The organism is Tenacibaculum amylolyticum (assembly GCF_964511145.1).
GTDB classification, from domain to species: domain Bacteria; phylum Bacteroidota; class Bacteroidia; order Flavobacteriales; family Flavobacteriaceae; genus Polaribacter; species Polaribacter amylolyticum.
This window is the reverse complement of sequence record NZ_CAZEFZ010000070.1, coordinates 1-42,345: the sequence shown is the minus strand read 5'-3', so window position 1 is coordinate 42,345 and position 42,345 is coordinate 1. Positions and strand designations below refer to the sequence as shown.

The 42,345-nt window shown below is 31.0% G+C and carries 41 protein-coding genes (1 of these 41 only partly in view); 19 read left to right on the top strand and 22 right to left on the bottom strand.

What is annotated here, in order from left to right:
* A protein-coding gene (locus ACKTTC_RS20610; protein ID WP_456243514.1) for a beta strand repeat-containing protein crosses the window boundary here: on the bottom strand, window positions 1-1,383 show its 5' portion. Its footprint begins 804 nt before the window's first position; only the first 1,383 of its 2,187 coding nucleotides appear in the window; the start codon lies at window positions 1,381-1,383; the stop codon falls past the left edge of the window.
* A gap of 1,508 nt (window positions 1,384-2,891) precedes the next feature.
* Between ACKTTC_RS20610 and ACKTTC_RS16580 the strand changes: the two genes are divergently transcribed.
* Window positions 2,892-4,559 carry a tetratricopeptide repeat protein gene (locus ACKTTC_RS16580; protein WP_408040969.1) on the top strand — a complete coding sequence of 556 codons (1,668 nt, stop codon included), beginning with the start codon at window positions 2,892-2,894 and terminating at the stop codon, window positions 4,557-4,559.
* An 11-nt stretch (window positions 4,560-4,570) separates the two neighbouring features.
* Here ACKTTC_RS16580 and ACKTTC_RS16575 read toward each other — a convergent pair whose 3' ends face one another.
* From ACKTTC_RS16575 to ACKTTC_RS16545, 7 genes are all read right to left on the bottom strand, one after another.
* On the bottom strand, window positions 4,571-5,134 hold the full coding sequence (locus tag ACKTTC_RS16575; protein WP_408040968.1) for a hypothetical protein: 564 nt from the start codon (window positions 5,132-5,134) through the stop codon (window positions 4,571-4,573).
* 99 nt (window positions 5,135-5,233) lie between these two features.
* Window positions 5,234-6,085, bottom strand: coding sequence for a prolipoprotein diacylglyceryl transferase (gene lgt / locus ACKTTC_RS16570; RefSeq protein ID WP_408040967.1), 852 nt, complete (start codon window positions 6,083-6,085; stop codon window positions 5,234-5,236).
* A 13-nt stretch (window positions 6,086-6,098) separates the two neighbouring features.
* A complete protein-coding gene (yidD, locus tag ACKTTC_RS16565) occupies window positions 6,099-6,350 on the bottom strand; it encodes a membrane protein insertion efficiency factor YidD (protein ID WP_408040966.1) in 252 nt (83 codons plus the stop codon).
* On the bottom strand, window positions 6,350-7,849 hold the full coding sequence (cysS, locus tag ACKTTC_RS16560; protein ID WP_408040965.1) for a cysteine--tRNA ligase: 1,500 nt from the start codon (window positions 7,847-7,849) through the stop codon (window positions 6,350-6,352). The genes yidD and cysS overlap by 1 nt, the downstream gene beginning before the upstream one ends.
* Window positions 7,850-7,944: 95 nt before the next feature.
* Window positions 7,945-8,901 carry a hypothetical protein gene (locus tag ACKTTC_RS16555; RefSeq protein ID WP_408040964.1) on the bottom strand — a complete coding sequence of 319 codons (957 nt, stop codon included), beginning with the start codon at window positions 8,899-8,901 and terminating at the stop codon, window positions 7,945-7,947.
* Complete coding sequence (locus tag ACKTTC_RS16550; RefSeq protein WP_408040963.1) at window positions 8,882-9,445, bottom strand: hypothetical protein; 564 nt, start codon at window positions 9,443-9,445, stop codon at window positions 8,882-8,884. The genes ACKTTC_RS16555 and ACKTTC_RS16550 overlap by 20 nt, the downstream gene beginning before the upstream one ends.
* Complete coding sequence (locus ACKTTC_RS16545; protein ID WP_408040962.1) at window positions 9,429-9,986, bottom strand: RNA polymerase sigma factor; 558 nt, start codon at window positions 9,984-9,986, stop codon at window positions 9,429-9,431. Before ACKTTC_RS16545 ends, ACKTTC_RS16550 begins: the two co-directional genes overlap by 17 nt.
* Window positions 9,987-10,089: 103 nt before the next feature.
* Here ACKTTC_RS16545 and meaB point away from each other — a divergent pair, with 103 nt between their 5' ends.
* Window positions 10,090-11,160 (top strand): methylmalonyl Co-A mutase-associated GTPase MeaB, encoded by a 1,071-nt coding sequence (gene meaB / locus ACKTTC_RS16540; protein WP_408040961.1) that lies wholly within the window; start codon window positions 10,090-10,092, stop codon window positions 11,158-11,160.
* A gap of 23 nt (window positions 11,161-11,183) precedes the next feature.
* On the opposite strand, the gene ACKTTC_RS16535 is transcribed toward meaB, so the two are convergent.
* A complete protein-coding gene (locus ACKTTC_RS16535) occupies window positions 11,184-11,969 on the bottom strand; it encodes an MBL fold metallo-hydrolase (RefSeq protein WP_408040960.1) in 786 nt (261 codons plus the stop codon).
* An 82-nt stretch (window positions 11,970-12,051) separates the two neighbouring features.
* On the opposite strand from ACKTTC_RS16535, the gene ACKTTC_RS16530 reads away from it, so the two are divergent.
* The 4 genes from ACKTTC_RS16530 (at window position 12,052) to ACKTTC_RS16515 (ending at window position 15,590) form a co-directional block, all read left to right on the top strand.
* Window positions 12,052-13,491, top strand: a complete 1,440-nt coding sequence (locus tag ACKTTC_RS16530; protein ID WP_408040959.1) for a TonB-dependent receptor — start codon at window positions 12,052-12,054, stop codon at window positions 13,489-13,491.
* Between the two features lie 166 nt (window positions 13,492-13,657).
* A complete protein-coding gene (locus ACKTTC_RS16525; protein WP_408040958.1) occupies window positions 13,658-14,203 on the top strand; it encodes an RNA polymerase sigma factor in 546 nt (181 codons plus the stop codon).
* Window positions 14,204-14,236: 33 nt separating this feature from the next.
* On the top strand, window positions 14,237-15,061 hold the full coding sequence (locus ACKTTC_RS16520; protein WP_408040957.1) for a hypothetical protein: 825 nt from the start codon (window positions 14,237-14,239) through the stop codon (window positions 15,059-15,061).
* Window positions 15,062-15,107: 46 nt separating this feature from the next.
* Window positions 15,108-15,590: a hypothetical protein gene (locus tag ACKTTC_RS16515; RefSeq protein WP_408040956.1), complete on the top strand. Its 483-nt coding sequence runs from the start codon at window positions 15,108-15,110 to the stop codon at window positions 15,588-15,590.
* Window positions 15,591-15,633: 43 nt separating this feature from the next.
* Here the strand turns inward: ACKTTC_RS16515 and ACKTTC_RS16510 are convergent, their stop codons facing one another.
* The 8 genes from ACKTTC_RS16510 to idi all read right to left on the bottom strand — a co-directional run bounded on the left by ACKTTC_RS16510 (window position 15,634) and on the right by idi (window position 20,429).
* On the bottom strand, window positions 15,634-15,831 hold the full coding sequence (locus ACKTTC_RS16510; protein ID WP_408040955.1) for a hypothetical protein: 198 nt from the start codon (window positions 15,829-15,831) through the stop codon (window positions 15,634-15,636).
* A gap of 122 nt (window positions 15,832-15,953) precedes the next feature.
* Window positions 15,954-16,220, bottom strand: coding sequence for a hypothetical protein (locus ACKTTC_RS16505; RefSeq protein ID WP_408040954.1), 267 nt, complete (start codon window positions 16,218-16,220; stop codon window positions 15,954-15,956).
* Between the two features lie 20 nt (window positions 16,221-16,240).
* Window positions 16,241-16,870 (bottom strand): CatA-like O-acetyltransferase, encoded by a 630-nt coding sequence (locus tag ACKTTC_RS16500; RefSeq protein WP_408040953.1) that lies wholly within the window; start codon window positions 16,868-16,870, stop codon window positions 16,241-16,243.
* Entirely contained in the window at window positions 16,870-17,562 is a 693-nt protein-coding gene (locus ACKTTC_RS16495; protein ID WP_408040952.1) for an HAD family hydrolase, read from the bottom strand. The genes ACKTTC_RS16500 and ACKTTC_RS16495 overlap by 1 nt, the downstream gene beginning before the upstream one ends.
* Window positions 17,555-18,292, bottom strand: a complete 738-nt coding sequence (kdsB, locus tag ACKTTC_RS16490; RefSeq protein ID WP_408040951.1) for a 3-deoxy-manno-octulosonate cytidylyltransferase — start codon at window positions 18,290-18,292, stop codon at window positions 17,555-17,557. The genes ACKTTC_RS16495 and kdsB overlap by 8 nt, the downstream gene beginning before the upstream one ends.
* A 209-nt stretch (window positions 18,293-18,501) precedes the next feature.
* Window positions 18,502-19,482, bottom strand: coding sequence for a type I phosphomannose isomerase catalytic subunit (locus tag ACKTTC_RS16485; protein WP_408040950.1), 981 nt, complete (start codon window positions 19,480-19,482; stop codon window positions 18,502-18,504).
* Entirely contained in the window at window positions 19,483-19,896 is a 414-nt protein-coding gene (locus ACKTTC_RS16480; RefSeq protein ID WP_408040949.1) for a 6-pyruvoyl trahydropterin synthase family protein, read from the bottom strand.
* A 2-nt stretch (window positions 19,897-19,898) separates the two neighbouring features.
* Window positions 19,899-20,429: an isopentenyl-diphosphate Delta-isomerase gene (gene idi, locus ACKTTC_RS16475; RefSeq protein ID WP_408040948.1), complete on the bottom strand. Its 531-nt coding sequence runs from the start codon at window positions 20,427-20,429 to the stop codon at window positions 19,899-19,901.
* Between the two features lie 104 nt (window positions 20,430-20,533).
* Here idi and ACKTTC_RS16470 point away from each other — a divergent pair, with 104 nt between their 5' ends.
* The 9 genes from ACKTTC_RS16470 (at window position 20,534) to ACKTTC_RS16430 (ending at window position 29,270) form a co-directional block, all read left to right on the top strand.
* Window positions 20,534-21,244 (top strand): peptidylprolyl isomerase, encoded by a 711-nt coding sequence (locus ACKTTC_RS16470; RefSeq protein WP_408040947.1) that lies wholly within the window; start codon window positions 20,534-20,536, stop codon window positions 21,242-21,244.
* Window positions 21,245-21,256: 12 nt separating this feature from the next.
* Window positions 21,257-21,961, top strand: a complete 705-nt coding sequence (locus tag ACKTTC_RS16465) for a hypothetical protein (RefSeq protein ID WP_408040946.1) — start codon at window positions 21,257-21,259, stop codon at window positions 21,959-21,961.
* 56 nt (window positions 21,962-22,017) lie between these two features.
* Entirely contained in the window at window positions 22,018-23,607 is a 1,590-nt protein-coding gene (locus ACKTTC_RS16460) for a peptide chain release factor 3 (RefSeq protein WP_408040945.1), read from the top strand.
* Window positions 23,608-23,617: 10 nt separating this feature from the next.
* Entirely contained in the window at window positions 23,618-25,171 is a 1,554-nt protein-coding gene (locus tag ACKTTC_RS16455; RefSeq protein WP_408040944.1) for a hypothetical protein, read from the top strand.
* A 22-nt stretch (window positions 25,172-25,193) separates the two neighbouring features.
* Entirely contained in the window at window positions 25,194-26,123 is a 930-nt protein-coding gene (locus tag ACKTTC_RS16450) for a peptidylprolyl isomerase (RefSeq protein WP_408040943.1), read from the top strand.
* A 427-nt stretch (window positions 26,124-26,550) separates the two neighbouring features.
* Window positions 26,551-27,126: an energy transducer TonB gene (locus ACKTTC_RS16445; RefSeq protein WP_408040942.1), complete on the top strand. Its 576-nt coding sequence runs from the start codon at window positions 26,551-26,553 to the stop codon at window positions 27,124-27,126.
* Between the two features lie 168 nt (window positions 27,127-27,294).
* Entirely contained in the window at window positions 27,295-28,380 is a 1,086-nt protein-coding gene (locus ACKTTC_RS16440) for an energy transducer TonB (protein WP_408040941.1), read from the top strand.
* An 82-nt stretch (window positions 28,381-28,462) separates the two neighbouring features.
* Window positions 28,463-28,927 carry an Mpo1 family 2-hydroxy fatty acid dioxygenase gene (locus ACKTTC_RS16435; RefSeq protein WP_408040940.1) on the top strand — a complete coding sequence of 155 codons (465 nt, stop codon included), beginning with the start codon at window positions 28,463-28,465 and terminating at the stop codon, window positions 28,925-28,927.
* Window positions 28,928-28,934: 7 nt separating this feature from the next.
* The gene (locus ACKTTC_RS16430; RefSeq protein WP_408040939.1) at window positions 28,935-29,270 is read left to right on the top strand and encodes a tRNA-binding protein; all 336 of its coding nucleotides are present in this window, start codon (window positions 28,935-28,937) and stop codon (window positions 29,268-29,270) included.
* A gap of 14 nt (window positions 29,271-29,284) precedes the next feature.
* Here the strand turns inward: ACKTTC_RS16430 and ACKTTC_RS16425 are convergent, their stop codons facing one another.
* Both ACKTTC_RS16425 and ACKTTC_RS16420 read right to left on the bottom strand, forming a co-directional pair.
* Complete coding sequence (locus ACKTTC_RS16425) at window positions 29,285-31,792, bottom strand: M14 family metallopeptidase (protein ID WP_408040938.1); 2,508 nt, start codon at window positions 31,790-31,792, stop codon at window positions 29,285-29,287.
* 124 nt (window positions 31,793-31,916) lie between these two features.
* The gene (locus ACKTTC_RS16420) at window positions 31,917-32,075 is read right to left on the bottom strand and encodes a YqaE/Pmp3 family membrane protein (protein WP_408040937.1); all 159 of its coding nucleotides are present in this window, start codon (window positions 32,073-32,075) and stop codon (window positions 31,917-31,919) included.
* A gap of 370 nt (window positions 32,076-32,445) precedes the next feature.
* On the opposite strand from ACKTTC_RS16420, the gene hglS reads away from it, so the two are divergent.
* From hglS to ACKTTC_RS16400, 4 genes are all read left to right on the top strand, one after another.
* Window positions 32,446-33,876, top strand: a complete 1,431-nt coding sequence (gene hglS, locus ACKTTC_RS16415) for a 2-oxoadipate dioxygenase/decarboxylase HglS (RefSeq protein WP_408040936.1) — start codon at window positions 32,446-32,448, stop codon at window positions 33,874-33,876.
* 126 nt (window positions 33,877-34,002) lie between these two features.
* Window positions 34,003-34,461 carry an Lrp/AsnC family transcriptional regulator gene (locus ACKTTC_RS16410; protein ID WP_408040935.1) on the top strand — a complete coding sequence of 153 codons (459 nt, stop codon included), beginning with the start codon at window positions 34,003-34,005 and terminating at the stop codon, window positions 34,459-34,461.
* A 159-nt stretch (window positions 34,462-34,620) separates the two neighbouring features.
* Window positions 34,621-37,518 carry an FAD-binding and (Fe-S)-binding domain-containing protein gene (locus tag ACKTTC_RS16405; RefSeq protein ID WP_408040934.1) on the top strand — a complete coding sequence of 966 codons (2,898 nt, stop codon included), beginning with the start codon at window positions 34,621-34,623 and terminating at the stop codon, window positions 37,516-37,518.
* A 134-nt stretch (window positions 37,519-37,652) separates the two neighbouring features.
* Window positions 37,653-38,030, top strand: a complete 378-nt coding sequence (locus tag ACKTTC_RS16400; RefSeq protein WP_408040933.1) for a hypothetical protein — start codon at window positions 37,653-37,655, stop codon at window positions 38,028-38,030.
* 81 nt (window positions 38,031-38,111) lie between these two features.
* On the opposite strand, the gene ACKTTC_RS16395 is transcribed toward ACKTTC_RS16400, so the two are convergent.
* The 3 genes from ACKTTC_RS16395 to ACKTTC_RS16385 all read right to left on the bottom strand — a co-directional run.
* Window positions 38,112-40,271, bottom strand: a complete 2,160-nt coding sequence (locus ACKTTC_RS16395; RefSeq protein WP_408040932.1) for an OmpA family protein — start codon at window positions 40,269-40,271, stop codon at window positions 38,112-38,114.
* 11 nt (window positions 40,272-40,282) lie between these two features.
* On the bottom strand, window positions 40,283-41,221 hold the full coding sequence (locus tag ACKTTC_RS16390) for a PorP/SprF family type IX secretion system membrane protein (protein WP_408040931.1): 939 nt from the start codon (window positions 41,219-41,221) through the stop codon (window positions 40,283-40,285).
* Window positions 41,222-41,240: 19 nt separating this feature from the next.
* On the bottom strand, window positions 41,241-42,345 hold a 1,105-nt coding region (locus ACKTTC_RS16385), incomplete at its 5' end, for an Ig-like domain-containing protein (protein WP_408040930.1).

Here is a 42,345-nt window from a genome sequence, read left to right as displayed (position 1 = left end):
AGATAAAATCAAATCCTGATTGTCCGTTCCTGTTCCGTCTTGTAGACTTGATAAATCAATGGTATTACCATTAGAAATACTTAAATCTGTATCTGTTAAAGACAAAGTCTGAGAATCCGTATTATCTAAATAACTCGATAAATCAACTGTAGTATTATCGTTGGTTAAACTTAAGGTATTACCAGATAAAATCAAATCCTGATTGTCCGTTCCTGTTCCGTCTTGTAAACTTGATAAATCAATCGTGTTTCCATTAGAAATGCTTAAATCAGTATCTGTTAAAGACAAAGTTTGAGAATCTGTATTATCTAAGTAACTCGATAAATCAACTGCAGTATTATCGTTGGTTAAACTTAAGGTATTACCAGATAAAGTTAAATCTTGATTGTCTGTTCCTGTTCCATCTTGTAGACTTGATAAATCAATCGTGTTTCCATTAGAAATACTTAAATCAGTATCTGTTAAAGATAAAGTCTGTGTATCTGTATTGTCTAAATAACTCGATAAATCAACCGTAGTATTATCGTTGGTTAAACTCAAGGTATTACCAGATAAAATCAAATCCTGATTGTCCGTTCCTGTTCCGTCTTGTAAACTTGATAAATCAATCGTGTTTCCATTAGATATACTTAAATCTGTATCTGTTAAAGACAAAGTTTGAGAATCTGTATTATCTAAGTAATTCGATAAATCAACTGTAGTATTATCGTTGGTTAAACTCAAGGTATTACCAGATAAAATCAAATCCTGATTGTCCGTTCCTGTTCCGTCTTGTAGACTTGATAAATCAATGGTATTTCCATTAGATATACTTAAATCTGTATCTGTTAAAGACAAAGTCTGAGCATCTGTGTTATCTAAATAACTCGATAAATCAATCGTAGTATTATCGTTGGTTAAACTCAAGGTATTACCAGACAAAATCAAATCCTGATTATCTGTTCCTATTCCGTCTTGTAGACTTGATAAATCAATGGTATTTCCATTAGAAATACTTAAATCAGTATCTGTTAAAGACAAAGTCTGAGAATCCGTATTATCTAAATAACTCGATAAATCAACTGTAGTATTATCGTTGGTTAAACTTAAGGTATTACCAGATAAAGTCAAATCTTGATTATCCGTTCCTGTTCCGTCTTGTAGACTTGATAAATCAATCGTATTTCCATTAGAAATACTTAAATCGGTATCTGTTAAAGACAACGTTTGAGCATCTGTATTATCTAAATAACCTGATAAATCAACTGTAGTATTATCGTTCGTTAAACTCAAGGTATTACCAGATAAAGTTAAATCTTGATTGTCTGTATTTGCTGAAGTTGTACTAATCCATTCGGTACCATTCCATACAAATAATGTTGCTAAATCTGTGTCGTATACCATTAACCCTGACTCTGAAACTCCCAAAGGATCTCCACTTGCAGCTGCAGTTTCCATAGACGTACGTTGTGCAGTTGTCATTCTATTTACCAAAAAACCTTTATCTGTATCTGCTAATTCTAAAGATGCGTTTTGATTTGCAGTGACAGTTCCAATTCCTACACTTACTCTATTCGTTGTTGTATTTCCTCCTAAAGCCATTGTATTTGCAGTTGTTACATTCACACTATGTCCTAAAGCAATAGCATATGGCTGATTTACTTTACTAAACGCACCTATAACAATTGCTCCAGTATTATTGTTTCTAGATTCTGCATCGTATCCTATGACCACTTTTTCTCTACCGTCTAATACAATATTAGCCCCCATAAATACATTACGCTGATTTCTAGTATTACTTCCAGGATGAAAAAAATCTGCGTTCCATCCAACTCCAACATTATCGGAACCTAACCTATTTGTGCCGCCCGCTACCGCTCCTAAATAGGTATTTCTACTTGAATCATCTGTTCCATTAGTTCTGTTATTATCATAACCTGCGCCATATCCTACAAAAGTATTTCCATTAGAATTCTCATTATATGCGCCAGCTGCAAAACCTATAAAAGTATTTGCATTCCCTGTTTCATTATCTGTACCAGAAGCTCCGCCTAAAAATGTATTTCCTATACCTGTTGTATTATCATAACCCGCAGCTGTACTCAAATATTGAATACTATAAGCATCATCTATCGTTTGAAGTTCTGTATCTACACCACTTGCTCTTCCTCCTACAAAGGTATTTCCTCTGGCTGTAGTATTGTTAAATCCCGCAGTTCTTCCAACAAAAACATTATCTGATCCTGTTGTTGTATTTCTTCCTGCATCTTCCCCTATAAATACATTACGGTCTCCTTCAGTTAACTCTAACCCCGCTTCTTCACCTATAATCGTGTTATCATCTCCTTGTGTTAAATTTTTACCTGCATCTGTACCAATAATAACATTATCATCTGCCTCATTAAATCGTGCTACATAATTACCTATATATACATTGTCACGACTCTCTGTTGTTTGATCTCCTGCAAAAACACCTATCATTATATTGTCAACATCTCCAATACTATTGAGACTTGCTCCTGCTAAACCTCCAATTAATATATTTCTTAGGCTAGATGTTAAATTTCCTCCTGCTCCTGGCCCAAAAATCAAATTCCAATCACCACTCGTAATTTGCGAACCTGGATTGTAATCTTCCATTCCATCATAAGGTTCAGGTACCGTTATACCACTTTGATTTTCATCTGGCCTTATATTTGCTCCGTTGATTTGATTGTTAATTTGTGCTTCTGTGTTTACTAAAAATAAAAAGTAGCTTGCTATTGTAATGAGTAGTATTTTTTTCATGTAGGGAAACCTTTAGTTCAATTCATCACAAAATTATACGTCAAAGAAAAAAACCGTTTAATTTTAAGGTAGCAAAAGGTAGCAACTCCTAAAAATCAGTATTTTTACTTTAATATTACAGTGGTATGTTTTTAAGTATTCGATTCTTATTTTTAAGCTTTTTCTTTACAGGTATATTTTCTTATGGACAATTTTTACAACGAAAAATTGATTCTGTAAAAGCTCTTTTAAAAGATGTTACTAATGATTCACTATATGTTCAACAAAATATGGAGTTAGGTATCTTAACAGATACTTCTAATCCTGTAATGGCTGAAAGCTATTTTGAAAACGCGTTAACAAAACTCCAAGGCAATTATAGTTACAGTAACAAATTCGAGATGATTGCTCTAGCCTATGATTGCTTAGGAATTATTGAACGTAGGAGAAATAATTATGATAAAGCTTTGGAATTTTATTTTAAAGCTCTAAAAGTAAAAGAAGAAGTTAAAGATTCTACAAAAATAGGACGATCTTATCATAATATCGCAATGCTTTTTTCTGCTCAACGTAATTATGACAAAGCCATTTCTTACATGGAATTAGCACTTCGAATGCGGAAACACGATAGTACTGATTATGGTATTTCATTACGCAATTATGGAAATTTCCTACATAAGAAGAAAGCATATATTTCCGCACTAAAAGTATTAGATAGCGCTGCTTTATTTTTAGAAAATGATCCTATTCGACTTGCTGATGTAAATACTGTAAAAGCATATATCTATCGCTCTAAAAAGCAGTACCGACTAGCTTTAAAAACATTGAAAAAAAATCTTAATGTTTATAATACTTTTGATAAGCTTGAACGTAAGGCTAATACATTTAAAAACATTGCTTACAGTTATCGAAAGCTTAATAACTACCCACAGGCTTTTCAATATTTAGATAGTGCTGAATTATATGCACAACGTTATAAAAACAAAAAATTAATTTCTAAGGTTTATTTAGATCGTTATAAAATATTTAAAGCGCAAAAAAACTATAAAGATGCTCTCAGTAATTATCGCATTTATAAAAAATATAACGATTCTGTATTTACTATAAAGCAATCTGAGAGAATAGCTGCATTAGAATTAACCTTTCAACAAGATAAAAAAGCCACTGTAGATAAACTCAGCATTGAAACCCACAATAGAATCTTAGCTAGTGAAACTAAAATACAGCGCATTCAGAAGTATTTTTATGCTGTATTATTTCTTTTTGCTTTACTAAGTTTAATTGCTTTATTTTTTGCCAATAGATATCGACGTAAAGTTTATAGTGAAAACCTGAAAAAACAAGAATTAGAGGCTGAACTTTTAAATGAGAAAGTGGTATCACTTCGTTATAAAACAGATCGGCTTTTAATGGATTACAAAATGCGTTCTGATTTTAAAGAAGAATTAGTACAACAAGTAAAACGTTTAAAGTCTGAAAGTAATACTCGTGAGTTGCTACAAAAATACCAATCTGTTTTAGTACAATTAGAACAGCAAATTCGCACAGAAAAGCGTTTGGATGAAATCACCACCGATTCTAATGAAAAAAATGATGATGGTTTTCAATTAAAATTAATTAAACAGTATCCACAACTCACAAAATCGGAACGAGAAATTTGCCATTTAATTTATTTAGATTTAAGTATTAAGGAAATAATGAACGTTCGAAATGTTACGTTACCTTCTGTAAAATCTGCTCGTTACCGTATTCGAAAAAAGCTTCAAATCCCAAAAGGTGTGGAATTAGAAGCTTTTATTCAGAATTTATTTTAATCTTTATTCACTTAGAACGTTGAAAATCTTCCAAAGAAATGTTCATCATAATCATTGATATTTAGTACAACTGCATAGTTCCCTCTAGCTTTAGGTTGTAATGAGATATTTGCGTTTTCTGGATGTAATTCTTCATCATTATAATACATTTCTATAATATTGTTACTATGATCGTTACAATGATAACTATAATTGTAATCATATGGATTTACATTACTTAATACAAAATGCATTTCATTTCCTCCTTCTAAAAATGCTGTTACTTCAATAATTCCATCACGCCTTTCATCAATATTTATATCTACTACATCATAGGTTCTATTTCTACCTCTAAATTGATTTGTAATTTCTCCAAAACTTCTGCTCGTAGTACATTCACAATTTCGCTCGCATTCATGAGTTCTGATTACTCTTCTTCTTGGCGGAACTCTTCTTGGTGGTTCTGGGTTTCTTATAATCACTTCAGGTAAGCTAACATCTATACTAATACCTCCTCCAATTCTAATTTGAGCTTCTGCTTTGGAATTTATTAATACAAAAAGTGTAGCCGCTATAAAGATTTTCAGTTGTTTCATATCTAGTTATTTTCATTGTTGAAATACTAGAAACAAAACTCATACCAAAAAGTATTTTTATAAAAAAATCCGAACTCATTATAAGCTCGGATTGTTATTTTATACTGTTTCTTTGGTTTTTCTGAACATTAACCAAAACCCTATTAAAACTAAAGGAATACTGAGGAGTTGTCCTGTATTTAAAGCCCATTCTCCACGTTCTACTACTTGAGGTTTTTTTATAAACTCTATTAGGAAACGAAGCGACCATAAAACAACCATAAATACTCCAAATAAGTAGCCTTCTTTTCGTTTTTTATCTGTTTTCCAATACAAATGCCATAACACGAAGAATAAAACTAAATAGCTAAAGGCTTCGTATAATTGCGTTGGATGACTCGGTAATTTCTCTCCTGCTCTTTTAAAAATAACTCCAAAGCTAGATCCTGTTGGTTTTCCATAAATTTCTGAGTTAAAGAAATTTCCCATACGTATAAAGAATCCTGCTAAGGCTACCATAATTCCCATACGATCTAGAATAAACAACCAAGATTTTTGTAAGTGTTTCTTAGCATAAAAATATAATGCAATAGGAATTGCTATTGCTGCTCCATGACTCGCAAATCCAGAAATACCTGTAAATTTCCACCCTTTTACCAAACCAAAAAGCATTTCTGCTCCTTCTTGCTTTTTAAAAGGTAAAATAATTTGCCATAAGTTGTGTTGGTAATCTGACCAGCTATAAAAGAAAACTTCTCCCAAACGCATTCCAATTAGCATAGAAACGAAAGTATACATAAATAAAGGATCCATTTTCTCATGCGATATCCCATCTTCTGTAAAAATCTTCTTCATTAAATGCATTCCTAAAACAAATGTAATTACGAACATTAAGCTGTACCAACGTACGCTAAACCCGCCTATATTAAATATTTCAGGATCTAAATTCCATGTAATTGCCAAATAATTCATTTATGGTAATAGTTTAGTTTTCTTTGTTTTTTGTTTTCTTTTCAGGTACTGGATCGTAACCGCTTCCTCCCCATGGATGACAACTAAAAATTCTTTTGGTTGCTAACCATCCTCCATAAAATAATCCGTGCTTTTTTAATGCTTCTAAAGCATAAGAAGAGCATGTTGGATTATACCTACAAGTTGCTGGTGTAAATGGAGATATTGCCGTTTGATAAAAACGAATCAATAAAATAAATGGATATATCAGTATTTTTTTCAACATTAGTTTACAGAGAAAGTAGTTCCTTCTCTACCATCTTTTAATTGAATTCCTAAACTAGCTAATTCGTCTCTAATCTGATCTGACAATGCCCAATCTTTATTGTCTCTTGCTTCTTTTCTTAATTTAATAAGTAGCTCTACAACTCCTTCTAATTTATCAGATCCTTGATCTTTAGCATCGTTTAGTAAACCTAATACATCAAATACAAATATGTTCATTGTATTTTTTAATGTTTCTAAGTCTTCTTTAGAAATAGTTGCTTTATCGTCTTTTATTTGATTGATAAATTTTACTGCTTCAAATAAATGTGCAATTAGAACTGGCGAATTGAAATCGTCATTCATTGCATCGTAACATTTCTGCTTCCATGCAACTACATCAAAACTAGATGTTCCTCCTATTTTTACATCATTTAATGCTGCTATTGCCTCCATTAAACGGTTGTATCCTTTTTCTGAAGCTAATAAAGCATCGTTTGAAAAATCTAAAATACTACGATAATGTGCTTGCATGATAAAGAATCGTACAACACCTACTCCAAATCCTTTACTTAATATTCTTTTACCTAAATAAGTAGCATCTGGATTTCCTGTTAAAATATCATTAGGTAAAATATAGTTCCCTGTAGATTTAGACATTTTTTGTCCGTTTAACAGTAGCATATTTGCGTGCATCCAATAGTTTACAGGTTGTACACCAGAACAAGTATGCGATTGTGCTATTTCACATTCATGGTGTGGAAATTTTAAATCCATTCCTCCTCCATGAATATCAATCTGTTCACCTAAATATTTAGAACTCATTACAGAACATTCTAAATGCCAACCTGGAAAACCGTCACTCCATGGTGAGTTCCAACGCATGATATGTCTTTCGTCTGCTTTCTTCCACAATGCAAAATCTTGCGGATTACGCTTTTCCGATTGTCCATCTAATGCACGTGTATTATGAATAGCTTCCTCTATATTTCTTCCTGAAAGAATACCGTAGTTACTTGTCTCATTATATTTTAATACATCAAAATATACCGAACCATTTACTTCGTAAGCCATTCCTTTATCAATGATTTCTTGAATCATTTCAATCTGTTCTAAAATATGGCCTGTAGCAGTAGGTTCTATACTTGGAGGTAAAAAATTATACTTTTGAGTTACTTCATGAAAATCAACCGTATAACGTTGTACTACTTCCATTGGTTCTATTTCTTCTAATCGTGCTTTCTTTGCTATTTTATCTTCTCCTTCTTCTGCATCACTTTCTAAATGTCCTGCATCTGTTATGTTTCGTACATAACGTACCTTATATCCTAAATGTCTTAAATAACGAAACACCATATCAAAAGACATGAATGTGCGTAAGTTTCCCAGATGAACATTACTATATACTGTTGGCCCACAAACATACATCCCTACTCTTCCTTCTGTTACTGTTTTAAATACCTCTTTTGACTTAGACAGCGAGTTGTAAATTTTAAGCTGATTTTCCTTATATAATTCCATTGAAATAATTCCTTTTCGAAAAAGTAAAGGTAACAAGTTTTAACAAAAAAAAACCACTTATCTAAGTGGTTTTTTGTTTTAATTAACTTTTCAATTTACTTCGAAAAACTTAAGGCTCCGTATTTTACATTCATATGAAATTTAGCGTCCTTAGGGGCCTTAATTTTAATGGTTCTTTTTACTTTTTGTTTTAGTTTACTCTTTAATAATTTTTGTATTGCTTTTCTACTTTTTACAGCTTCTACTTTTCGTTTTTTAAGGGCTTCTTTTCTTTCCTTCATAGCTTTCTTTCTTTTTTTCATCAACTGTTCTTTAGCTTTTTTATAAGCTTTCATTGCATTTTTTCTTTCTTTATTATACAGTTTCTTAGCTTCCGCTATTTCTTTTTCATATTTCTTCTTTTCTTTTAACATCATTACATTGGTATCATCTCCAACTATAGCAATACTATTATCTCCAATGGTTACATCTATGTTTTTCCCAAACAATGTTTTATTTTCTTCTTTCCATTTATTTAAGTAATCTTTATCATTTTTATAAGCATCAAAATCAAACTCTGTAATTATAAATGGTGATGCATCTATTTCTATATCTGGCATTACTACAAATGATTCTGATGGTAGTGGAGGCATTATAAAGTCTACAGAATCTAATACATCTAAGGTTCCTAAAGAAAAATCGACTAAATCATCTGTATAAATTGCATAGTTTGGTTCATCAAAATCAAAAGTATTGATATCTATAAATGCATTCGTTCTTGACTTTATGTCTATCTGACTCTTGTTACCCAATGCTTCAAAATCCCAATTATTAAAGAGTTCTTCTTTTCTTTCTTCTGATACATCTTCTCCTTCCACCGTCATACAGGCTTCTACTACTACCTTATTTTTATTCCAAGTTTCAATTATAATATCGGCATGTCTTGTATCTATATCAATAGTAACATCTTTGTCTACTTTAAATTCTTCTTTATGTGTCTTGCTTTGTTGTGCCTGTAACTGTATTACTCCACAGATTAAAAGCACGGTTATTTTAAATGATAATATTCTCATGGTTTCTTTTTTTAGATTGTAAATCGTTCAACTGATCTTTTAATTGAATTAAGAGTTGCAAACGCAACTGAAGATTTGTAATGAGTGCATTAATCGTTTTATCGCTTATTTCTTCTTTTTGAAATTGTTGATGTAAACGTTTATAATCTGCATCTAGCTTACTTACCTTCTCAAGATACTCGTCTAACAAGGCCTTATTTTCTGGAGTAACTTCTAAACTTGCTATTTCATAATTGATAGCAGTTAAATAGTAATTTTCTATTTTTTTCATTTCTGGAGAAATGTCTTCTATTGTCACTACTTGCTCAGGTGTAGTGCTTTGTATAGGGTCTTCTCCTCCAGTTGTTTCTTGTAACCTATATAATGTACCACAAAATCCTAATAGTATAATAACGGATGCTGCTACATACCATTTTTTATAAGATTGTTTCTTTCTTGGTAATTCTCGCTGTAATTTTTGTAAGAATTTCTCTTCGTGATTTACAGATAACTCTAAAGGTTCTTCTCTAAAGTCTTTCGCTAATTTTCTAATATCCTTCGGCATGACTTATAACTTTTAAATATTCTTTGACTAATTTCTTTCCTCTCATTAAATGTGTTCTGGAAGTTACTGTTGTAATTCCTAATATTTGAGAGATTTCATTATGATCGTATCCTTCTATTAAGTATAAGGTTAATACTAATCGATACTTATCTTTTTGCTTATCTATGGCATCTATTACCATTTTTGGTGTCACATCGTTTGCTACTTCCCAATCATTATCTTCTACCACATTCAACACTTCATCATTAATGGAAACCATTACTAGTTTTTTCTTTTTCATTTCATCAATACTTTGGTTAATTACTATCCTTTTTAACCAAGCTCCAAAAGCTACTTCTCCTTTATATGTATTAATTTTTTTAAACGCCTTAACAAAAGCATCTTGCATTATGTCTTCTGCTAAAAACGAATCTTTCACATATCTATTAGCAACCAAAAGCATTCCTTTTGCATACGTATTATATAACTGCATTTGTGCTTTTGCATTCTGCTTCTTACACTCATTAATGAGTTTTTGATGTAGTTGCTTAGTTGATCTCATTCATTGGTTTCTTGTCTTAAAGACGTGCTTTTTTTTGAAGTGTTGCATTTTTACAAATTTTTTATTTCTAAATTTACATTTACCTAGTTTGTAATAGTATTTCATGGCAAAAGATTCGAAATCAAACTTATATGAAAAAGATGGGGTTTCTCAACCAGAAACCACCAGCAAAGTTTCTGCGCAAAAAATTAAATTGAGTAGACGAAAACAGACGCCTACCTCAACATATATTTCAAAAATATTAGCTGGAGATATTCCTTTTTTAAGCAGAGCAATTACTTTAATCGAGAGTACTAATGCTAAACATCAACAAAAAGCTAATGATATTTTAAACGCTTGTATTCCTTATGCTAATAAATCTGTTCGAATTGGTATTACTGGTGTACCTGGTGTAGGTAAAAGTACTTTTATTGAAGCTTTTGGAAAATATCTTACAAGCATTGGTAAAAAAGTAGCTGTATTAGCTGTAGATCCTAGTAGTTCTGTAAATAAAGGAAGTATTTTAGGAGATAAGACTCGTATGGAACAATTGGTTACTGATAAGAATGCTTTTATTCGTCCTTCTCCTTCTGGAACTTCTTTAGGTGGAGTTGCTCAAAAAACCCGTGAAAGTATTATGCTATGCGAAGCTGCAGGTTTTGATACTATTATTATAGAAACTGTTGGTGTTGGACAAAGTGAAACCGCAGTACACTCTATGGTAGATTTCTTTTTATTACTAAAGTTATCTGGAGCTGGAGATGAATTACAAGGAATTAAAAGAGGAATTATAGAAATGGCAGATGCCATTGTTATTAATAAAGCAGATGGAGACAATGTAAAAAATGCCAAGATTGCTAAAGTTGAGTTTAATCGAGCATTACATTTGTATCCTCCAAAAGAAAATGGTTGGCAACCAAAAGTACTTGTAGCAAGTGCATTACATAATGCTGGAATTGAAGCTATTTATGAAATGATTACCGAATACGTTAATAACACAAAAGCTTCTGGTTTTTTCAATATGAGACGTAATAATCAAAATAAACACTGGTTATTCTCTACTATTGAAGAGCAATTGAAAAGAAAATTTTATGAAAACCCTACTATTAAAGAACAATTAGTTAAAGAAATTGACAATTTAGAAGCCGGAAAAACAACTCCTTTTTATGCTGCGAAGAAACTATTAGATTTATAGTAACATACTGTAAACCTAAAAAATTAATTCACCTCAACTACCAACTCATCGTAAGCTAAAAAAACATTTTCTGGTAATTCCTTTTCAATATCAACATGAAAACCAAGCAATTCACTAATATGGCTAAAATAAGCTCGTTTTGGCTGTAATTCTTCCACCAATGCTAAAGCTTCGTCTAAACTCGCATGTGTTTTATGTGATTCTTTGCGTAAAGCTGTAGTGATTAACACTTCTAATCCTTTTAACTTTTCCTTTTCAGTTGCTGGAATTGTTTTTACATCCGTTAAATAGGCTACGTCTCCAAAACGATAACCCAAAATAGGCAAATCGCCATGCATTACTTTAATTGGTGTTATTTTCACTCCATGAAACTCTAACACATCATCTTCAGTAATAATAGTTGGTTTTACAGCCGGTGCAGAAGGATATCTATTTTCTTTAGTGAAAATATAATCGTAGCGTTTTTCTAAAGCTTTTAACACACGAGCGTCTGAGTAAATAGGAACATCTCCCATTCGATAATAATACGGACGAATTTCATCAAATCCAGCAATATGATCGGCATGTTCATGTGTAAAAAGAATACCATTAATAGATTCTATATTAGCTCGTAACATTTGCTGTCTAAAATCTGGACCGCAATCAATTACATAATTAATATCATCCCACGAAATTACAACAGAAGCACGTAAACGTTTATCTCTTTTATCTTCAGAAAAACGCACCGGATTTTTGCTTCCAATCATAGGTACACCGGTAGATGTTGCTGTACCTAAAAAAGTTATTTTTAATTGTTTTTTAAGACTCATTCTTTTCACAAAAATAAGATAAATATTGACTATTACTTCCTATTTTCAGTACATTTGTCAGGTGTAAACAAAAACAACTAAAATGGCAGTTACCTTAAAGGGAGATCAAAAGATTAGTAGTGTACCTACAACTAAAAGTAAAGCCCTAAGAATTAACTTGAACGCAAACATTTATGGAACTTTTGCTGAAATTGGAGCTGGACAAGAAACGGTAAGAAATTTTTTTAGAGCTGGTGGTGCATCTGGTACAATTGCTAAAGCCATGAGTGCTTATGATAAAGACTTTTCTGATGCTATTTATGGCATTGAAACAGATAGACGCTATGTAACAGAAGCTAGATTAAAGAAAATGTTACGACATGAAATGGATTTAATTGAAGATCGTTTAGATCGTCAAAAGCATCCAGATAAGTTATTTTTCTCTTATGCAAATACTGTTGCTACAATTAACTTTACTAAAAAGTTTAAAGGACACGGTTGGGTTGGAATTCGTTTTCAATTAGATCCATTAGAGGATTATAACGAAATAATATTACACTTACGTTTTAAAGAAACAGAAGCACGTTTACAACAAGAAACTTTAGGAGTTTTAGGTGTAAACTTAATCTATGGTGCTTTCTATTTAAACGATAACCCAAAGGAATTATTAAAATCTTTTTACGATAATATTGATGAGGATAAATTAGAAATTGACATGATTAATTTCTCTGGACCTCGTTTTATGTATGTAGATAACAGGTTAATGAGTTTACAGCTTGTTAAAAATGGTATGACGCATGCGGTTATGTTTGGACCTGACGGAAACAACTTATTACCCGCTCAAGTGTTATACAAGAAAAACATTCTAGCACTTCGAGGAAGTTTCAGACCTGTTACTAAGGTAAACATGGACATGTATGAACAATCTAAAAAATTGTTCTTCCAAGAAAAGAAAGTAGATCCGGAAAAGACACAAATTATTTTCGAAATAACCTTAAGTAATTTACGTGCTGAAGGAGAAATTAACGAACGTGACTTCTTAGATAGGGCTGAATTATTATGCTCTTTAGGTCAGAATGTAATGATTACAAACTACCAAGAGTACTTTAGGCTTGTAGAATACTTCAGTGAATTTACTAAAGAACGTATGGCACTAGCAATGGGTGTATATAATTTAGTCCAAATTTTTGATGAAAAATACTATAGACACATTAGTGGTGGAATTTTAGAAGCCTTTGGAAAATTATTCTTCAAAGATTTAAAAATCTACATGTATCCATATAAAGATGCAGAATCTAATGAATTTATTAATTCTGAAAATTTAAAAGTACATCCAAGAATGAAGGAGCTATATAAGTTCTTTAAAAATAATGGACGTGTAGTAGACATTACTGATTTTGATCCTGACATTCTTCATATTTTCTCTAGAACCGTTTTAAAAATGATTAAAGAAGGTGAAGATGGTTGGCAAGATATGTTACCTGCTGGAGTTGCTGATGTTATTGAAGAAAAACGATTATTTGGTTGTTCTAGAAAGAAATAAGTTCATTTCTTAAATAAAATAAATAATATAGGTTTAAAGAGTATGCGTACTTTTTAAACCTTTTTTTTTAGAATAGAATTGAATTAAAAAGCCTTTTTTAAATATAATTTTTATTTGCATTAAACCTTTTTTTAAATTTATAGTCATATAAGTAAACCCCAATCATTTGACTGAAGAAACTACGTTAGTATCAAAACTGCAACAAGCTTCCACAAAAGAAGCTGCTTTTCGTACTTTAATCGCTCAATATAAAGAGCGATTGTATTGGCATATACGAAAAATTGTATTGTCGCACGACGATACTGATGATGTGTTGCAGAATACTTTTATTAAGATTTTTAAAAGTATTGATAATTTTAAAGGTGAAAGTAAGTTGTATTCATGGATGTATCGAATTGCAACCAATGAATCTATCACATTTTTAAACAAGAAAGCAAAACAAAACAGTGTTGATATTTCTGAATATCAACAACAAATGGTTTCTAATTTAAAAAGCGATGATTGGTTTTCTGGTGATGAGATACAATTAGTACTTCAAAAAGCCATTGCTACATTGCCCCAAAAGCAACAGCTTGTATTTAATATGAAGTATTTTGACAATATGAAATATAATGATATATCAGAAGTTTTAGACACCTCTGTTGGAGCTCTAAAAGCTTCGTATTTTCATGCTGTTAAAAAGATAGAAGAATATATAAAAAGCTATAATTAAACCTTTAGCAAGAAAGAGAGTCTTATATATAGAATGGAAAAAGATTTAAAACATAGTATTAATTATATAAACAGTAAGGTTGGTAAACAAACTGGTTTTTCTACACCTAAAAATTATTTTGATGGTATAGAGGATAGTGTGTTCAATAAACTTAAAGAAGATTACTTACCAAAAGAAAACGGTTTTAATACTCCTGAGAATTATTTTGATACTATAGAGGATAGTATATTTAATAAACTTAGTGAAGAAAGTTTGCCTAAAGATAGTGGTTTTAACGCTCCTGAAAGTTATTTTGATACCATAGAAGATACTATATTCAGTAAACTTACTGAAGAGGATTTACCAAAAGAAAATGGTTTTAAAACACCTGATAATTACTTTGATGAAGTAGAAGAAAAACTTTTAAGTAATAGCACTAAGATAGAACTTCCTAAAACAACTGAATTCGATATTCCTAAAGATTATTTTGCTTCTTTAGAAGATACAATTCTAAGTAAAATTGAAGCAGAAAAAGATGCTTCTAAAGAAAAGGAAAAAGAAGTAAAAGTAATTTCTTTATCTCAAAGAATTCGAAAATATATTCCTACAGCGGCTGCAGCTTCTGTAGTACTTTTTATAGCTTCTTACTTTTTTACTTCAAAACCACCAGTTATTAATAACGAATTAAGTGACTCTGAAATTGTTGCTTGGTTTGATGATGGATATGGAGAAGCTTCTTCTTATGAATTAGCTACCTTATTAACAGATGATGATTTCTCTGAAGACGAATTACCAATTCAATTGGAAGATGATGAAATAGATGCTTATTTAAATACAATAGATAACGCATCACTAATACTAGAAGACGAAATACAATAATAAAAACACGTGGTACTAAAAATGTGACTACGACAAATAACAGAAAATGAAAAAAACAATACTCATATTTATAGTAATTTTTAGTTTTTCTTTAGGCATAGGCTATGCCCAACACCCTGGACCTCGTCTTGGTCCAAATAACCCTAAAGTAAGAGCTTTAAAAATTGCTACTATAACAGACAAACTAGATTTATCAGAAAGTGAGTCTGAAAAGTTTTGGCCAATATATAATCGATACGATAAATTAAGAGAGCAACTTTTTAGACAAGAGAAAACTGAAATTCGTAAAAAGGTAAAATCAGCTGGAGGTATTAAGAATATTACTAATGAACAAGCACTAGAATACCTTACCTTATTACAAGAAATTAAATTTAAACAGTATAAAATAAAAGCAAAGCTTTATGATGATTTAAAAAAGTTTTTACCTGCTAAGAAAATATTATTGTTAGAAGTAGCAGAGCACGAATTTAATAGAAGTTTATTCGAAAAACTTAGAAGAAAAAGGAGGAAATTTAACAATAAGAGATAATAAAAAAGAAGCATTTTACAAAATGCTTCTTTTTTTATTCTTTTTACTTGTCTATAACAGCCATGCATACATATAATTCTGGCTTGTTTGCTGTGTACTTCCTTAACCAAATCGTTAATTCTTCAATTTCGTAAGGTAATAATCGGTTGATCGCTTTTTCTAATTCTTTACAAAACAATTCGGCATTAAAGCTAACTTTTTGGAGTACCACTTTAGTGTACTCAAACATTGCTCTGGGCATAATAGGGAATTAAAGTTTCATCTAAATATACGAAAAAACAACTATAGATGCTTGTTAAAATTATACAAAAAAACCAATTTCGATTTGAAATTGGCTTTTTATCTTTTAAGTAAGCATCAGATTTACAGTGCATTTAGCTTTTCTATCAATCCTTTTGCTCTTGTTTCTAACTCTACATTAATTGCTTTAAAATGAGCCTTCTTGCTTGCAGCTCCTTTTGTGTGTACTTTGGCAATTAATTCATCAAATGTAGCGATTGCTTCGTCTACAATTGCTTGTGACTTTGTAGCATCTCCATCAGGATTTTCTAATTCCCATGCATTACACTCCGTAATAATATCTCCTAATGTATAGTTGATGTCTTTCTTTAAATTTTTAACACTTGCCATAATTAAATTTTTGCACAAAATTAATTGAATTTATTCAATTCATTCTGAAATTTTTCAAAAAACTGTCCTACATGATATCCATCTACTAATGCATGATTTATATTTATAGCTACCGGCATTAGTTTTTTTCCTTGCTCTTCTTTCACTTTTCCAAAAGCTAATTGCGGTACACTTGCATTTTTATCTCCAGAAACAGGTTCTTTATGACTTGTAAAATGTGCCCAAGGAATAGCTGAACAATGAATACAGCCTAAGGAATATTCTGGCGGAAACAAATCGGTTGTAGTTAGAACACGTTCCTTTTCTTTCAAAAAATTCTGATTGAAAACTTCAAAATCTTCAGAAAAATGAAAAAATGAAAATCCAAAAGTTTTGTCAGACCTTAATATTGTTGCGGATGCGTGAATTGTATCGTAAATAGCTATTTTATCTTCTTCAATACGATATTTAAAGTTTTCTATGCTATTTAATGCTTTAAGACAGGCATGTAAATAAGTAACAAAAAATGATCTTCCTTGTTTTTTAGCATGATCATACGCTTTATTTACTTCTACATTTACTACCAAAGCAAATGTAGGATCTGCTAGAGTTCTAAAATGGTGATATAAGTCTTTCCTATTCCAAGAATCAATATCTAAATACTTTTTCATTATAAAAATGTTACAACTTCTTTTATACTAGATAATGTTTTGTAATTCACAGATGCTTTTTGATCGTCGCTAACTGTTTCATGCGCCCATGTAGTGTGGAATGGAATATGAATTGCCTCTGCTCCTACTTCTAATAATGGTAACACATCCGATTTTAATGAATTTCCAATCATTAATAACTCAGAAGGCGCAATGTCTAAATGCTTTAATAACTTTTGATAATCAGGAACTTTTTTCTCGCTCATCACTTCTACATGATGAAAGTATTTTAAAATCCCAGATCTCTCTAGTTTTCTTTCTTGATCTAATAAATCTCCTTTCGTAGCAACAATCAACTTATATTTTCCTTGTAGTTGTTTTAACACCTCTTCTACTCCTTCTAATAATTCAATTGGCTTTTCTAACATTTGCTTACCAATCCCTAAAATTTCATTTATAAGTTTAGGACTTAGTTGATAATTGGAAAGTTCTAAAGCACTTTCTATCATAGATAACATGAAACCTTTAATTCCATATCCATACAATCCTAAATTATCAATTTCTTTTTTAAATAATTCCTGATGGATTTTATTTTCCGTTTCGTAATCGTTTAATAGCTGCGCAAATGCATTCTCTGCTTCCCTAAAATACGTTTCGTTAACCCATAAGGTATCGTCTGCATCAAAAGCAATGACTTTAATATTTTTATACATCTTTTGTTAGAATTTTAATGGCTTTTTCTAAATCCTCAGGAGTATCTATACCTATAGATTCTACTGAAGTTTCAATCATTTTAATTTTTTTACCTACTTCCAAATAACGAATAGCTTCTATTTTCTCAGCCGCTTCTAATGGAGTCATAGGTGTATTATAAAAATCGATTAAAGCTTCTTTTCGAAATGCATATACTCCTTTGTGTTTGTAGTAAGATACGGAAATAGTTTGATCTCTATGGTATGGAATGACTGCTCTTGAGAAATAAATTGCAAAATCATTCTGATCGGTAATTACCTTTACATTATTTGGGTTTTGTATTGACTCTAAGTCAGTCATTTGTACTTTTAAAGAAGCCAAATCAATTTCCTTGTTTGTATCTTCTTTAAATACTTGAATCAATTTACTCAAAGATACTTCATCAATAAAAGGTTCATCTCCTTGTACATTTATTACAATATCAACCTCCATATCTTCAACTGCTTCTGCAATTCGATCGGAACCACAATCATGTTCTTTTTTACTCATTAGTACCTTTCCTCCTATTTTTTCAATTTCAGAAAAAATAACATCAGAATCGGTTACCACGTATACTTCATCAAACAATTGTGTTTGTAAAGCACTCTCATAAGTTCTAACAATTACAGGTTTTCCACCCAAATCTTTCATTAATTTACCTGGGAATCTGCTTGCATTGTATCGAGCAGGAATCATTGCAATAATCTTCATAAAAAACGTCCATTAGAATACCTCAAAGATACATATTTACATATTCTGAAAATAGCTTTGAATAAATGTTAAAACGATAAAACTTTAACACTTAAACTATCGAGTTGGTTTTGCAACTGATTATAAACTCTTTAAGTTTGAGTAAATTCTTTTGTAAGTTAATTTGGTTTGTTTGTTAAAAAGCTCGAGAACATAAATCTTGAGCTTTTTTATGCAATATAAACTTCTAGTAATTCCGATGCTACAGCAGGTGTAATTACAAATTCTTTCAGCTTTGCAGGAACTAATACAGTTTCTCCCATGTGTAATGTAACTGTTTCTTCTTCCTTTTTAAAAGTTACTGCTCCAGATACACACATATAAATTACAAAACTATCTTTATTAGCATGATTCACCGTTATTGAACTATCTATAGGTAAAACATTCGTTGTAAAATACGGACAAGAAACTATTGTAGAAGCAGCATTATTTGATTTTGTGTAACTTGTAGTGTATTGTTCTTGTGCCTGATAATCAATAGCATCTAATGCTAGTTCTGTATGTAGTTCTCGAAAATTCCCTTCGCTATCTTGTCTATTCCAATCGTAAATGCGATAAGTAATATCTGATGTTTGTTGTATTTCGGCCAATAAAACTCCTGCTCCAATAGCATGAATTCTTCCAGTAGGAATAAAATATACATCTCCTTTAGCAACTTCATCTACATTTAAAATATCTAATAAAGAGGTATTCTCTAAATGCTGTACATATTCTTCTTGATTACTGTCTTTTTGAAAACCAACAATCAAGTTAGCTTTTTCATCGGCTTGCATTACATACCACATTTCTGTTTTACCAAATGAATTATGACGCTCTTTAGCCAAATCATCATGTGGATGCAACTGAATACTTAATGCTTCTTTCGCATCTATAAACTTAATGAGTAAGGGAAATTTGTCTCCAAATTCCTTATACACTTTCTCACCAACTAAATCGCCTTCAAAACTGGCTATTAGTTCTTTTAAATTTTTTCCTTTTAACTCACCATTTACTACAACTGAAGTATCTCCCTCTACATCGGAAATTTCCCAGCTTTCGCCAATATTGGTTTTTGTTGATTTTTTTTCGAGGAGCTTTACTAGTTTTTCACCACCCCAAATTTTTTCTTTTAAGATAGGTTCAAACTTTACAAATTGATTTAATTTTTCCATTTACTTACCTGAATATGTTACAAAATTGCGTGGCGTTTCATACAACGTAACTTCTATTTCTAAATCTTCAGGAATATGTTTACGGAGTTTATTGAAAATAACCACTGAAATATTTTCTGCAGTAGGAATCAAATCTTTGAATTCCTCTACTTCAACATTTAAATTCTTATGATCGAAAGTCTCCTCTACCTCCTCTTTTATTATGTTTCTTAGTTTTCCTAAATCAAATACGTAGCCTGTTTCTTGGTCTATTTCTCCAGTTAATGAAACAATTAGTTCATAATTATGACCATGAAAATACGGATTGCTACATTTATTAAAAACTTCAAAATTCTTTTCGTCTGACCAATCTTTTCTATACAAACGGTGTGCAGCATTAAAATGTGCTTTTCTGTGTACTGTAACTTTTGGCATTATTATATTATAGAATTAAAGTTTGCTATTTTTTCATACGCCTTTTCAAAAATAATTTTGAACCAAGCAGTATATCTCTCAGGATGTGTAGCGATATCTTCTTTTACAGCTTCTAACTCCATCCATTTGTATGCTTCTACTTCTTCTTTGTTAATAATAGGTTCTTCATTAAATCTACCTATCATTACATGATCTAATTCATGTTCTGTTAAACCGTTATCAAAAGGAGCTTTGTAAATAAACGAGAAAACTTCTTCTAATTCACAAACAAATCCCATTTCTTCTTGTAATCGTCTTTTACCTGCTGCTAGATTAGACTCTCCTTTTCTCTGATGAGAACAACAAGTATTTGTCCATAGTAAAGGAGAATGGTATTTATGTTTTGCTCTCTGCTGCAACATTAACTCTCCTTTATCATTAAACACGAATACCGAAAAAGCTCTATGTAGCATTGCTTTTTCATGAGCTTCCATCTTAGGCATTAGTCCTATTTCATTGTCTAGCTCATCTACTAAAATTACATTTTCTGCCATATAAAACAAATGTAGTAAAATCAAAACATTCTCAAAAGAACACGCTATAAATGATTATTATAATTACATCAAGTATATTTACAAACTATTTTTAAGAATTACAGATGAAATTACTTCAAACTACACTTTTAATATGTGCACTGATACTATCTTCTTGTAAAACTGAAAAACAAGAAATTAAAACAGAAATAGCACCTAAAAAAGATAGTATAAAACCAGCTCCAAAACCTAAAAAACAAATTGTAGAAAAGGTTATAAAACCTTGGGATAGTTTGAATCACAACAATGCTACTGCATTTCTAAAGGAATTTGGTAAGCAAAATAAAGAAACCAAAGTATTGATAAAGACTAAATTTGGTAATATAAAACTTCGATTATTTAATGAAACTCCATTGCATAGAGCTAGTTTTATTTTTCTTACTAAAATAGGGTATTTTAACACTACCGTTTTCCATAGGATAGCAAGAGATATGGCTATTCAAGGTGGTGAATCTGATGGACAAGAATCAACAAACATTAGAAATAAATACCAAAACTACAGAGTCCCTTCTGAGATTTTGAAACATAAAAAACATCGTTATGGAGCTTTAGCTTTGGCTCGCGAATTAGATTACAACCCAAATAAAAAATCTAATCCTTTTAACTTTTACATTATTAGTAATAAAACTGGAGCCCCACATTTAGATGGAGATTATACTGTTTTTGGAGAAGTAATTTCAGGATATTCTACTATTAGAAAAATTTCAAAAGTAAAAACAGGAAGAAGCGATTGGCCTATTGTAGACATACCTATGAAAATTGAAGTTATTAAATAATTAAAAGTATATATGGAAAACGAAAAAGACTTCTTAATTGAATATAAAGTTTTAGTATCTGAAAACACGTATAAAAAAGAAATCTATAAATTATCAAAAGAAGAAGTATTAGATGATTTAGATTTTACAAAAGGTACTAACGTTTATGAACTTGACTTTTTTTGGGAATTAAGAGACCAATTATTTGAATCTATTATTCTAAAAAGTTTCGAACGTCCGTTAAAAGATTTCTTTCATAAAATACACACAGATCAATTTAATTACAAAATTGCTTCTGAGAAAGGTTCTTTAAAAGTTATAAACCTTTGGTATAATATATACCCTTATGAAGTTTATCTTTTTGTTGAACCAAATCCCGATTATTTTACTGAAGATAAAATTGAGCGTATTGAATTAAGCTTACATTTTGATCTCTCTGAATTTGAAAACCTACTGACACAAATTTTAGACTTAAGGAAAATTGATTATAGTAATTTAGATGATTCCTTAGCTAATCATGAATTAGAAAAAGATGACTATATTCAAAACCTAATATATCAACATTGGTCATTGGTAAAAAAAGAAACAAATTCCAGTTTAATTGGTTTCCTATCGTTAGCCACTGGAGGTTGTAATTATTTTGACTTAGATAACCAAAATTCAATAGAATGTTTAACAGGTGAAATCAAAAAATATTTAGATCAGAAAAATGTTAATATAAAAAGCGAAGTATCTTAAATCCATATTGTTCATCTTTTTTTAAAAAGTTAACTTTGTCGCTTCAATTTTTATAGATGAGTTTTTTAGAAGAAATACAGAAAAGAAGAACATTCGGAATTATATCACATCCAGATGCTGGTAAAACTACATTAACTGAAAAATTATTACTATTTGGAGGTGCAATTCAAGAAGCAGGAGCCGTAAAAAGTAATAAGATCAAAAAAGGAGCTACTTCCGATTTTATGGAAATCGAGCGTCAACGTGGTATTTCTGTAGCAACTTCTGTATTAGCTTTTAATTATCAGAATAAAAAAATTAATATTCTAGATACACCTGGACATAAAGATTTTGCTGAAGATACATTTAGAACACTTACTGCTGTAGATAGTGTAATTGTTGTAATTGATGTTGCAAAAGGAGTTGAGGAACAAACTGAGAAATTGGTTCAGGTATGTAGAATGCGAAATATTCCAATGATCGTGTTTATTAATAAGTTAGACCGTGAAGGAAAAGACGCTTTTGACTTATTAGATGAAGTAGAACAAAAATTAGGTTTAAAAGTTACACCTTTAAGTTTCCCTATTGGAATGGGATATGATTTTAAAGGAATTTACAATATCTGGGAAAAGAAAATCAATGTTTTTTCAGGAGACAATAAACAAACTATTTCAGAAGGAGTAGAATTTGATGATGTAAACAATCCTGAATTAGACGAATTAGTTGGGGAGGATGCTGCAAATACACTTCGTGAAGAATTAGAATTAGTGTACGAAGTATATCCAGGTTTTGACAAACAAGCTTATGAAGATGGACAATTACAACCTGTATTCTTTGGATCGGCCTTAAATAACTTTGGAGTGAAAGAATTATTGGATTGCTTTATTGATATTGCTCCAAATCCACAACCAAAAATGTCGGATACTCGTTTAGTAGATTCTAAAGAAGATAAATTAACTGGATTCGTTTTTAAGATTCATGCTAATATGGATCCTAAACATAGAGATAGATTAGCTTTTGTGAAAATTGTTTCTGGAACTTTTAAAAGAAATACTCCATACTTACACGTTCGTAATAATAAAAAAGTAAAATTCTCTAGCCCTAATGCCTTCTTTGCTGAAAAGAAAGAAATTGTAGAGGAATCATTTGCAGGGGACATTGTTGGACTGCATGATACTGGAAACTTTAAAATTGGAGATACTTTAACAGAAGGTGAAAAACTGAATTTTAAAGGAATTCCTAGTTTCTCTCCAGAACATTTCCGTTATGTTAATAATGCAGATCCATTAAAAGCTAAACAATTATACAAAGGTTTAGATCAATTAATGGATGAAGGTGTTGCTCAATTATTTACCTTAGACATGAATGGTAGAAGAATTATTGGTACTGTAGGAGCACTCCAATATGAAGTAATTCAATATCGTCTAGAACACGAATATGGAGCAAAATGCACCTATGAAAATATTGCAGTACATAAAGCTTGCTGGGTACAGCCTGAAGATGAAAAAAATGAAGAGTTTAAAGAGTTTAAACGTGTAAAACAACGTTATTTAGCAAAAGATAAACAAGGTCAATTAGTTTTTCTTGCTGATTCTCCTTTTACTATACAAATGACACAAAGTAAATACCCAACAGTTAAGTTACATTTTACAAGTGAGTTTGAATAAATCTATCATTATGACAAGTCAAACTAAAGTCGTTACCTTTATGCTACTTTTCATTACTTCTGTAGTATTCTCTCAAAAGGAAATAACTACATTAGAAGGAAAAGAATTAACAAATAAAGTTCGCTTAAACTTCATACCTGTTGCTATGCCAACAGAAGGTTTTCCGAATTTAAAACCTACTATGGGGTTAGTTGGTTTACATTATCAAATTCCATTCAACGATTGGTTATATGGTGGAGCTGGATTTCATTATGCTATTACTGGCGATCAAGGTGGTTTGTTTACTTTAGGTGCAGAACTAGGTATCAATAAAAAGATTATTAACAACTTATATTTCGATGCTAATTTTCACTTTGGAGGCGGTGGCGGATACCGAATATTAGTTAATGATGGTGCTTTTATAAATTCAAATATTGGCTTACAATTTAAAAAGAATAATTACGCTTTTGGAGTTCAATACAGTTATATTGATTTTTACACAGGAGCTATAAAAGACAATACCATATCTCTTTTTGTAGAAATTCCGAGTGTTTTTCGTTATACAGCATATGAGAATGCAAATAAAGAATTCATAAACACAACTTCCAGTGAAACTTTCTTTTGGAAGAAACCTGCTGTCAAAAATGCACAGCAAGTACGTTTTGATTTCTTCTTTCCTACAGGAAACTCTAAAAAAGATAATCGCTCACCTTTAGATGAAACTTTATATGTATTAGGTTTTGAATATCAAAAATATGTAAGTGATAATACCTTTTTATTTGCACATACAGATGCTATATATAAAGGTTTAAGAGCTGGTTTTATGGATTTATTTATTGGTGCTGGATATCACCCTTATCAATCTAAATACATTAACTTCTTTGGAAAATTAGGAATTGGTGCCGCTGGAGGAAGAATAGCTCCAGAAGGAGGCTTAACAATTTACCCATCCGCTGGTTTAGACTTAAAAATTTCTGATCACATAGCAATTAGTGGTCATGGAGGTTATTACAGAGCATTAGATGGCGATTTTGAAGCTTATACCTTAGGTTTTGGATTAAAATATATGAATCTAAGTGGTGGGACAGAATTACCAAATACTGAAGATAATACTTTTAAAACTCAAGGAATTGGAGTAGCCATAAACAATCAAACTTATTTTGATGTTTCAAAAACTGACGATCCAAACAATGTACTCTCTACAGATCTACAATTAATTGGTCTTCAATTTAATTACGATATCTTGGATAATATATATGTTTTAGGGGAAGCTGGTTTTGCATATGGTGGTAGATCTGGTGGATATGCACATGGTTTAATTGGTATTGGTGCCAAAACAAATATGTTTTGGAATAGACTTAATGCTTTTATAAATCTTTCTGGAGGTGCAGCTGGAGGTGCAGGAGTTGATACAGGAGAGGGAATTGTAGTTAGACCTACTATAGGATTTAATTACTTTGTAAAGGAAGACTTAGCATTAAAAATATCTGGTGGTAAATTATATGCTCCTTTCGGAAATCTGAATGCCACTAACTTTAATATCGGTTTAAGTTTTAACTTTGCATCGCTTTTAGCAAAAAAATAAATATAGATAAATACTAAAAAAAATGGATAACGGAATTTATGCAAAGTTCACTACTCCTAAAGGAGATATCTTAGTGAATTTAGAATATGAAAAAACACCTGGTACGGTAGGTAACTTTGTTGCCTTAGCGGAAGGTAATTTAGAAAACTCTGCTCGTCCTCAAGGAGAACCATATTATAACGGATTAAAATTTCACAGAGTAATTGCTGATTTTATGATTCAAGGTGGTTGTCCACAAGGAACAGGTACTGGAAATCCTGGTTATAAATTTGATGATGAAATTCATCCTGACTTAAAACATGATGCTCCAGGTAAACTTTCTATGGCAAATGCTGGACCAGGAACAAATGGATCTCAGTTTTTTATTACACACGTTGCTACTCCATGGTTAGATGGTAAGCATACTGTTTTTGGTAGTGTAATAGAAGGACAAAATGTTGTAGACGTTGTTGAACAAGGAGACGACATGCAAGTTGAAATTTTACGTGTAGGAGATGCTGCTGAGAAATGGAATGCAGTTGAGGCTTTTAGAACTTTTGAAGGAGCTCGTGAAAAAAGAGAAGCTGAGGAAAAAGCACGTCAAAAAGAGTTATTAGACGAAGTTGCAGCAGGATATGATGAAACTCCAAGCGGATTGCGTTATAAAATATTACAAAAAGGAGAAGGTAAAAAAGCTACAAAAGGAGCTAATGTATCTGTACACTATAAAGGACAATTATTAGACGGTACTGTATTCGATTCTTCTTATAAACGTAAACAACCAATTGATTTTGCTATAGGAGTTGGACAAGTAATTCCTGGATGGGATGAAGGTATACAACTATTACAAGTAGGAGATAAAGCACGTTTAGTTATTCCTTCTAACTTAGCTTATGGTGAAAGAGGTGCTGGTGGTGTAATTCCTCCAAATGCTACTTTAATATTCGACGTAGAACTTATGGATGTTAAGTAATAAGTCTTTTTTATATTAAAATTTCAAATTAATAACTATTTAGTTATTAAAAGAACAAACCAAACTTCGTTTAGTTAACATATGTTAATTAAACGAAGTTTTTCATTTAATATATTTGTTTTAAGCGTTTTATGTTGAATACGCATCACATACCCCGAGATTATCGAATTGTAATTCGTTTGTAAATATTCTGTTATTATTTTCTTTCGATTTAACCTTTCTATAAGCTACAATTAACACTAATTCATAACCTGTAAACGAAATTTGTAATGTAATAATAAGTATAAATCTTTAATATATATACCCCTCAAAACTCATGAAAAATTCATTCCCCCTCCTGTTTATAACAGTAATGCTTTTTTGTAATGTTGTATTAGCTCAAAATTCTAAACACTGCGATAACCCAAATAAACAAGTAACACTTGACATGAATTCTATATCTAAGTGTACTATAGAAAAAGATAAGGACGCAACTAACAAGCGAAAAGTTGTTTTAAATGTCGCCTCAAAAAAGACAAGAAAAAGAATCATTCGTAAAAGATCTAAAGCCAATTCCATAGGAAATAACACAGAAAACCTTCAACAAAATGTAATTAATAACAACTCATTAGAGATTAAAAATGATATTATTACAAGAAGTCTAGCTTCTGAAGAAATTTTATTTAGTATCGTTGAAGAAGTCCCTTTATTTCCTGAATGTGAAAACATAACTAAAAATCAAAGTGATTGCTTTAATACTTCCTTTTCAAAACATTTTGCTAAAAACTTTGACCCAGAAAGAGCTTCTGAGGACGGCGTTAGCGGAAAAGTTTTTATACAATTTACTATAGATACTAGAGGAAACACAAATAACTTATTAATTAAGTCTAGAAAGAAAGACAAACAGTTAGAAAATGAAATTGAGAGAGTTCTAAAAAAGCTACCAACTTTTTCTCCAGGCCGCCATAAAGGAATTCCTGTAAATGTAAAATACAGTTTGCCTATTAATTTTAGCGCAGAATAAATACTTAAAACAATATATCCAATAAAAAAAACAGACCATTTTTTTTATGGTTTCAACCTGAAAATCACCCTTTTTAGGAAGAAAATCATAAAAAAAATCAAAATATTTTTTTTAACCATTAATTATCATTACTTTAGTCCCCAAAATAATCTCTTAATCCCTAAGAATATGGTTAAAAGAATACTAATCCTAGTTGGTATATTAGTATGTCAACTTCAAGTTATGTCTCAATCTAATGATAAAGAGACATGTGATACACCTAACAGCGATCCGGCTTTAGACTTAAATAGTATCACTAAATGTTCCGTAGAAGGTAAAGATGCAAAATCTAAGCAAATTTCTGTAGAAGTAACTTCTAGACGAAGAGTTATTCGTAAGAGAGACGCTGTAACAGGTGTAAACTCTTCTAGTGCTACTTCTAACAAATTAGCTGCCTTAAAGAAGAAAGCTTCATTAGTAGGAAGCTTAGACTTAAGTAATGAGGAAGTTGTAGAAAAAGTTCCTTTTAATTTAGTAGAAGAGATTCCACTTTTTTCAGATTGTGAAAGCGTAGCTATTTACCAACAAGAAAAGTGTTTCAAAACTAAAGTAGTAGAGCACATTAAGAAAAACTTTACATATCCTAAAGAAGCTTATGATAAGAGTATCCAAGGTCGTGTATTAGTTCAATTTGTTATTGACAAAACTGGTGCTGTTGCTGATCTTAATATTAGAGGTCCTTACCAAGGAGAACTTTTAGAGAAGGAAGCTGAAAGAATTGTACGTAAGTTACCAAAATTCAAGCCTGGAAAGCACAATGGAAAACTTGTAAAGGTAAAGTATGGTGTACCTATTTCATTTAGAATTCCTGGAAAAAAGGCTTCAAATGTTAAAACTGCTAAAAAAGTAGATAACACTAAAGAGCAAATTTTCAGATTTAATGAAGTTCAAAATATTCCTACTTTTAATAACTGTTCTAGCGACAATTCAGTAGACTGTTTTAACAGTGAAATGTCTAAACATATTCAAAGATACTTTGCTTATCCAGAAGAAGCTGTTGACAACAATATTGAAGGGAAAATAAATGCTTACTTCGTTATAGACAAAAACGGAGAAGTTGCAAATGTAAGAACTAGAGGTCCTAAAGGAGCTCAACTTCTTGAGGCTGCAACTAAAAAATTAATTGAGAGATTACCAAAATTAAAGCCTGCCATGAAAGATGGTAAGCCAGTGAATGTAAAATATGCATTCCCAATAAACTTTAAATTGAATTAATTTAATTAATCATATTTTTAAAAGGTCAGGATTTAAATTCTGACCTTTTTTTATATATTTAAATTATATAAATAAAATTCTTATGAGAAAAGCCCAAGATTGGTTTAAAGAATACGCTATTAGCCATCAAAATGAAACAAATAAACTGATACACTACATTTGTGTACCAATTATATTTTTTAGTATTATTGGGCTCTTAATGAGTATTCCTAGCGCATTTTTAAGAAATACTTTTAAACTTTACAATCCTCTTATAGAAAACTGGGCTTTTGTTATTGGAATATTCATAGCTTTTACTTTTTATCTAAGATTAGGTTTTTGGTATTTTGTTCAAATGCTAGCTTTTACCCTTATCTGTATTGCTGGAAATAATTGGATACGAAACAACGCGAATTTACTCATTGTATCAATTTTCTTATTTGTAATTGCATGGATAGGACAATTCTATGGACATAAAATAGAAGGTAAAAAACCTTCATTCTTAAAAGACTTACAATTCTTATTAATTGGTCCTTTATGGGTCATTCAAAAATTAGGATCGAAATAAATTTGTTATGGATACAATTGACTTTGAAGATTTTCTTAAAATCGATATACGTATAGGAACTATTATAGCTGTTGATGATTTTCCTAAAGCCAGAAAACCAGCATATCAATTAAAGATTGATTTTGGTACTCTTGGAATAAAAAAGTCTAGTGCACAGATAACAAATCTGTACACTAAAGAAGACTTACTAGGTAAACAAGCATCGTGTCTCATTAACTTAAAACCCCGTCAGATCGCTAATTTTATGAGCGAATGTTTGTTATTAGGTGTTTATAACAACAACCAAGAAGTTGTCATTTTACAGCCCTCAAAAAAGGCTACTAATGGAAATCAAATTACATAGGTTCTTTTCTTACTTTACATCATATCAGAGAAAAATACAGCATTCATAAGTAATTTGTTTGTTCCGTACCAAAATGCTCTAAAATTAGTATTATCAGTAAAAATTATAACTCTTCCCCTACCCAATCGTTGGGTTTTAAATGGAACAGTATTCTTCAAATTCTTTAAATTCTCTTTTGATATATATCCACTTAGTAAAGGATCATTTGTATATTTAATAGGATTGTTATAACTCTTTGTATCTGGTTTTACAAATAACGTTGTATTTCTAAATAATGCTAAGTGATCATTTTTAAATCCGAAATTAACAGGATGTGATCTATCTATTTTCGTATCGAAAATTGCTCCTCCAATTACTTCTGCACCACTAGCGTTACGTCTGTTTTCAAAAGTTACATTCTGAATCGTATCTCTTTTAATCTTTTTCAATTTTGCATTAATTAAACCATTATTAGTCATCCAATTTATACTATTACGATATCCTATTAATGTTCCTCCGTTTTTCACCCACGATTTTAACTTGTTCACAACTACCTTATCCATTCCATAACTATTAGGAACTATAAGCGTAGTATACTTACTGATATCTAACCTGTTAAAATACGTCATGTCTAGTTTTGTAATGTGCATATCAAATCGCTGATCAAATAAATACCAAATTTCACCAGCATCATTACCATAAATTCCATTACCAACTAACATTGCCACTTTTTGTTTTTTAAGTGCACGAAAGTTATTGCTTCCTAAATCAATTCCTTCATTTAAACCAGTGCTTACTCCTTCAATATCTAAATGGTTTTCTTTTGCTATTTTCTTTAGAAACGCATACAATTCATTATCATTTAATTTCTGGTTTTGAGCTGGAATAAAAATAGTCCCATAGTCATAGCTAATATTATCATTTTTAAAATTCTTCATAGCTACCTTAGCTCTTAATCCTTTATTTAAAATAGCATTTAGAGCTTTAGGAGCATAGTATTCATTCCAAGGCATTAGATAACCTACCGTACTCTTAACACCAACCGTACCTGTTTTAAACTGTAAATCATTAATTTCATTTCCAGCTCTAGAAAGCGAAGCATTATCTATAAAATCAACTCCAAAAGCATGGTTAAATGTCCACGCAGAAACATCATAAAATAAGCTATCCTTAAATTCTTTACGAACATCAAACATTGCTTTTAATAAACGATGATTCTTTTGGTTTTTAGGTACTACATAACTATATCCTTTCTTAAACTTCTTGTTTCCTGAAGTAAAATCAGATTTTAATTCATGAATTTTTATCTTATGTTTCTTTAATACTTCAGCTAAATGATATGCTTTTGCTGCATCTTTTTCATCTCCAAATACAATAGCATTATTCTCGTAATTACTACGTGCATTTTTATAAAATTGCTGTTGGTATTTTAGTATTTTAACACGCATCTTATCCGCAGCCTCTATAGTAGATAATATCGCAGTAAATTGATTTCTAATAGTGAAAGGAAACGTCAATATTCCATTATCTGTTTCTTGAGCATGCCCTCTAGAACTTCCTTGTTCAAATAAAATTCCAATACTTCCATTAACATCTGGAAATGTTGATCCTTTTCCATAATAAAAATCATCGAAACTCTCTTCAGAATAATATGTAGAACCAATCTTGTCAAAAGCTTTTGCATGATAACCTGCTATTTCTTTTGTTAATTCCTGATTCATTTTAGGTGTTAATGGATGTGTTCTACTAGGTATTCCTGGTTGAAAAAAGAATGTAGAATTTGATCCCATTTCATGATGATCTGTTAAAATGTTAGGTAACCACTCGTGAAATGTTTTAATTCTTGATGTACTTTCAGGTAATTGAACTGGTAACCAATCTCTATTCATATCAAACCAATAATGGTTTGTTCTACCTCTGGGCCATACTTCTGCATATTCTCTATCGTAAGGGTCTGGATTGATATTTTTTGATTTATTTGTGTTTGCCCAATATGCAAATCGCTGTAATCCATCTGGATTCATTGATGGGTCAAATAGAATAATTGTATTCTCTAAAATAGTATCAATTTCCTTTCCTTCAGCAGCCGCTAAATAATAAGCTGCTAATAAAGCAGCATTAGAACCACTTGCTTCATTTCCATGAATAGAAAAACCTTGGTACACAACAATAGGCATATTTGTTACATCTACAGAAGCATTTTCAGTTATTTCTATATGCTTACGTCGAATAACTTCTAAGTTTTCATGATTCTTTGGTGAAGTTATTTTCAATAACAACAAAGGTCTATCTTCATACGTTTTCCCTCTTTCTTCAATTACAACTCTATCTGAAACCTCAGCTAGAGCTTTCATATAACTAACCAACTTATCGTGTGTTATATGCCACGCTCCTACCTCATGACCTATAATAGAAGCTGGAGTAGGTATATTTTTATTATACGTTACATTTTTTGGTAAGTAATACGATAAATCTAATTTATTTTGTGCTTGCGTAGCTAAAAAGCATGCTACTAAAGAAAGTAGTAAGGATATTTTTTTCATTTGGTTAGAATTGGTCTCTAAACAAATATATTAACATCAAATTTACTTTCCTTTAAATATGCTTTGTTATTTAAATTTTAAGAAAAAATTAATAATTCCTATTTACTGAAGTTTTTATTAATATTTACCTATCTGGATTGTTCAAAATTACCAGCGCTCCTATAACTCCAGGAATCCATCCACAAAGTGTCAATAAAAAAATTATAACAAATGAACCACATCCTTTATCTATAATAGAAAGTGGTGGAAAGATAATAGCTAATAAAACTCTAAATATATTCATATAAAATGCCCTTTTTATTTAAAAGACGGTTTTTCATTCTTTTTGTTACAAATATTTATATTACTTCTCTAGTTTCATGACTGTACTTTTAAATATCTCATCCACTAAAACCAAATAAAAAAACTAAAAATCAACATTTTAAACACGGTTTTTACAAGTAAACTTATCACTTCCTAATAGTTTGAACCTAACTACAAAGTCAAATTGATTTTTTAAGCCCCTTTTTTTAATTAAAATTGTTTTTTATGATTTTAAAAAAGCCTCTTAAAGGTTAATATAACCCAAAAACACGTTTTAAAAAGTAAAATTTACTTTTTAAAACCTTACTAACAATTAAATTCATTTATTTTGTGATAAAATTTAAGAAATTATGTCATCAAAAAATATAGTAGAAAGTTCTAATGATACTACAAAGACATTTGTCTCTTCAGAATATATTCGTAACCGCTTCGCTACGATCATGTCTGATATGTACAAAAATGAAGTACCTCTTTATGGTGAACTACTTGATTTGGTTCATGATATTAATAACAATGTTCTTTCAGAATCTAAAGAAATTGAAGAACAATTAGCTAATACAGGAGAAATTACTCGATTAAACATGGAGCGTCACGGAGCAATTCGTTTGGGAAAACCATACGAGTTATTTAATATGAGACGTTTATTTAAAGTTATGGGTATGTTTCCTGTAGGATATTATGATTTAGCTCCAGCTGGTGTTCCTGTACATTCCACAGCCTTTAGAGCTATAGAAAACACTGCTCTTAACCAAGCTCCATTTAGAGTTTTTACATCTTTATTACGTTTAGATTTAATTGATGATGAACAGCTTCGTAAGAATATTGACACTATTTTAGAAGATCGTCAAATCTTTACAGAAAAAGCACTTGAATTAATTGATAAATCTGAAAAAGAAGGAGGACTAAATAAAGAAGATGCCGAAATTTTTGTTCAAGAAGCATTGGAAACTTTTAGATGGCACGATACTGCAACGGTAGATTACGAAATGTACGAAGCATTACTAAATCAACATAGATTAATTGCTGATGTAGTCGCTTTTAAAGGACCACATATCAATCACCTAACACCTAGAACTCTAGATATAGATAAGGTACAGACCAATATGGAAGCTCGAAATATTCCTCCAAAAGATAATATAGAAGGACCTCCAACAAGAAAATGTCCAATCTTATTACGTCAAACAAGTTTTAAAGCATTGACTGAAAAAGTAACTTTTAAAAATAACGCTGAAAAAGGTAAAATGGGAGAGCACAAAGCTCGTTTTGGAGAGATTGAACAACGTGGTGTAGCATTAACTCAAAAAGGGCTAGACTTGTATAATGAGTTATTGGGTAAAACACGTAAAGCAATTGGAGGATCTCCAACAGCAGAAAACGCTTCAGAATACAACCAACTATTATTAGAAAATTTCAAAGTTTTCCCTGATAATTATAAAGAGTTACAATCAGAAGAGCTTGCTTATTTTCATTACTTCACTACTCAAAAAGCAAAAGAGATATCTAAAGATAAAGTCTATACAAAAGCAGATGTACACCAATTATTAAAGGATGGTTATTTGACTATAGAGCCTATGGTTTACGAAGATTTTTTACCTGTAAGTGCTGCTGGAATTTTTGCTTCCAACTTAGGTACAGATGATGCTAAACGTGAATATGAAGGAACCTCAAATCAATCATTATTTGAAAAAGATTTAGGTGAACCTGTATACAAACTAATGAAATGGTATGAAGATATGCAAGATGAAACTATTCAAAAATGTTTAGCTGAAATGAATGCTTAATATATTAGTTGATAGTAAAATTGCATGATTATGCATCCGTGTTTTCAGCTTCATTTTTATGATAAGAGAAATTATCTCTTTTATTAATTAAGTTTGCACTAACAAATACATAATGCAATTATTCTTTTGAAAAATCAATTTGACTATATCGACCGACAAATTTTATCGAAGTTAAGAGAAGATGCTAGAAAAGCATTTTCACAAATTGCCGAAGAATTAAATGTTTCCAATTCCCTGATTCATCAACGCATCAAAAAACTTACCTCAGAGGGTGTTATAAAAAATGCTGAGTTTGTTTTGGATGAAAAAAAACTAGGGTATAAAACAAAGTCATACACCGGTATTAGGCTAAGAGAAGCTCGTTTTGCGAAGGATGTAATGCGAGAATTAGAAAAAATAGATGAAATTGTGGAATGTAATTTTGTTTCCGGTAATTATGCAATTTTCATTTTGATATTTGCGAGAGATAATGAGCATTTACAAAAAATTCTATACGATAAAGTGCATTTAATTAATGGAGTAGCAGGCACAGATACTTTTATTTGTTTTGACACCTGTTTCAAAAGAAATTCTTTGATTGAGTAGGAGAATTACAAAAATTAAATATTGATATTTGTGAAAAGAATAGGTAATTCCAAATCATTATTATAGACAACCTATTTTTAAGCAAAAAAGACATTTTAAGCCCCATATTATAAGATTAGTTCTGTAATATGGGGTTATAAACCTCAAAAAGGTTACCAAATGATACAAAACGAACAACTACAAGCAATCTCTAAACAGTTATCTGGAGAATTATTATTCGATAATTTGCATAAAAGCATGTATGCTACCGATGCTTCTGTTTATAGAAAAATTCCATTAGCTGTTGCATATCCTAAAAACATATCAGATATTCAAAAGTTAATTGATTTTGCTACAACAAATAATATCACACTTATTCCTAGAACAGCAGGAACTTCTTTAGCTGGACAATGTGTTGGAGATGGTATTATTGTAGATGTTTCTAAGTATTTTACAAACATTCTTGAATTCGATCAAGAGCAGAAAACCATTACGGTAGAGCCAGGAGTTATTAGAGATGATTTAAATCATTTTTTAAAGCCTTACGGATTATTTTTTGGTCCCAATACTTCTACTTCAAATAGATGTATGATAGGTGGAATGGTAGGTAATAATTCTTCTGGAAGTACTTCTATAAAATATGGAGTTACTAGAGATAAAGTACTTGCTATTGATGCTATTTTATCTGATGGTAGTACAACTGTATTCTCTGAAATTACGTCTGATACTTTCAAACAAAAAACGTATGAGAATACCTTAGAAGGGACAATTTATAGAACTATATATAATGAGCTTAAATCGGAAGCTACACAAGCAGAAATAAAAACCCAATTCCCTAAAGAAAGTATTCATAGACGTAATACAGGTTATGCTGTAGATGAATTTTTAACTTCTGATTTATTTGGTGGTACGGATAATACTATTAATCCTGCTAAATTTTTATCGGGATCTGAAGGTACACTGGCATTTTCTACTGCAATTAAGATTCAGTTAGATGATTTACCACCAAGTCATAGCATTATGGTTGCTCCACACTTTTCTAGTGTAAACGAAAGTTTAAAAGCAACTGTAATCGCCATGAAACATAATTTATATACCTGTGAGTTAATGGATCAGGTTGTTTTAGATTGTACTAAAAATAATAGAGAACAACAGAAAAATCGTTTCTTTTTACAAGGCGATCCTGAAGCAGTATTAATGCTTGAAGTAAAAGAAAACTCAATTGAAGCAGCTGAAGAAAAAGCAAATGCACTTATTGAGGATTTGAAAACTCATGATTTTGGTTATCATTATCCTAAAGTATATGGAGATGATATTAAAAAAGTATTGGACTTACGTAAAGCAGGACTAGGTTTACTAGGAAACATGGTTGGTGATCGTAAAGCTGTTGCTTGTATTGAAGATACAGCAGTAGATTTAAATGATTTACCTCCATTTATAGAAGAGTTTTCTAAAATAATGGATAAATACCAGCAACAAGCTGTTTATTATGCCCACGCTGGTGCTGGTGAATTACATTTACGCCCTATCTTGAATTTAAAGAAATCTGAAGATGTTTCTTTATTTAGAAAAATCACAACAGAAACAGCGGAGCTTGTAAAAAAATACAATGGTTCTTTTAGTGGTGAACATGGAGATGGAATTGTAAGAGCTGAGTTTATCCCTTTAATGATAGGTGAAAAGAATTATGCTTTATTAAAAAGAATTAAAAGTGCTTTTGATCCTAATAATATTTTTAATGAAGGTAAAATTGTGGATGCTTTTCCGATGGATGAAAGCCTTCGTTATGCTATAGATAGAAAAGAACCTGAAATAAATACTTTATTCGATTTCTCTGATAGTGAAGGAATTTTAAAGTTAGCTGAAAAATGTAATGGTTCTGGAGATTGCAGAAAATCACCTGAAGCTGGAGGAACTTTATGTCCGAGTTATAGAGCTACCAAAGACGAAAAAGATACTACTCGAGCTAGAGCGAATACACTTCGTGAATTTTTAACAAACTCAGAAGAAACCAACCGTTTTAACCACAAAGAATTAAAACAGGTATTCGACCTTTGTTTAAGTTGTAAAGCTTGTGCTAGTGAATGTCCAAGTAATGTAGATGTTGCCTCTTTAAAAGCCGAATTCTTGTATCAATATCAAGAAACTAACGGCTATTCTTTCCGTAGTAAATTATTTGCAAACAATTCTAAACTTAATAAAATAGGAAGTAAATTCCCTGTACTTACTAATACTTTTACCAACTCTTTTATTGCAAAAAAAATAATGGGTGTTGCCGTAGAAAGATCTGTTCCTAAGTTAGCCAAGGAAACACTTACAAATTGGTATCAAAAACACACTAAAGCAAAAAATTCAAAAGAAGTTTATCTTTTTAACGATGAGTTTACAAATTACTACGATGCTAATATTGGTAAAGATGCTGTTATTCTGCTAGAAAAATTAGGCTATAGTGTTCGTATCATAAAGCATGAAGAAAGTGGACGTAGTTATATTTCTAAAGGTTTTCTAAAAGAAGCTAAAGAAATTGCCAACAAAAACATCAGCATTTTTAAAGATTTGATTTCAGAAAACACTCCTTTGATAGGGATAGAACCTTCTGCTATTTTAACATTTAGAGATGAATACACACGACTAGCTAATGATAAAGAAAGTGCAAAACATATTGCACAACACACTTTTACTTTTGAAGAATTTTTATCTAAAGAAATAGAAAAAGGTATTATTTCTTCTACATCTTTTACCTCAGAAAACAAGGAAATAAAAATTCATGGACATTGTCACCAAAAATCATTGTCTTCTACGCATCCAACATTTACAATGCTAAATATTCCTAACAACTATAAAGTAACCATTATGAATACAGGATGCTGTGGCATGGCTGGTTCTTTTGGGTACGAAAAAGAGCATTATAAGGTAAGTATGCAAGTAGGTGAAGATACTTTATTCCCTAAGGTAAGAAACTGCTCTAAAGACACAGAAATTGCGGCGGCTGGCACAAGTTGTAGACACCAAATTTTTGATGGAACTAGTAGACAAGCAAAACACCCAATAAGTATATTAAAAGAAGCATTAATATAACACATTGACTTTCATCACGTTATTTTGTATCTTTAGAGTAGACTAATATTAAATTCTCTCTCATGAATACAAATAAAATAATTCTCCAAAATGCCCTTTTAATATACGCTTGTATTGTCGTATACTTTTTATTGATGAAAGTTCTCGGACTTGATAATGTTGCTGAGCTTCGTTTCCTTAATTTCATTTTTGTTTTTTGGGGAGTAAATAGAGCCATTAAAATGAACATAGACATTAACCACGAAGGTTCTTATTTTACGAATTTTTATGTTGGGTTTGGGGCTTCTGTTATTGGTGTAGCCTTAACTATATTAGGATTGATGATTTATGTTCAGTTTATAGATCCTAGCTTTATTATTGTATTAGAAAACTCTTCTTTATGGGGAAAAAGCCTGAGCTTGAGTATGGTTGTATTTGCTTTGGCTATAGAAGGAATTGCTTCTTCTGTAATGTGTTCTTTTACATTAATGCAGTATTATAAAAATTATAAATCACCAGATATTATTGCTTAAAATTAAGTATAAAAAAAGCGAGAAAATTAAATTTTCTCGCTTAACATACTTAACATACAATAAAATAATTTAGGGATTATTTTAAAGGCTACTACAGTCGTCTGTGTCTTTATAACATTTGTCTTGTTTTTGTCTTCCCAACCTTAACCTAGTTGGTATTCTTTTCTTCTTTTTAAATCTTCGCAATTTCTCTAAAATTGCTTTTTGATCGTTATACCCTTTTTTATCTATAACAGTAGGTTTTACATTGTTATCAATCTTCACATTCTTTCCTCGTACAATGTAGAAATACGACCTTCTATTTAATTGGTGTTCTTCTTCAGAACATCTTCTGGTATTTTTATCGTTACAATGGTTTAATAATTGATCTTCTCCGTATCCAATAGCACTTTCAATTCTACCCCTAGCTATTCCTCTAGACACAATAAAGTCTCTAGTAGCTTTTGCTCTGCTATCCGATAAGTTTCTGTTGTAGGATTTCCCTCCCCTACTATCAGTATGTGATTCAATTTTAATAACCATATTTGGATGGTTATTCATCACAGAAACGATATTTTCCAATTCATATTGTGCATCATCACGAATAATTGACTTATCATAGTCAAAATAAATTGGTTTGATCACGATTTGGTTCCCAACTATCAGTGGATCAAGGACTAAATTTACAACAATTTCTTTATTTTTTTCTCCTGCTACTGTTGAAAATTTCTTACGATCTGTTCCTCTGTAGTCTAATTTCTTTGTTACAACAGTAAATGATTCATTTCTACACTCTAGTTTAAATTTATAATTTCCCCTAGAATTTGTAGCTGTTTCTTCCATTACAGTACCAAATTCATCTATAAGTTTTACAATAGCATTAGGAACAGGTTCTTTTGTTACCTTGTTTTTAACAATTCCTGTAACATGTTGATAGCACTTCTCTTCTTCTGGCAATTGTGTAATATAGAAACTATATATATCGTCATCTCCTTTCCCTTTTGCTCTGTTAGAAGAGAAAAAACCTTTCATACCAGTATTATCTACAAAGAAAGAAAAATCGTCTTTCTTACTGTTAAAAGGATAATCTAAATTGATTACTTCGCTGTAAGTTCCATCATCAAATATTTTAGTTTGAAAAATATCTAACAACCCTAAACCTCTATGTCCGTTAGATGAAAAGAATAAGATATTTTCATCTGATACAAATGGAAACATCTCTTTCTGCGGAGTATTAATAGACGTTCCCAAATTAACCGGCTCTCCATAACTTTCTCCCTCATCGAGAATTTCAACTTTAAAAATATCTGTTTGCCCTAATGAACCTGGCATATCTGACACAAAATAAAGTGTTTTATTATCTGAACTTATAGCTGGATGCGCAACAGAATACTCATCACTATTAAACGGTAATTCAACAATGTCTCCCCAGCCTTCTCCTAATCTCCTTGCTCTATATAATTTTAAATTTACTGTTTGCTTTTTATCTTTCTTCAGTCGTTTTCCATCATAATTAACTCTACTAAAGTACATATACTTGCCATCTTTCGTAAAAGTTGGAGAAGACTCATGAAATTGCGTATTTACTTTAGGTGGTATAATTGTTTTATTTTCTAATTCAACAACAGTATCTTTACTTGAATTACCAGCTTCTTCAAAATAAGCATTTGCATTATAGATATTCAAGAAAGGTTGATTATTCCATTTATAAATTCTTTCTTTCCTATCATTTTTTGGTGAAGCAGAAGCAAAATAAACTTTATCTCCTTGTACTATTCCTCCAAAATCAGAGAACGGTGTATTAATAGCTAAATTTCGTATGCTTATTTTTTTATTTCCGTTATTTAAAAAGTCTTGAAGGTAATTTACTTTATCAATATACTTTTCACTAGAAACGGTGTCTATTTCTTTATTCAGTAAAACAAAAATAGAATCTGATTTTCTAGTTTTACCATTACTTTTTAATACTTGAGAATACTTGAATAGATAACTCGGATCTTTTTCTTTTTTATCCTCTATAAGTTTCTTATACCAAAGCTCAGCATCTTCTGTCTGTGAGTTGTTATAATACGAGTCTCCTAATCTCTTTAAAACATATTTAGAAGTATCTCCCCTTTTATAAACAGCTTCATAAATTTTGGCTGCTTTAAAATAAGCAAACTCCTCATAATATCTATCAGCAACTCGTTTACTTTGTGCAAAAACAAGTGCATTAAAGAGTATAAATAATAAAGTAATTGTTTGTTTTTTGTGGTATTTCATTACAGTAAGCTTTAAAAAAATCTTGGGGATCTCATTCTAGCCTGTTTAAAGATTTCATAACGAAGTAAAACCTCGTGTGTACCTGAGTTAGCTATATTATAGTTAGACGTTGTTAAATCATATGCATATCCTATATATAAGGATTCACTTACTTGAAAACCAAGTAATCCAGCTACAGAATCATCCCACCTCCAAGCTGCTCCAATAGTAAAACGCTCTTCAATAAGAAAATTTGCAGAAACATCTAAAGATGCTGGTGCTCCAAAAACAACTTTCAATAAAGCTGCCGGTTTAAATTTTAAACTTTCATTGATGTCAAATACATAACCTCCAATTAAAAAATAATGTAATCGCTCTACAGCAACATTACCTATTGCTCTTTCGGCATCGTAGTGTTCTTGTCTTAAAAAGTTTGGTACCGATAATCCTATATACCAATCTGGTTCATGATAATAAATCCCAGCTCCTATTGTTGGCAGAAACTTATTGACAATATTTTGAGCAAATACAGGATCGTCTCCATCTGCTCTTGGATTACCTATAGACCAATCTACATTTAAGAGTCTACCTCCTAATTTCAAACCAAAGGCCAAACTGCCTTCTTGTCCTATTTCTATCGTATAAGAAACATTTCCATCCATGTATAATTCATGAGAGGGGCCTATTTTATCATTTACTAGATTGAATCCTAAACCGAGACCTTTAAACTCCAAAACGGTATCATAACTTAACGTTTGTGTATCAGGTGCCCCTTCGAATCCTATCCATTGAGTTCTACCTAAAGCTGTTAATACAGTATACCCTTTAGATCCTACATAAGCAGGGTTAACAGACATTGTATTTAGCATATACTGTGTATAATGCGGGTCTTGCTGTGCTAAAACAATCGTTCTAAAACAGACAACTAATAATAAAAATAGTCCTGTTTTAATTGATAAAAATAATTTCATTTCTTCTTCTTTATATATTTTATCTATTAATATAAATCCACCCTTTTCTTATCGGAGAACCGTCCCCCAAATTTAAGATATAAAAATATGTCCCAACTGCTAATTCATCATTAGTTTGAATTGTAATTCTCCCGTTAGATATTCCATCAAATCTTTTACTTGGATCATTATTATTATAACCATTTATAGTATAAACTGTGTTTCCCCATCTATTAAATACTTCAATAGTATTATTAGGAAAGTTTTGTATACAATTAATTTTCAAATAATCATTAATTCCATCCCCATTTGGACTAAACTCATTATAGACTGTTAAACAAACATCATCTACTATAATAACTACCGTAGCTGTTGAGCAATTAGCAGGAACCGAATTATCACAAATTGTATAAGTAAATGTGTCTGCTCCTACAAAGTCATCTGCTGGTGTATATTTTACAATATCATCACTTGGGTCATTTGGTGTACCTCCATCATCGATTGTTGCATCACCATGATTTGGAAAGTCATCTATTGTCAGTACTCCATCTGATGGAACATCATTATCATTAGCAATAATATCAATATCAATTGAATCTCCACTATTAGTCGTCGCTGTATCATCAACAGCATCTACAATTGGAGTTACTGTAATCGTTACTGTAGCAGTGCTACAATTCACTGGAGTAGCAGTATCACAAACTGTATAGGTAAATGTATCTGTTCCGTTGAAATCCATATCTGGAATATACGTCACAATATCATCACTTGGATCATTTGGTGTGCCTCCATCATTGATCGATACTATTCCATTTGATGGTTCTGAAACTGTTAATATCCCGTCTGTAGGAATATCTGTATCATTTGCTAAAATATCAATATCAACCATACCATCCTCTGCAACTGTAGCGGTATCATCAACAGTTTCTGGAACTTCGTCTACTGGAGTTATTGTAATAGTAACTGTAGCAGTATCTGTATCGCCATTAGCATCGGTTATCTCATAAGTAAAACTATCCGTACCATTATAGTTAGCTGTTGGTGTATACTCGATTGTATCATTGGTCGGGTCATCATCCCCTTGGTCATTGACTGTAGCGGTTCCGTTTGAAGCGCCTGAAGTAATTGTAATGTCTGTACTACTC

Excerpts from the sequence above, each read along its gene's own strand:
- ACKTTC_RS16580 (WP_408040969.1), top strand. The coding sequence starts at position 2,892 with ATGTTTTTAAGTATTCGATTCTTATTTTTAAGCTTTTTCTTTACAGGT.
- ACKTTC_RS16575 (WP_408040968.1), bottom strand. The coding sequence starts at position 5,134 with ATGAAACAACTGAAAATCTTTATAGCGGCTACACTTTTTGTATTAATA.
- lgt (WP_408040967.1), bottom strand. The coding sequence starts at position 6,085 with ATGAATTATTTGGCAATTACATGGAATTTAGATCCTGAAATATTTAAT.
- yidD (WP_408040966.1), bottom strand. The coding sequence starts at position 6,350 with ATGTTGAAAAAAATACTGATATATCCATTTATTTTATTGATTCGTTTT.
- cysS (WP_408040965.1), bottom strand. The coding sequence starts at position 7,849 with ATGGAATTATATAAGGAAAATCAGCTTAAAATTTACAACTCGCTGTCT.
- ACKTTC_RS16555 (WP_408040964.1), bottom strand. The coding sequence starts at position 8,901 with ATGAGAATATTATCATTTAAAATAACCGTGCTTTTAATCTGTGGAGTA.
- ACKTTC_RS16550 (WP_408040963.1), bottom strand. The coding sequence starts at position 9,445 with ATGCCGAAGGATATTAGAAAATTAGCGAAAGACTTTAGAGAAGAACCT.
- ACKTTC_RS16545 (WP_408040962.1), bottom strand. The coding sequence starts at position 9,986 with ATGAGATCAACTAAGCAACTACATCAAAAACTCATTAATGAGTGTAAG.
- meaB (WP_408040961.1), top strand. The coding sequence starts at position 10,090 with ATGGCAAAAGATTCGAAATCAAACTTATATGAAAAAGATGGGGTTTCT.
- ACKTTC_RS16535 (WP_408040960.1), bottom strand. The coding sequence starts at position 11,969 with ATGAGTCTTAAAAAACAATTAAAAATAACTTTTTTAGGTACAGCAACA.
- ACKTTC_RS16530 (WP_408040959.1), top strand. The coding sequence starts at position 12,052 with ATGGCAGTTACCTTAAAGGGAGATCAAAAGATTAGTAGTGTACCTACA.
- ACKTTC_RS16520 (WP_408040957.1), top strand. The coding sequence starts at position 14,237 with ATGGAAAAAGATTTAAAACATAGTATTAATTATATAAACAGTAAGGTT.
- ACKTTC_RS16515 (WP_408040956.1), top strand. The coding sequence starts at position 15,108 with ATGAAAAAAACAATACTCATATTTATAGTAATTTTTAGTTTTTCTTTA.
- ACKTTC_RS16510 (WP_408040955.1), bottom strand. The coding sequence starts at position 15,831 with ATGCCCAGAGCAATGTTTGAGTACACTAAAGTGGTACTCCAAAAAGTT.
- ACKTTC_RS16505 (WP_408040954.1), bottom strand. The coding sequence starts at position 16,220 with ATGGCAAGTGTTAAAAATTTAAAGAAAGACATCAACTATACATTAGGA.
- ACKTTC_RS16500 (WP_408040953.1), bottom strand. The coding sequence starts at position 16,870 with ATGAAAAAGTATTTAGATATTGATTCTTGGAATAGGAAAGACTTATAT.
- ACKTTC_RS16495 (WP_408040952.1), bottom strand. The coding sequence starts at position 17,562 with ATGTATAAAAATATTAAAGTCATTGCTTTTGATGCAGACGATACCTTA.
- kdsB (WP_408040951.1), bottom strand. The coding sequence starts at position 18,292 with ATGAAGATTATTGCAATGATTCCTGCTCGATACAATGCAAGCAGATTC.
- ACKTTC_RS16485 (WP_408040950.1), bottom strand. The coding sequence starts at position 19,482 with ATGGAAAAATTAAATCAATTTGTAAAGTTTGAACCTATCTTAAAAGAA.
- ACKTTC_RS16480 (WP_408040949.1), bottom strand. The coding sequence starts at position 19,896 with ATGCCAAAAGTTACAGTACACAGAAAAGCACATTTTAATGCTGCACAC.
- idi (WP_408040948.1), bottom strand. The coding sequence starts at position 20,429 with ATGGCAGAAAATGTAATTTTAGTAGATGAGCTAGACAATGAAATAGGA.
- ACKTTC_RS16470 (WP_408040947.1), top strand. The coding sequence starts at position 20,534 with ATGAAATTACTTCAAACTACACTTTTAATATGTGCACTGATACTATCT.
- ACKTTC_RS16465 (WP_408040946.1), top strand. The coding sequence starts at position 21,257 with ATGGAAAACGAAAAAGACTTCTTAATTGAATATAAAGTTTTAGTATCT.
- ACKTTC_RS16460 (WP_408040945.1), top strand. The coding sequence starts at position 22,018 with ATGAGTTTTTTAGAAGAAATACAGAAAAGAAGAACATTCGGAATTATA.
- ACKTTC_RS16455 (WP_408040944.1), top strand. The coding sequence starts at position 23,618 with ATGACAAGTCAAACTAAAGTCGTTACCTTTATGCTACTTTTCATTACT.
- ACKTTC_RS16450 (WP_408040943.1), top strand. The coding sequence starts at position 25,194 with ATGGATAACGGAATTTATGCAAAGTTCACTACTCCTAAAGGAGATATC.
- ACKTTC_RS16445 (WP_408040942.1), top strand. The coding sequence starts at position 26,551 with ATGAATTCTATATCTAAGTGTACTATAGAAAAAGATAAGGACGCAACT.
- ACKTTC_RS16440 (WP_408040941.1), top strand. The coding sequence starts at position 27,295 with ATGGTTAAAAGAATACTAATCCTAGTTGGTATATTAGTATGTCAACTT.
- ACKTTC_RS16435 (WP_408040940.1), top strand. The coding sequence starts at position 28,463 with ATGAGAAAAGCCCAAGATTGGTTTAAAGAATACGCTATTAGCCATCAA.
- ACKTTC_RS16430 (WP_408040939.1), top strand. The coding sequence starts at position 28,935 with ATGGATACAATTGACTTTGAAGATTTTCTTAAAATCGATATACGTATA.
- ACKTTC_RS16425 (WP_408040938.1), bottom strand. The coding sequence starts at position 31,792 with ATGAAAAAAATATCCTTACTACTTTCTTTAGTAGCATGCTTTTTAGCT.
- ACKTTC_RS16420 (WP_408040937.1), bottom strand. The coding sequence starts at position 32,075 with ATGAATATATTTAGAGTTTTATTAGCTATTATCTTTCCACCACTTTCT.
- hglS (WP_408040936.1), top strand. The coding sequence starts at position 32,446 with ATGTCATCAAAAAATATAGTAGAAAGTTCTAATGATACTACAAAGACA.
- ACKTTC_RS16405 (WP_408040934.1), top strand. The coding sequence starts at position 34,621 with ATGATACAAAACGAACAACTACAAGCAATCTCTAAACAGTTATCTGGA.
- ACKTTC_RS16400 (WP_408040933.1), top strand. The coding sequence starts at position 37,653 with ATGAAAGTTCTCGGACTTGATAATGTTGCTGAGCTTCGTTTCCTTAAT.
- ACKTTC_RS16395 (WP_408040932.1), bottom strand. The coding sequence starts at position 40,271 with ATGAAATACCACAAAAAACAAACAATTACTTTATTATTTATACTCTTT.
- ACKTTC_RS16390 (WP_408040931.1), bottom strand. The coding sequence starts at position 41,221 with ATGAAATTATTTTTATCAATTAAAACAGGACTATTTTTATTATTAGTT.